Here is a 57,671-nt window from a genome sequence, read left to right on the forward strand (position 1 = left end):
AATCCGTGAAAACTTCCGAGATAAGACTTTTCGTTTTTGATGGAATGCAGTACAATAACACTGTTGACTGATTCTATTCTAGAAAAAGAACGAACGAAAAAGGAGGTTACATGATGCAAAAAAATCCAATAGTTCCTTTCATTTTAATTATGGCATTTGGTATCGGTCTTATTTTCTTCTTATCAATTCAAGGTGTTGATAAAAAAGAAGAAATCGCTGCTGGACATGAAGAAGGCGCAGAAGGCGGAAAAGCTGAAACTGCAGAGTTCGATCCAGAAGTGGCGAAAGGAAAATGTATTTCTTGTCACGGCGGAGATCTTAAAGGTTCAGTAGGTCCTGCTTTAGCTGGTACTTCTTTATCTAAAGAAGAAATTACTAAAACTATCGTAAATGGTAAAGGATCTGGCATGCCTGCTGGTTTACTACCTGAAGATCAAGCAGCACAAATGGCTGATTACATTTTAAGTCTAAAATAAGCTGAAACCCTTATCTGAAATGGATAAGGGTTTTTTCATGCACTAGATTTGTCATGCTTCGTGAATAGAATACAAAAGTGCACGAATAGAAAGTGTGAAATTCACAATACCGCGAAAAGGACCTCTGAAACCGCGAATAGACGAAAAAATCATTTTCAACGGTCTTCCCATTACATTCGGGAACCCGTTTTTTCATGTCTATGGTACAATCTTGTTTATAGAAGAAAGGAGAGGATTTCGTTGAACGCACAACGTCTCTCAGAGCGATTAACACGTGTCGCTTCATTTGTTGAAAAAGGTTCAATTGTGGCAGATATCGGAAGTGACCATGCTTATTTACCATGTTATCTTGTTCATCAGCAGATTGCAGAAAAAGCAATAGCAGGGGAAGTGGCAAAAGGACCGTATGAATCGGCACGCAATCAGGTTCATGCTGAACAATTGCAGGAACAAATTACGGTTCGATTTGCAAACGGACTGCAAGCAATAGAAAAAGAAGATTCTGTTGATACAGTGACAATAGCTGGAATGGGTGGTCCATTGATTGCCTCCATTTTAGACCAAGATATCGACAGACTGATAACGGTGGACAGACTCATTTTACAACCGAATATTCACGCGAAAGCAATTCGAGAATGGGCAATATTAAATGAATGGAAGCTAATTGCAGAAGAAATTTTGCAGGAAGACGACAAGATTTACGAAATTCTGGTATTGGAAAGAGGAAAGATGTCTTTAACAGCAGCACAGTTGCTCCTTGGTCCATTTTTAATGGAGGATCGTAATGATGCGTTCTGTAAAAAATGGGAGAAAGAATCAGCTGAATGGGAACGCATATTAGAAGCGATTCGCGTAGCTGAATTATCAAAAGATGTACAGATGAAAAAAGATGAAATCGAAGAAAAATTGAAGATTGTAAAGGAGGCTCTCAGTACATGAAAACTGCGAATGGACACGAAATCATTCAATTATTTGAGTCCTGGTCGCCTAAATTCTTTGCATTAGAAGATGACCCCATCGGTTTACAGATCGGTAAATTGAATCTACCCATTAAAAATGTATTGGTTACACTCGATGTTACACTTGAAGTTGTACAGGAAGCAATCGACAAAAAATGCCAGATGATTCTCGCACATCATCCACCTATTTTCCGTCCATTAAAAAATCTCCGTACAGATTCGCCATCAGGTGAAATGTTTGCGCTTTGCATCAAACATGACATTGCTGTTTATGCTGCCCATACCAATCTGGATGTGGCACCGGGTGGGGTGAATGATTTGTTGGCCGAAGCACTCGGATTAAAACAAATCAACATTCTGGAAGAAACATATGCGGAACCGATGATGAAGTTAGCCGTGTTTGTACCGACCTCATCTTCAGAAGATTTACGTAAATCGCTCGCATCTGCTGGAGCAGGGCAAATCGGCAATTACGATAGCTGTAGTTTTTCATCCACCGGCAAGGGGAGATTCCAGCCTATAGATGGATCAAATCCCTTTATCGGCACTAAGAATCACCTGGAAGAAGTAGAAGAGGATAAAGTGGAAGTAATTTTCCCTGCTTCCCAAAAATCAAAAATCCTAAGAGCCATGTATACAAATCATCCATATGAAGAAGTGGCTTTTGATATATGGACACTTGATTCAAAAACGCAGCAGCAAGGAATTGGCCGCATTGGAGAGCTTGAACGAGCAATGACTCTTGATGAGTTTGCTCAACAAGTCAAAAATCGACTGTCTGTTCCTTTTGTGCGTGTTGTAGGCAATCCTTCGGCAAATATCCGTAAAGTGGCTGTTTTGGGTGGGGACGGCAATAAGTACATCCAAAAAGCAAAACGGGCAGGGGCTGATGTCCTTGTAACGGGGGATTTATATTTCCATGTTGCACAGGATGCACAAGCACTCGGCTTAAATGTAATTGATCCAGGACATCATGTTGAATCCATAATGAAAAAAGGTGTTTCCGAAAAAATGAATGGCATGTGTAAAGAGAAAAAATTCGACTGTACATTTATTGCATCGGAAATTTCCACTGAGCCCTTCAGAATTCTATGAAAAAAGCTATCCATTGCTGGATAGCTTTTTTCATTAAGTAAGTGTATAGGGTTCAATCCGGTCAACCGGTTTAGGAGTTTTGATTTTAGGTAAAATCTTATCAATTGTAACCGTACGATCCAAACGATGGGTTTGTGGATCTAGTGGGTCATACTTCTCCAAAAATTGGACAACTTCTTTTACGATAGGTGTCGGTGTAGAAGCGCCCGCTGTAACGGCAATGCGCTCAATTCCTTCTAACCATTCAAGTTTAAGCTCAGATAAGTCGGATATCCTGTAAGAAGGGGTGTTGGCAATTTCTTCGGATACCTGGGTAAGTCGATTTGAATTATTACTCATCGGATCTCCGACAACAATTAACAATTGGGCAGCACCGGCTTGATCGGCGACGGCTTCTTGTCGAACTTGAGTAGCCAGGCATATCTCTTTATGCACTTCGATATGAGGATATTTAAGTGATAATTTTTCCATTAAGGCAGCAACATCCCATTGACTCATCGTCGTTTGGTTTGTCACAATCAATTTTTCTGCCTGAATGTTCAGTTGTTCAACATCTTCGACCGTCTGTACAAGGTGAACAGCATGTGGTGCAACACCTACTGCTCCTTCAGGTTCTGGATGTCCTTTTTTGCCGATATAAATGACTTGATATCCTTCAGTTGTCTTTTCACGTATCAAATCGTGAGTAACCGTCACGTCAGGACAAGTGGCATCAATTGACACCAATCCTTTTTGTCTGGCTAATTCACGGACTTCAGGTGAAACTCCGTGGGCAGTGAAGATGACTGTGCCGCCCTCGACTTTTTCCAGAATTTCTTTACGATTCTCTCCATCCAGCGTAATGATCCCGTCTTTTTCAAAGGCATCGGTAACGTGTTTGTTGTGAACAATCATACCTAATATATAAATCGGGCGTGGAAGGGATGTATCCATCGCTGCATTACGAGCGATTACCATTGCATCCACGACGCCGTAACAATAACCACGTGGGGAAATTTTGAGTACTTGCATATGTAGCACTCCTCTCAGAAGTTGTTAAGTTTTATTATAACTGAGAGGAGCGGCGAATTCAAAAATCAAAAGGGTGGCTGGAAAATACGTGGTTGTGAAGCTCCACCAAGGCGGGGGGCAGCGGATGCAACATTACGGACAGCGCTGGCAGTGGCCGTAGCGTCAGGCATATTTTGAAAACCTCTGTACATTCTCCATAATGCCGGTATGTTTTGGACCATAGGTGCAACTTGTTGGACCATAGGTGTCAGTTTCTGAGCTGTGTTCAAGAAACGGTCAGCGGTTTCCATGAACTGCTCAACACGGTTCGTTCCCTGTGGTAATCCACCATTTCCTAATGCATTCCCAATACCACCTAAAGGCGATTGGGATCTATTAGCATTACCTAAGGTATTCCCTAAACCACCAAAAGGCGATTGGGATGGATTATCATTACCAAAGGCATTCCCAAAACCACCAAAAGGCGCTTGGGATGGATTATCATTACCAAAGGCATTCCCTAAACCACCAAAAGGCATTTGGGTTGGACTTCCACCAGAAAAGCTTTGCGGCATCGAGTGCCTCGGTGAAACATTCGGCATTTGTGATTGTGCGAATGGATAAAAAGATTGATAACGCATAAAATCCTCCTTTCTAAATAAATAGTTAATTGACGCAGAGGGCACACTACAACTATGATAAGCTGATGGTCTTCAAAATAATCAAAACATGATACAATGGAAGAACGTAAGGAGGGGCAAAAATGTCCAAATATACAGATTATGATTTTCAACCTTTTTTACAAAATGCCATTAGTAAATTAGGCTTTACAGAACCAACCCCTATTCAAAAAGAAATGATACCTCTAATTCTTAAAGGAAAAAGTGCGATTGGCCAAGCACATACGGGTACAGGGAAAACGCATAGTTTTTTAATTCCGATTGTTGAGCGAATCCTCACTGACAAAACAGAATTACAAGCTATCATAACTTCCCCAACACGTGAACTTGCTTCCCAGATTTTCGAAGAACTAAGCAAACTGACTGAAGGTACAGACATTCAATCAAAATTGTTTATCGGTGGAACTGATAAACAACGTTCGATTGACAAGTTAAAATCACAACCACATATTGTGGTTGGGACACCAGGTCGTATTCGTGACTTAGTCAAAGAGAATGCTTTGCTTGTTCATACAGCACCGATATTAGTAGTAGATGAAGCAGACCTCGCTTTTGACATGGGCTTTATCGAAGATATCGATGCATTTGCAGGAAAAATGCCAGATTCACTTGAAATGTTCGTATTCTCAGCGACGATTCCTGAACGCTTGCAACCATTCTTGAAGAAATATATGGAGTCTCCAGTACACATCAACATTGGTGAAAAACGACCAGTAGCAGAAGGAATTGTCTTCAATCTGGTTCCTGTTCGAAGCAAATCGAAAAAGAAACGTTTAGTTGAAGTGTTGAATGGGATTAATCCTTACTTGGCTATTATTTTTGCCAACACTCGAAAAAATGCTGATGACGTAGCCAATTATTTAGCTGAAGCGGGATATCGTGTAGGACGGATTCATGGTGATTTAGCACCACGTGAACGTACACGCATGATGAAACAAGTCCGTGAACTTGAGTATCAATACATCGTTGCAACAGATCTTGCTGCCCGTGGTATCGATATTCAAGGTGTCAGCCATGTCATCAACTATGAGCTGCCAGAAGACTTGGAATTCTTCATTCACCGTGTCGGACGTACAGCTCGTGCAGGTTTGGAAGGCACAGCTATTACATTATATGAACCGACAGATGAAGACGCGATTATCCGCATCGAAAAAATGGGAATTCCTTTTGTTCATGTGGATGTAGTTGATGGTGAGTGGTCACCTTTAAAAGAACGCCACACACGCAAAAACCGTAAAAAAACAACTGAAGATGAAATTGATGCGAAAGCAAAATCAATGGTCCGTAAACCGAAAAAGGTTAAACCAGGATACAAACGTAATATGAAATGGGAAATGGACAAAATCAAGAAGAGAGAACGCCGCATCAAAAACCGCAAAAAGTAAGGGGTGTTCTTTATGCTATTAGGTTCACATGTTTCCATGAGTGGAAAAAACATGCTGGTCTCAGCCAGTGAAGAGGCTGCGTCTTATGGGGCAAACACTTTTATGATTTATACTGGTGCACCACAAAATACGCGTCGTAAACCGATAGAAGAATTGAATATTGAAGCGGGACAAGCACATATGTTGGCGAATGGTATGTCGAACATTGTGGTTCATGCGCCATATATCATCAATATCGGGAACTCGTTGAAACCAGAAACGTTTGCACTCGGCGTCGAGTTTTTACAAAAAGAAATTGAGCGAACTGCCGCATTGGGTGCCAAACAAATCGTCTTGCATCCTGGAGCACATGTTGGGGCAGGAGCAGATGTCGGTATTGCAAAGATTATTGAAGGCCTAAATGAAGTGCTTTCACAAGATTTCCCTGTGCAAATCGCTTTAGAAACGATGGCAGGAAAAGGTACAGAATGTGGTCGATCTTTTGAAGAGCTTGCACAAATCATAAATGGCGTGACACATAACGAACGAATGTCGGTTTGTTTTGATACTTGCCATACGCATGATGCAGGTTACGATATTGTTGAAGACTTTGATGGTGTCTTAAAGCAGTTTGATCAGTTGATCGGACTGGATCGTTTGAAAGTTCTTCATATTAATGACAGTAAAAATGTCCGCGGTGCAGGTAAAGACCGTCATGAAAATATAGGACTTGGTGAAATTGGTTTTGATGCACTTAATTATATCGTGCATCATCCCCAGCTTACTGCAGTTCCTAAAATTCTAGAAACACCTTTCGTCGGATCAGATGCGAAAAACAAAAAAGCACCTTATCTTTATGAAATTGACATGTTCAAAAAACAGACGTTCATGCCAGAAAGCATTGAGAATTTACGTTCTTAAATCAAAAGAGACTCAAGCATATATTTGCTAGAGTCTCTTTTTTGTCGATTGATTATAGTCCAAAATGTGTGAAAAGCTTTTTGGTGCGTGTTTTTCCTAATATCCCTTGAAGTTGTTTATGAACATGCGCTGGTGGCCCAAACAATAACCATTGAAGTGAGGCTTTGTCAAAGATAGGGCGGACTAATTTCACTTCTTCTACCGTCAGGGTAACGGGAAGTATACTGGTCATTTTGGCAATCTCATCATCCGGTTTATCTTTTATTGCTTGAACAAGTTCCCAAATATCCATTAATTCATCCTTTCAAGATAATAGAGTTTACTTCTTGTCATTTCTTCGATATACTAATGCATTGTAAATCGTAATGATTATGAATTAGAAAGAGGCGAGCTTGATGAAAACGCCATTAGATATCAACATACAAAATGTGTCATTTCAATATGATCAAACTGTTGTATTGAAGAACATTTCTCTACAAGTAAAGCAAGGGGACTTCCTCGCAGTACTGGGACCTAACGGATCAGGGAAGTCGACATTGTTAAAAATTATATTAGGATTGCTGAAGCCCACCTCCGGGACCGTTGAGTTATTTGGACAGAAGAGTCAGGATTTTAAACATAGAGAATGGATTGGCTATGTCTCTCAAAAATCAAATGCTTTCAATACAGGCTTTCCAGCGACAGTGTTTGAAGTGGTTGCGAGCGGTCTCGTGAAAAAATCAGGACTCTTTAAAAAATACCCAAAAGACGTAAAGCAACGAGTGGAAAATGCTCTACTTTCTGTAGGGATGGTGGAGTTTATGAACCAATCCATAGGGGAGTTATCTGGTGGTCAGCAACAACGAGTGTTTATCGCTCGTGCACTTGTTGCCGAACCAAAATGCCTGATACTGGACGAACCAACCGTCGGGATAGATCATCAGCATGTGCAATCGTTTTATAATATGCTTGCGGAATTGAATCGTGAACAACAAATAACACTCATTCTTGTGACTCATGATGTCGATACTGTTTCAAGCAATATCAGTCACGTGGCATGTTTGAATCAGACGATTCATTTCCACGGCTTAGAAAATGATTTCAACCAATTAAGCGACGAAGACCGTCAAGCCTGGTATGGGCACTCAGTTCGTAAAATTCACCACGTGAAAAGTGAGGGAACTCGATGATATCAGCACTGATTAACTATGAATTTTTACAAAATGCGTTTGCATCAGGAATCATCATAGGCTTGATTGCGCCACTTCTTGGCGTGTTCATCGTCGTTAGGAGACTATCGCTTATTGCAGATGCTCTCAGTCACGTAACTTTAGCAGGAATTGCAGGAAGTTTGTATTTATCTCAAACCACCGCCTTTTTCGCTCTTTTGAACCCATTATATTTGGGTATTGTTGCAGCTGTTACAGGCTCAGTATTGATTGAAAGATTGCGTCGTTTATATAAACACTATGAGGAACTTGCAATCCCAATCATTATGTCTGCTGGTATCGGGTTCAGTGCCATTTTTATTTCATTGGCCAATGGATTTAGTTCCGATTTATTCGGTTATTTGTTTGGCTCTGTATCGGCGGTCAGTCGACAAGATTTATGGATAGTTCTGATCATTGCTTTGATTGTCGTCGTATTTTTGTTGATGTTTTATAAGGAATTATTTTTATTATCATTCGACGAGGAATATGCAAAAGCTTCAGGTCTTCCAGCGAAATGGGTTCACTTATTGTTTATGGTTGTTACAGCGCTCGTCATTGCTGCGAGCATGCGGATTGTGGGAATTCTCCTTGTATCATCTTTGATGACCTTACCTGTTGCAGCAAGCATGCGTCTTGCTAAAGGTTTTAAACAAGCTATCCTGTATGCCGTTTTGTTTGGCGAAGCTGCAGTGATTATTGGTCTTGTGATTGCATTTTATTTAAATATCGCACCAGGTGGAACAATCGTTGTGACATCCATCTCCATATTACTGCTTGTATTAATCGGTAAAAAGATATGGTTGGGTGTCGTCACGAAAAATGAAAGGGGTCGTCTCGTATGAATATTACGAAGGCATGGGACCTATTAAAAGAAAATGGTTATAAAAAAACAGATAAGCGAGAACAAATATTGAATTTATTTAAAGACAATGAACGATATTTGACTGCCCGTGACTTGTTGGACGTGATGAAGAAAGATTATCCTGGCATGAGCTATGACACAATCTATCGAAATTTAAGTACTTTTGTGGAGTTAGGAATTTTAGAAGAAACCGAACTGTCAGGTGAACGCCATTTCAGAATGCAGTGTGAAACGGATCATCACCATCATCATTTCATTTGCATGACTTGTAGCAAAATCAAGGAAGTCCATATATGCCCAATGGATCTGCTACAGGAAACACTGCCGGCTTATCAGATTGAAAATCATAAGTTCGAAATCTACGGTAAATGTCCAGAGTGTCAGTAAACTATATATAAAAAGCGTGAGGCCTAGGCCTCACGCTTTTTGTTTAAGAAATGTATGTTGGATCCAGCTGTCTGCTTCAAGCCAGTTATTCACGCGAATCACGCCATTTGGAACAGGTTGTTGATTATACGGCGTATTGAACAATAACACAGGAATGTTCAACTCTTCGGCGATGCCAACTGCATTGTCATGTTTATCTTCAAAAAACACATCAATTTCAAAATTTCTTGCCGTTTGAATCTTATCATGTGTCCCAATCAGTTCGATATGATCGTACTCAAGATTTTGTTCAATAAACCATTGCAAGGTGACGTCGCGAACATTGTGACCACGTGCCGATATGAAATACAACTCGTGCTGTTTCTTCCATGCAGTTAATATTGCGTGTGCATCCACTTGAATAGGGGATGTCGCATAAATTTCAGGTTCTGCTTGCTTGAACCATTTATAAAAATCTTCCGTTGTAACAGGAAAAGCTTTCGTTAAATCGTATTCTTTAATATCATCCAGTACCAAGTTACATTCAAAAGCTTTATTGATATGGGGCAGTAAAGAAGTCGGGCATGTGACCGTACCATCTATATCGATGCCAAATCGGTAGTTAGACATATGCTAAAACTCCTTTACGCGTTTAATTTTTCTTTTTCCTGTTTGTCGAAGTATTCTTGTGCAATCTTATCGATTTCCACTTTCAATTCTTCTACCATAGTTGCTTCTGGCACTTTACGGACTGTTTTTCCTTTCATGAACAACAATCCTTCGCCACGAGCACCTGCAATGCCGATATCGGCTTCACGGGCTTCCCCTGGTCCATTTACCGCACAACCAAGAACAGCGACCTTAATCGGTGCTTTAATAGTGGAAATGTATTCTTCCACTTCATTCGCAATGGAAATCAAGTCGATTTCAATTCGACCGCAAGTTGGGCATGAAATCAATGTTGCTGCATTTGATGAAAGTCCAAACACTTTTAATAACTCACGTGCAACTTTTATCTCTTCGACTGGATCTGCACTCAAAGACACTCGTAATGTGTTACCGATTCCGTGGCTTAATAGTGCACCAAGTCCGGCAGCACTCTTGATTGATCCGTTGACTAAAGTACCTGATTCCGTAATCCCAAGGTGGAGCGGGTAATCGAATGCTTGTGAAGCTTTCACATAAGCTTCAATTGCCAAACTCACATCAGAAGCTTTTAAAGATACGATAATATCATGGAAATCCAAGTCTTCTAGAATTTTGATATGATGCAGTGCACTTTCAACCATACCGTCGGCAGTAGGATAGCCATACTTCTCGATGATTTTGCGTTCAAGTGATCCAGCATTTACACCAATACGGATTGGAATGCCTTTCGCTTTAGCTGCATTAACAACAGCTTCCACTTTTTCACGTCGACCAATGTTACCCGGATTGATACGGATTTTATCCGCGCCATTTTCAATGGCTTTCAATGCTAATTTATAATCAAAATGAATATCCACAACAAGTGGAATATGAATACGTTTTTTAATTTCAGCAATAGCATCAGCAGCACGGTCGTCCGGACATGCAACGCGAACAATTTGACATCCCGCTTCTTCCAGACGCAGAATTTCTGCAACTGTTGCTTCAACATCATGTGTTTTTGTTGTGGTCATACTTTGTATGAATAGTTCATTACTGCCACCAATTGTAATTTCGCCGACACGAACCGGTCGAGTTTTGGAACGGTGAATAATTTCACTCATGAAAATTCTCTCCTTTTCGGGCTCATAGCCTTCACTATTCTTTATTTTAGCAGTCATGAAAAGGATATGACAAGGAAGAAACGTTACTTGGAAAATTATGAGCAAGATAATGGCATGTCTTTGTAAATTGGAACCTTTATTATTTCTCCTGCTTGCAATGCTTGGTTTCGCAAATGAGGATTTTCTTTATAGAAAGCTTCCAACCGTTCGGGGAAGCTCACCCATACTTCTGAAGGGTACACGCCAAACAATGACAATACGGTATCTCCTTCGAGAGCTTGAACAGGAAACACATCATAGTCTTCTTGTTGAACGCAATCAGGTTCTGTCTTTGTAAAAGCAGCCAGAGAGATTGTGCCATCGAGTAAATCTACTTTAATAATATAAGAAAGCAATAATATTGAGATTGCTAGTCCAATAATGCGCATAAAAAAATCCCCCTTTGTACAACAACTTATGCTGAACAAAGAAGGAATATACTTATTTTTTGGGATAATATTTTAGGGCAAGCACTAAATAGATTACACATACGATTGAAGTGCTGATGGTAATCCATCCGTCTGAAAGGTTTGTAAATAAGAAAGCAATTGATAGCACAGTTGGTACGGTATAGGCAAATGCTGTGGTGCGCCAAACATGCCGGTAATCTCCTCGGCGTTTCCAAACTTTCAAGATCATCATTCCGACGAAAGCCATTATACTGATTCGGACAAACAATAATAGAGTGGACATGATAAATTGAGTAATAAAGGCAAAGGGATACAGAATCCATTCCATGTCTTCTACATAATCTATCAAACCAACTATAGAAGAAGAGTCATCTACCAATCCAGACGTAAATTGTATGAACGAAAGGATAGACAGTATGGTGACAAATAAAAACACATATAAAAGGACTTTGCCTATGGGCAGAAGCCGGAAAGCGGCAATTTTTTTCGGGCTGGTTATGGAAGCTAAGAATAGTTGCATGATTGACAAGAAAATCACTCCTTATAAGCTATCATACTACTTTCCATAGATAGATTTTAAGAATTATTTGTACAAATTACGTACAAAGCTGCCCTGATTGTTATGTTCTTGTAAATATTTAATGAAGTTCTTTACAATCATTTGTCGAATTCTTCATAATGGGGACTGTTGATAATTGTACATACAGGGGTTGAAATTGAATCGTGGAACTTAATTGGCAAGAAATGATGTTTCAATTCATTGGAGGTCTAGGGATCTTCTTGTTCTCTATCAAATACATGGGTGACGGCCTGCAAAAAGCAGCAGGTGATCGATTACGTGATATATTAGATCGATTTACGACGAACCCATTCATGGGTGTTTTAGTCGGGATTGCGGTTACAGTTTTAATTCAATCCAGTTCAGGTACGACTGTCATAACCGTAGGTCTTGTCAGTGCTGGATTTATGACGTTAAAACAAGCAATCGGTGTCATCATGGGAGCCAATATAGGTACAACAGTCACTGCTTTTATTATAGGGTTTGATGTGGGAGAATACGCTATGCCCGTTATGGCAATTGGTGCTTTCCTGATTTTCTTTTTCAAGAAAAGCCAGATTCAAAATTTGGGAGAAGTTATTTTCGGTTTTGGTGGTTTGTTTTTAGGAATGGAATTAATGAGCGGGGGAATGAAACCTCTTAGTGAATTGCCAGCATTTATCGATTTAACCGTCAATATGAGAGAACATTCCATTCTAGGCGTAATTGTCGGAACGGTATTTACATTAATCGTTCAAAGTTCAAGTGCAACAGTCGGAATTCTTCAAGGTTTGTATTCAGAAGGGGTTTTAAATCTGGATGCGTCACTACCGGTTCTCTTCGGAGATAATATCGGAACAACCATTACAGCTGTATTCGCATCAATAGGTGCTTCGATTGCAGCTCGACGCGCAGCAGCTACACACGTTTTATTTAACGTGGTAGGTACAATTATTTTTATGATGATTTTAGAACCTTTCACTATGTATGTTGAATGGTTGTCTGGCGTTTTAGATATAGGAGAAAAAATGCAAATTGCTTTTGCACATGGTACGTTCAATGTAGCCAACACCATTATTCAATTTCCATTCATCGGTGCATGGGCATACCTTGTAACGAAATTAATTCCGGGCGAAGAAGTAACGATAGAATATAAACCGAAGCATTTAGATCCACACTTTATCGAGACAGCTCCTTCCATTGCTATCGGACAAGCGAAAGAAGAAATTTTGCGTATGGGTCGCTTCAGTGTTCAAGGATTGCAGGAGTCCTTTGACTATTTGAAAACACATAATAAAAAACATGCAGAAACGGGTTACCAACTAGAAGATGCCATTAATAATCTGGATAACAAAATCACGGATTATTTAGTGAAAATTTCAGCTGAATCTATTTCCAAAGCAGACTCTACTCGACATATTATGTTAATGGAAACCGTTCGTGATATCGAACGGGTTGGTGATCATTTTGATAACATTATTGAGTTGATAGACTACCAGGAAGTTAATCGTCTTAAGTTAACGGACGATGCGATTAAAGATTTGACAGAAATGTTCACATTAACGATAGGAACTGTTGAAAAAGCATTGGAAGCATTGGACACAAACAGCCTTGGATTGGCCCGTGAAGTAGCGGAGCAGGAAGATTTAATTGATAAAATGGAACGTAAATTCCGTAAAAAGCATATTTTACGTCTAAATGAAGGCATATGTTCACCTCAAGCGGGGATGATCTTTGTGGATATTGTTAGTAATCTGGAACGAATCGGTGATCACGCTGTCAACATTGCGGAGGCAGTATTAGGTAAGAGAGCATAAAATGACATCTCCTCTGGTGCTTTACATCTTGCGAAATGTAAGGCACGATTAAGAGGAGATTTTTTTATTGGAGGGAAATAATGGAAATTGTTGGCTGGGGACTTATCATTATTAGTTTTGTTATTGGATTCATTGGACTCGTCTACCCAATCATTCCATCTGTAATTTTTATAGTTGGTGGATTTTTATTGTATGGGGTGTTTTTCTCGTTCGCTGAACTCCCTTGGTGGTTCTGGTTAATTGAAGTATTATTTGTCATTTTACTTTTTGGAGCCGATATGATGGCAAATGCATTCGGCGTGAAAAAATATGGTGGGAGTAAAGCCGGTATATGGGGGAGTACAATTGGGTTATTATTAGGACCTATTGTTTTGCCGTTTGCAGGAATTATTCTAGGGCCTTTTTTAGGAGCGATTATTGCCGAGCTCCTTTTTGCTCGCACATCCATCAAACAAGCAATTAAAACTGGGTTTGGATCAGTAATTGGGTTCCTGACTTCGGTTATTACAAAGGGTATCGTGCAGATCGTCATGATTGTCATTTTCTTTTGGGTTGTCTGATATTCAGTCGAAAGACTGAATTCACAAAATTGCATTGATAATATTTGAACGAGAGAACTTATTTTGATACGCTATTAAATGTAAAAACTAATTAGAGATCCTTTAGGAGGAAATGACACATGGCTTACGAATTACCACAACTCCCTTACGCGTATGACGCACTAGAACCACATATTGACAAAGAAACAATGAATATTCACCACACGAAACACCATAACGCATATGTAACAAATCTTAACAACGCTCTTGCTGGTCACGATGACCTTCTTAGCAAATCAGTTGAAGAATTGATTGCAAACCTTGATGCTGTTCCTGAATCTGCTCGTGCTGCAGTTCGTAACAACGGTGGCGGTCATGCCAACCATTCATTGTTCTGGGAATTATTATCTCCTAACGGTGGTGGAAACCCATCGGGCGCATTAGCTGAAGCAATTGATGCGAAATTTGGTGGCTTTGATGCATTCAAAGAAGAGTTTGCTAAAGCAGCAACAACTCGCTTCGGTTCTGGCTGGGCTTGGTTATCAGTTAAAAACGGAGAATTAGAATTAACTTCTACACCAAACCAGGACTCTCCGATTATGGAAGGTTCTACACCTATTCTTGGTTTAGATGTTTGGGAGCACGCGTATTACCTAAACTATCAAAACCGTCGTCCTGACTACATTGGCGCTTTCTGGAATGTAGTAAACTGGGATGAAGTATCAAAACGATACGAATCTGCTAAATAATAAGAAAAGCGTAAAGCGCTATGTAGCCTGACACCGGCTCTGGAATGACCGATTCGAAAGCTTACTTTCGGAAGAGGGTCTGAAGCTTAGGTGCGAGCTGGCGCTTGAAGCTTGACAAATTATCGATAAATGAAACATAACACACACTCATTTCGTTAAATGAGTGTGTGTTTTTTTGCGCAAAATGATATACTACTTTACAGTTAGAAAGCTAGAAGGAGGACTGCGGCAGTGCGCAAAACATCAAAAAAGAGAGCGGCAAGTGCAAAGGCAAAACACCTCGCAAATGTCGCATTTCGAATGAATATCCTCTTTTTCTCCATCTTTTTGTTATTCTCTATCCTCATTTTACGCCTCGGATATTTACAGATTGTCAAAGGAGAAGATTTCGTCCGTGAACTGAAAAGAACGGAAGAGGTACCTGTTAATACAAGTGTTCCAAGAGGAAGAATATATGATAGTGCAGGGCGTATTTTAGTAGATAATGAACCTAAAAATGCAATTACGTATACTAAATTGCAAACGACCAAACAAGAGGAAATGTTAACTATTGCTGAACAGTTGGCAAAGTTAATCGAGAAAGAGACAGACAGTGTGACCTTGCGGGATAAACAGGATTATTGGATTCAACTACATAAAGAAGAAGCTTATGAAAAAGTATCCAAGAAAGAAGAAAACAAATTGTTGGCGGACGAAACACTTTCGTCAGCGGATTTGCAGAAACAAATCGACAAATTGGTAAGAGAGCGGATTACAGAAAAAGAACTTGCCACTATAACTGATCAGCAACTTGAAGTTCTGGCTATATATCGCGAAATGGCATCGGGGTATGCATTATCACCACAAATCATTAAAAGTGAAAATGTGACACCTGAAGAATTTGCACGTGTTTCTGAGCGATTGACAGAAATGGTAGGAGTCAATACCACGACCGATTGGGTTCGAGTTCCTAAATCACCACTTGCTATTTTAGGTCGTACCACATCCCCGAAAGAAGGGATTCCAAGGTCCCAACTGGACTATTACATCTCGCGTGATTACACGAGAAATGACCGGGTAGGTCGCAGTTATATTGAACAGCAGTATGAAGATATCCTACAAGGTCAGAAAACCGTTGTGAAAAATATTACTGACGGAAAAGGTACAGTAACCGAAACGGAAACAGTCTTTGAAGGTCAACCTGGAAAAGATCTAGTGTTAACAATCGATAGCGAGTTTCAAGCGAAAGTTGAAAGTTTAGTAGAAACGAAAATCTTGGAACTGAAAAAGAAAAATGGTTCAAACTTATTGGACCGTGCCTTTGTTGTTGTAATGGATCCTTATACAGGTGAAGTAATATCAATGGTAGGAAAACAACTTGGGAAAGATGAGAACGGTAAACAGGTAGTCAATGATTATGCATATGGAACGTTCACTACTTCCTATGAAATAGGCTCAGTCATTAAACCGGCAACAATTCTCACCGGTTACGACCAAGGTGTTCTTGAAATGGGCGAAGTTCTGGTGGATGAACCGATTAGAATTAAAGGTACAAAGCCGAAAAGTTCGATTTTCAATCGTTCTTCAAGAATTCCCATGAATGACCTGCAGGCACTTGAAAGGTCTTCGAACGTTTATATGTTTAAAATTGGTTTCCGTTTAGCCAATGCCATTTATCGACCTGATCAACCCATCAATATTGATGAGGCTGCATTTGGTACGCTACGTAATTCCTATGCACAATTCGGCTTAGGTGTTCCAACAGGGATTGACTTACCTGGCGAAGCTACCGGTTTTAAGGGGGAAGAATTGAAGGCAGGGAAACTGCTGGATTTAACGATCGGTCAATTTGATACTTATACTCCTTTACAAATGGCGCAATATGTATCCACGATTGCCAACGGTGGAAGTCGTATTCAACCACATGTTGTGAAAGAAATCAGAAATCCTTCATCTGACGGCATAACGATGGGTTCACTTGTCACAGAAATAGGCCCGACCGTAATGAATCGTATTCACAATACGCAAAGTCAAATAGAACATATCAAAAAAGGGATGAACCGTGTTTACTACGGCGATCACGGCTCTGCGAGATCATATTTTGGGGATGCACCATTCCAGGCTGCCGGGAAAACCGGAACTGCCCAAGTAGTTTATTATGGGCCGAAAAAAGATTACTGGGGAGACAATACAATCAACTCCACACACATCGGTTTTGCACCATTTGATAATCCTGAAATCGCTTATGCCGTCATGATTCCATGGGCGCCATATCATAATGGCGTGTATGAAAGTACGGGAACGATTCTTGCCCGTGAAGTCGTCGATGCTTATTTTGCGATACAAAAAGAAAATGGGAAAACTGTAGAAAACGAATCATCAACACTGAAAACTATCAAACCAGCATTTACAGATACTAAAATAGAAGAAGATACCGAAAAATCAGTTGAATAATATATAAAAAAAAGACCATGATAACTTCAATATCATGGTCTTTTTTTGTTTACAATTTCTTTACATTCAGTTTATATGTCCTCAACATAGAACGTTTAAAGTATTGTTTGTAAGGGAAAACAACAACCAACCTTAGGGGGAACTAGACAGATGAAAAACTTGAAATTCGTTATGATGTCAACAATGATTGGCTCGGCACTTTTACTTGGTGCATGTGGTAATGGAGATAAAGAAGGAAACGGAGAAGCGACAGAACAACTGTCTGGCTCAGTTTCTGGTGATGGTTCATCTACAGTTGCTCCGATTACGGAAGCATTAGTTGAAGAATATCGACTTGTTCAACCAGACGTTAAAGTAACTGCTGGTGTATCTGGAACAGGTGGCGGTTTTGAAAAATTCATTGCCGGAGAAACTGATTTCTCAAATGCTTCACGTCCAATTAAAGAAGAAGAGTCGGCTAAGCTTGAAGAAGCCGGTATTGATTTTACTGAATTAGAAGTTGCATATGACGGTTTATCAATCGTTGTAAATAAAGAAAACGATTGGGCTAAAGATTTAACAGTAGAAGATCTTAAAAAATTATGGGTAGAAGATGGGACAACAAAAAAATGGTCTGATATTAATCCTGAATGGCCAGATGAAGAAGTTGTTTTCTACTCACCAGGAACTGATTCTGGTACATTTGACTACTTCAATGAAGTCATTCTTGAAGATGCAGATATCGTAAAATCAGCAACACTTTCTGAAGATGACAATGTCTTAGTACAAGGTGTAAAAGGAGACAAAAATGCAATTGGATTCTTTGGCTATGCTTACTACCTTGCTAATAAAGATTCAATGAACGTTGTAACTATTGATGGAGTTGAACCAACTAACGAAACAATCGAGACTGGTGAATATCAACCACTTTCACGTCCATTGTTTGTTTATGTTAAAAACTCTTCAGTAAAAGACAATGAAGCAGTATATGATTTCATGAAGTATACGATTGAAAATTCTGGGGATATGGCTGAAGCTGTCGGTTATGTAAGATCTCCTGAAGAAACTTATAAAGAAGATCTTAAAGCTTTAGAAGCACTAAAATAAAGTTTTAATAGAAGTAAAAAGTAAGTTTTGCAATAAGCGGTTAAGAAGGAGTAGCACTGGTGCTACTCTCTTCTCATGTTAATTGATAAGAAAGCTGAAGAGACAGTTGATAAGTCAACGTGTGAGCGCCAAATCGCACGTAAGCGAGCCAACTATTGAGCCTGTTCTTCCGGTTAAACCGAATGCCAGGGTTTCGCATTTTCACTTTTCTTACGTATAGGGGGATTTCAAATGGCTTCAAATGAACAAGCTTCCAAATTATCTGTCCAACAGATGATTGCAAAGCAAAAAGGTAAGAAAGGGAAAAAGTGGATAGAAAAATCAATTCCAGTTATTCTTTTCATAATTGCCTCAATTTCAGTATTAACTACGTTTGGTATTGTATTCACTTTGCTTTTTGAAACGTTTGAGTTCTTTAAGCGCGTTCCTTTCCTTGATTTTATTTTCGGTAAAGAATGGTTGCCTTTCTCAAATAACGAACCACTCTTTGGAATTTTGCCGTTAGTTGCGGGGACTCTTAAAGTCACACTGATCGCTGTCGTGGTTGCGGTGCCATTCGGCTTAGCATCAGCTGTTTATTTAAGTGAATATGCAAGTGACAATATACGTCGGGTAATCAAGCCAGTTCTTGAAGTATTGGCAGGAGTTCCTACAATTGTTTATGGTTTTTTTGCTTTAACTTTCGTCACACCTTTACTGCAACAATTTATACCTGAACTGAAGATTTTTAATGCAATAAGTCCTGGTATTGTAGTGGGAATTATGATTTTGCCCATGATTGCATCTCTTTCAGAAGACGCCATGTCTTCAGTACCGAACTCTATTCGTGAAGGGGCGTTAGCCCTGGGAGCAACAAAACTTGAAGTGGCTATCAAAGTTGTATTACCTGCAGCCTTATCAGGTATTATGGCTTCAATCGTTCTTGCTGTGTCACGTGCTATCGGAGAAACTATGATTGTTTCTTTGGCAGGAGGGTCAACACCAAGATTCGATTTGGATATGACAGACTCGATTCAAACAATGACTGCTTATATTGTACAAGTTTCAACCGGTGATGCTGGATATGGAACGACCATCTATTATTCGATTTACGCAGTCGGATTTACTTTATTCCTCTTCACTCTTCTCATGAACTGGTTAGCTCATGCGATTTCAAAACGCTTTAGGGAGGAATATTAAGATGAAATATATCGATCATACATCCGTGGTTAAACGAATGAGTGGCAGGATGATTGTTAATAAAATATTTAAAACCATATTTTTCATGGCCACACTATTTGCTTTGTTATCGCTGGCAGTACTCTTTTATCGTATTGTGAGTCAAGGTGTGGGGTATTTAACTCCTGAATTCTTTACAAACTTTGGTTCGCGGTTCCCTGAAAAAGCAGGGATTAAAGCGGCATTGGTTGGATCGCTTTGGATGATGGCTGTTGTTGCACCAGTATCCTTGATTTTAGGTGTGGGTTCAGCAATTTACCTAGAAGAGTATGCTAAGAAAAATAAGATCACACAATTCATTCGCATGAATATCGCGAACTTAGCAGGCGTACCATCTGTTGTGTTTGGTTTACTCGGTTTAACGATTTTTGTACGAGCATTAGCTTTAGGTAATAGTGTTCTGGCTGCCGGATTTACGATGAGTTTGCTCATTCTGCCTGTTATTATCGTAGCTTCACAGGAATCCATTCGTTCAGTGCCGAATCATTTACGAGAAGCTTCTTATGGAATGGGAGCAACCAAGTGGCAAACCATTGTCAAAGTTGTCTTGCCTTCAGCGATTCCGGGTATCTTAACCGGTGGAATTTTAGCTTTATCCAGAGCAATTGGCGAAACAGCTCCACTTGTAGTAATTGGTATACCAGTTATTATTCAATTCTTGCCAGAAAATTTACTTAGTCAATTTACTGCAATGCCAATGCAGATCTTTGACTGGGCAAAACGTCCACAGGAAGCATTTCAACATGTAGCTTCAGCAGGAATAATCGTCTTAATGATTTTCTTGTTACTGATGAATTCAATTGCTGTGTTCATTCGAAATAAATTCCAAAAACGTTATTAAGCCGATTCGGCACGGGAGGGTTTCAAAATGGTTCAACTGAATGTAAACAAACAAAATACAACAAGCTCAACAAGCACTAAACCAGAAACGATAGATAGAAACATTGTATATGATACGCGTCAATTAAATTTATGGTATGGCGAGCACCACGCATTGAAGAACATCGATTTAGCAATCAAAGAAAATGAAGTGACTGCAATTATCGGACCTTCAGGTTGTGGGAAATCGACATATATCAAGACATTGAACCGTATGGTTGAATTAGTACCTTCGGTAAAGACTTCTGGAGAAATCATTTACAGAGATCGAAATATTTTCGATGCCGATTACGGGGTCGAAGAGTTGCGAACAAAAGTGGGGATGGTTTTTCAAAAACCAAATCCATTCCCAAAGTCAATTTATGACAATATCGCCTATGGTCCGCGTATACATGGTATTAAAAACAAAAAAACCCTGGATGAAATCGTCGAGCAAAGTCTTCGCGGAGCAGCTATCTGGGATGAAGTGAAAGACCGATTGAACGAAAATGCATACGGTCTTTCGGGTGGACAACAACAGCGTATTTGTATTGCACGTGCTCTTGCAATTGAACCAGATGTGATTTTAATGGATGAGCCAACTTCTGCTCTTGATCCGATATCTACGCTTAAAGTGGAAGAACTTGTACAGGAATTGAAAAAAAACTATTCCATCATCATTGTCACGCACAATATGCAACAAGCTGCACGGATTTCAGATCAAACTGCCTTCTTCCTAAATGGAGAAGTCATCGAGTTTGATAAGACTGACACAATTTTTTCTACACCTTCTGACAAACGTACAGAAGATTACATTTCAGGACGCTTTGGATGATCTAGAAGGAGGAATTTGAATGGTAGTAAGAGAAAAATTCGAACACGAGCTAAGAGGTGTTCAGGAGCAATTTTTAATGCTTAGCAATTTAGCCATTTCTACGTTAAATAAATCAATTGATGCATTATTAAGCCACGATGTCGATGTAGCCCTATCAATCATTGAAAATGACAAGCATATTAATCGTTTGGAAGAAGAAATTAATGACCGTGTCATTTTATTGTTGGCAAAACAGCAACCTGTTGCTACGGATCTGCGTAGATTGATTGTATTATTGAAAGCTGCCCATGATATGGAACGAGTTGGAGATTATGCTGTCAATATTGCAAAAGAAAATATTCGTATTGGTAAAGCCGATTTCGTTTCACCAATCAAGAATATCGAAGAGATGCGGTCTAAAACCATTACAATGCTAACGGAAGTAATGAAAGCATTTATCGAAGAAAATATTGAAGATGCACGTAAGATTGCTGAGCTTGATGATCAAGTGGATAATTTGTATGGTCAAACCATTCAACAACTTTTAAAAGTGGGCGCTGAAAATCCGCAAATGTTAAGTCAAGTTACGCAACTGTCATTTGTATGCCGTTATTTGGAACGATCAGCCGATCATGCAACCAATATAGCGGAACAATTATTTTATTTGGTCAAAGGTCGTCATTACGAACTGAATAAATAAATGGACGGAGAAAGACACGTTTTGTCTTTCTCTTTCTATGTCGAGAAATATTTCACAGTTGGTAGTAGATTTTTCAATGAGGTATGATATAATAGGTTAGTCGTATAAATCATTGCTCATAAGATTTAAAAGATTCCTGATTAGAGTGGGAGGGATAATGATGCGCGTTAACATCACACTAGCTTGCACAGATTGCGGCGAGCGCAACTATATTTCTAAGAAAAACAAGCGTAACAACCCGGAACGTCTTGAAATGAAAAAATATTGCTCACGTGAAAAGAAAATGACTTTACACCGTGAAACAAAATAAAACCATTTAACCAAAACCTGCTCAGGTTTTGGTTTTTTTCATGGAGGGAATATTATTGGAAAAGTCCACAATTCGAAAAGCTATCTTAAACGATTTAAATAATTTATTACCAGAGGTACATGAAAACCATTCATGCATGATACATAGAAAAGTACTAATGGAAGAAACGGTCAAAACAGCACAAGTAATCGGTATCACATTATCTGCATTTCCTGAAGTAGATACATGGAAATTAATTGAAAAGTTTTGGCAACATGGTAAAAGAGTGGCCGTTCCGAAGTGTCATCCCGCCACAAGGGAAATGACTTTTTTTGAAATAACCTCCTTTAATCAACTTGAGGTAGTGTATATGAAACTAAAAGAACCGATTCCAGCCCTTACAACTAAACTGGATACGCCTCAAATTGATGTACACATTGTTCCGGGAGTCGTATTTGATCCAAAAGGATATCGTATTGGCTTTGGTGGAGGTTACTATGATCGTTATTTAAGCACATACACAGGATCAACAATCGCGATGGCTTTTGACAGACAGATTGTTGAACAAGTTCCTATCGAACAATTTGATTTACCAGTACAATGTATCTTGACCGAAACAAAACGGTTTGTATGTATGAAAACGGAGTGAAAGTATGAAATCAATTTATGATGTTCTTCAATATTTAAAACGCTATGGAACTTTTATCTACACATCAGACCGTCAGGCTGATTTAGTGTTAATGGAAGATGAAATTCGCGAATTGTATAACTCGCATATGATGGAAACGCAGGATTTTCAGATGGCTATTCTATTAATTCGGCAAGAACGGTCACGTTTAAATGACAAAAACATAAAATAAAATGAAAAGACAATCTGACGAAAGTGGTCAGGTTGTTTTTGTTTTTGGTAAAATATAGGGGTGGCTTGAAAAAAATTTACTTTTTTTTAACAAAAACGAAACTTTTATATGTTTCAGCCGTCTTATAAGGGGTAACTAGGTGAAGGAGCCATAGACATCTAACTATTTTACTCTTGAATTATTAACAGAAAGTTGCATGGTTGTAAAAAAAGGATTAAGATATACTAATGTTTCTTTCTTTCGTTGAATAAAATAGACTTGTTGCAATAAAGTCGCTCATACCGTTTGTTACGGGAAATTAAATAATTCATGTAGAGGTCAGTCGTTGCCATTCTTATAAATGGGATTGCACGATGACTTTTTGCTGAAAAATTCAAAGTTTGAAAGTGATAAGGAGGATGTTAGGAATGAAGAACATAAAAATACCTAAACATTCGATTTTGGCTCTAGCCATTTTAATGACTTGGATTAAAACCTATGTGGTATACCATACGAGTTTTGATATGAAAATTGAAAATGTCATGCAAGAAGTAATTTTGTTTATAAATCCATTAAGCTTTTTGCTTTTTGTGTATGGTATCTCATTATTCTTTAAATCCGTTAAAGCCAGAAATCGATATTTATTAATTACGAGTACAATATTAGCGGTGATTTTATACGCCAACGTCGCATTTTACCGTTTCTTTAGCGATTTCATCACACTTCCGGTATTGTTCCAGACGAGCAATTTCGGAGACTTAGGTGCATCTGCAGCCGAAAGTATTTACTTCACGGATATATTCTACTTTGTTGATGTTGCGTTATTATTTGCGGCAATTAAATGGTTGCCGAAAGTGACAGAAGTTGCAATTGTAAGACCAGCTATCCGTAGAGCATATTTTGTGTTGGCAGCAGCAGTTTTATTCCTGAACTTAGGATTAGCAGAAACTGAGCGTCCACAATTGTTAACTAGAAGTTTTGACCGTGAATTATTAGTGAAAAATATCGGAATGTATAATTATCATATATACGATGTTTATATTCAATCGAAATCTCATGCACAGCGAGCATTAGCTGATGGCAGCGAACTAGTAGAAGTCAATAACTATGTACGATCAAATCAAGCAGAACCTAATTACGAAGTATTTGGTACTGCTGAAGGCAAAAACTTAATTGTTGTTTCACTTGAATCACTTCAAAATTTTGTAGTGAATGAAGAAATGAACGGTGAAGTTATTACACCTTTCTTGAATGAATTAACGAAAGACAAAGATACGTATTACTTCCCGAATTTCTACCATCAAACAGGATTAGGAAAAACTTCCGATTCTGAATTCGTGGTAGAGAACAGCCTTTACCCATTAGGTGGAGGAGCAGTGTTCTTTACGAATAGTGGGAACACTTACAATTCAATGGCCGAATCATTAAATGAAAAAGGTTATTTCACAAATGTCATGCATGCGAATAACAAGAGTTTCTGGAATCGTGACATTATGTATAATGCCTTGAATGTTGAAAAATTCTATGATGTGGAAAGTTACGATATTGCTGAAGGCGATTCAGTTAACTGGGGAATGAAAGATATACCTTTCTTCGAACAATCAGTTAATCATATGGCTGAAATGGAACAACCTTTCTACTCACGATTGATTACATTGACGAATCATTATCCTTTCCATTTGGAAGAGAAAGATCAATTTATTCCTGAATACAATTCAAATTCAGGAACATTGAATCGTTACTTCCAGACAGTACGTTACATGGATGAATCAGTGAAATCTTTATTTGAAGACTTGAAAGCTAAAGGGTTATACGAGGATTCAATCATTGTCATGTACGGTGACCACTATGGTATTTCTGAAAACCATAATGAAGCGATGGCACAATATTTAGGAAAAGAAATTACACCTTTTGAAACTGCTCAATTACAACGGGTACCAATGTTCATTCATATTCCTGGATCAAACCAGGGTAAAGTTGTTGAAGAAGTTGCTGGTCAAATCGACATTCGTCCAACTATTCTACATTTATTGGGTGTAGACACAAGTAAAGATATGCAAATGGGTGCAGATATCTTTTCTAAAGACCATGAAGAATTTGTTGTATTCCGTGATGGCCGCTTTGTTACTGATAAAGTGGTTTATGCAGGAAATGTATGTTACGACAAGGAAACTGGTTTAGAAACAGAGGCTAAAGCTTGTGCACCTTACATTGAACGGGCGGCAGAAGAACTTGGATACTCAGATCAAATCATCAATGGGGATTTGCTTCGTTTTTACGATGAAAAAACAGGCAACCTGCTAATTGATGAGACTGCTGAACGTAAATAATGTATTCTGTTAAAAACGTCAAAAAGTGTAGAATCACTTTTTGACGTTTTTTTTATTTATTGAAACACATATCGATTCAATACGTACTACTTGTATATAGGAAAGGGGGGGTGGTGATGAGACGAAGCGTTCGATACTACAGTATATTTCTTTTGCTTCTTTTAACAAGTTGCCAGCAGAATGACTCAGAACCTTTCTTGCCAGAAAAATCAATTTCCCCTGAACAAGAACAACCAAATAAAGAAGATACTATTTTACCTTTATCAGAGCTGAACGGAAATTTTGATAGCGTGATTGGCTGGCTTTCTGACGAAGAGATTCTCTATATAACAAGACAACAATCAGACTATCAAATTAATTCCTATCATATTGAAACCGGGGCTAACAAAATAATCTTTACTATTTCAGAACCTATCATTGAAGCGAGGATTCATCCGAACTTGTCTAAAATAGCTATTGTAACATCCAGTAATTCATTGAGCGCGTCCATACATTTTTATTCGTTGGCAGGTCAGGAATTGGACAAGTTAACGATCGAATCATCCGAATTGTATTGGGACTGGCATCCAACTCAAGCTGATGAAATTTTTTTTAGTGCATTTTATGAAGACTGGACGTATGATTCTTTTGTCTATTCAAGCAGAACGAAAGAAATGAAACGCTTTGAAACAAATGATCCATTTGGTATATGGGGAAAAGAATCCTCTATATACACTATTAATTGGCCAGAAAACGATTCATTAAGTGGTGGAACATTACGTGAAGTGAATACCGTGACGATGAAGGAAGCAGAGTCGGACGCTACCAATATTATTCACGTGTCGGCTACAGATGATGTTGAAGTACGAGTAAGTATTTCAGATGATCAGCAAAAGTTTTTGTACACACTGATACGGTATCAGGATGGGAAATCTAAAACGTTCGAGTTGCCGTCCATAAGTAATTACTCGCAATGGTTTGTTCCAGAAATAGAATGGCTTAGTGATGGAACTATGTTGACATATGAAGCGTCTCAATCAGGTTTAATGGATGATATCCCATCAGACTTTGATCTTGTCCAATTGTCTATTACTGAGCCTATGAAAACAATCTTGAAAGGACCTTATGAATCCTTTTCGTGCAATCCATCTGGCCAATATTGTTTAACAGGAGTTCAATTAGAAAATTTGCTAAAAGTTAAAAGTGGTGAAACATTGCCTTGGATTACATTGCAGGAATAATAAATATAGTGCCCATGTGCCACTTTTAATCGATAATTTAATTGGAACTAAATATTTTTAAGATCAGTTAAAGAAAACTGTGATGATTGAATAAAAATTGAGAGAATACTTTGCGCCTACGATAAGTAACCGAATAGTTTATCTGAGACATAATATAAAAAAAGCTGACGTTCGTGTGAACGTCAGCTTTTTTATGGTATTAGTGTAATGCTGGTGGAAATCCGTGTTCTAAAATCGTCATCACTGTGAACCATCCAAAAATTGCAAAAGTTCCTACGTTGAAGACTAATCCTAAAAGGTTTTTCTCTTTAAATGCTTGGTAAGAACCAATTGCACCAAAGATAGCAACCAGGCCAAAAATAACCATTAATAAGTTCATTATAGACACTCCTTTTGACATCAGAAAATGAATGCCGAGTACAAGTTTTCTACCTTATTATAAGTTTTTAAATATGATTTGTCGAGGATTAAAAAGTGTCGGATATATGAACTGCGAGAATGCCGACAGAGTTTCTGCTACAATAATCTTGAGGTGATTGACATGTTAAATATACGTACGTTCCCACTAGGTCCATTGCAGACCAATTGCTATGTGGTAACCAATAAAGAAAAACAATGTTTGATCTTTGATCCAGGTGAACAAGGAGATGCTTTAATTAAAGAATTGCGGAGATTACAGGTAAAACCTTTAGCAATTATTTTAACGCATGCTCATTTCGATCATATTGGAGCTGTCGATGTAGTACGTGATGCGTTTAATGTTCAAGTCTATATACATCAGGCAGAAAAAAATTGGCTTTCTGATTCGACTAAAAATGGTTCAGCACGCTTTCGCGAATTGCCTTTAGTGGAAGGGAGACCAGCAGATGTATTGATTAATGCAGATGGTAAGTTGGAAATCGGACCGTTTTCATGTCAGATGTTCCATACGCCTGGCCATTCACCTGGAAGCATTTCCTATTGGTTTGAAGAAGACGGTTTCGCAATTGTTGGCGATACATTGTTCCAAGGCAGCATAGGGAGAACGGATCTTCCTTATGGTAACCATAAAGAGTTAATTAATTCTATTCACAATAAGCTGCTTACTTTACCAGAAGAAACAATCTGCTATCCTGGACATGGTAATCCTACGACTCCTGCAGAAGAAATGGGCAATAATCCGTTTCTTAATGGATTTTGACAAAGAGGAAAGTGTCCATAGTTAAATAACCGGTTTTTATGGAGACCAAAAACCCAAACAAAAAAGACAGTCATATGAAATGACTGTCTTTTTATAATCTTGATCAGTGTCCAGCGCCAGGTACGTAAATAAATGTCGTATAGTAAGTGAAGCCAGCAAAAAACACCGTTAAATATGCTCCGAAGATGTAAATGTACATACGCTCTGAAAGGTTTAAGAAACCTAAAAGAATAAATAAACCTGTGTTTGCTAGAAATAATAATGATGCCTGATACATATCACCTAAATAAAACATAACTGCGAAAATCCCTGTCCAGAAACCCATCACTTTATACATATTGTTCATGAGTAGTCCCCTCCTTTTACAACTATACAGTAATCACTACCTCATTATAGATGATTCGGTTCCTAGATGTAAACTCTTGAATGTCTTTAGAATGTGACAGAACAGTGGAAGTTGTGAATTCTTACTTGAAAAAAGACAAAAAAATTTTCTGTTCAGTTAAGTATGTCCAAATATAATCGACATTAAATGTTTTTAAAGATGTTTCTGATGTTAGTTGAAAACGTTTTAAAATCTGTAAAAAACAAATGAAATGGGAATTGGAGGAATTCTAAGGGTTGATTTAACATTCTATACGTATCCATCATTTACCTCTTGTCGAAAAACGAAAATATGGTTAATCTCTAACCAGATTAGATTCGAAGAAAGACATATATTCCGTCAAACGCCAACTGTTGAAAAACTCTCTTTTCATTTGTCACTGACAACGGAAGGTCTTGATGAAATTCTGGCTACCTGCAGTCAATCATTTAAAGACTTGATTCTGAATATCGATGGCTTGCAATATCAAAAGTGTTTGAATTGATGGTAGATAATCCAGAGTTATTGAGAAGACCGATTTTGACAGATGGCTAGAAATTAGTGGTAGGGTATCAACCGGAACATTTGGGTTCCTTTTGCGGCAAAAGTAAATTATTCCACGCATTATAAGTAGCAAAATATAAATTTCCTGCCTTAAAAGGTGAGAAATTTTTATTTTGCTGAAAAATATATATTTTTTATGCTTATGACTTTATAATGTCGAGAACAGGGTATGAGCGGTCCTAACCTGTTTTGGGTGAATGGTCTTATACATGAATGAATTACAGAATATTATTGAACAGAAAAGTGAAGATTTGATCAATCGAGCAGTATTAGCACGGGCTTCTGATATTCATTTAATTCCTACATCAGGAGGGTATACAATTTATTTTCGCTTACACATAAAATTGGTCCCAGCAGGTAAGCTTCACCTGGACATCGGGGATCGTATGATTTCTTACTTCAAGTTTTTATCCTCTCTTGACATCAGTGAAAAACGAAAACCTCAAAGTGGTTCATTCCAACAAATCTTCAATACACAAGAATGTTCTTTCCGCGTTTCGACTTTACCATCTGTTCAAAATAAAGAAAGTCTTGTAATTAGAATTCAATTGCATGATGATTCTAAACCATTACAAGAACTTGCTCTTTATCGTGATGCAGCTAAATTACTGCATGACTTAATGATGTCCCGTCAAGGTTTGATATGCATCACCGGACCAACTGGCTGTGGGAAAACGACAACTATGTACTCACTTACAAGTTATAGTACGCATCAATTGAATCGGCATGTAATTTCCCTGGAAGACCCGGTGGAAAACAGTCAATCCCACTTGCTTCAAATACAAGTGAACGAACGTTCTGGAATTTCCTATGCTTCAGGTTTGAAAGCGATATTACGCCATTCGCCAGATGTCATAATGATTGGAGAAATTCGTGATTCAGAAACAGCCCAAGCAGCTGTTCAAGCATCTTTAACAGGACATCTAGTTATTACGACTGTCCATGCTAAGAATCCGATTGGATGTCTATATCGATTAATGGATTTGGGGATTCCGATTGATGACTTACAACAATCTATTCTTGGAATTACAAGCCAACAACTAGTAATCACTTCATATGATAGGGAAGGTGATCGAGTAACGCCGAACCGCTCTTCTTTGTATGAAATTCTGTATGGTCAAACTCTTGAAGAAGCAATCCATATGATAAAAATAGGTGGATCTTTTAACATGCCACAAAAGTATACGCTTTCCAATCAGTACGAGCGAGGAGTGAAACTGGGTGTCATTAAAGTTTCTCCCGTCACGTATTGAAGTACGAGATTGTCAAATACCCAGGAAAAAACAAGCCCAGTTTTTAAACAGACTCTCTACGCTCTTGTCTGAAGGATACACATTTTACGATTCTTTGGTAATGCTGTTGCCTCACCATGTAAAAGCAAGTGAAGAAGCACACAACAAACTTGCGGCCAACTTGAAAAATGGAGATGGAGTCACCACGTTATTGATGACATTAGGAATTCCCAAGAGTTATTTATTATCTATCCAAATGGCGGAATCCCATGGAAAATTACAGAAAGCGCTACTTTGTCTTCATACGCACATTGCTATGCTGGATCGGGCAAAAGCGAGCCTTAAAAAAGTGGTCATGTATCCTGTATTTTTATTTTGTATGCTGGCAGGTTTGTTTTTGGCATTTCGTACTTATTTTTTACCAAACATGCAGTTGCTTGCAAATTCCAGACAGAATACTGCATCTTCGAACACGATGAGTTGGACAAGCTTATTGCTGCATTTGCCAGATGTGTTAGTCACTGTCTGTCTGTTGGTCTTTATCATGGTGTTTTTGTTTCGCTGGGGAATTCAACGGTATTCTTATGAACATCAATTATCCATCTTATTAAAAACACCCATCTTATCCAATTGGATGAAATTATTTTGGACGAAAAGTTTTTCACAGGAACTTGGGACATTATTAGCCAGTGGATTATCTTTGCAACATGCTTTGGATGTTTTGAAAAAACAAAATTTCCAACCTTATTTGCAAGTTATATCTACAAATATATACACATCCATTCTATTGGGAGATTCTTTGAAACAAGCAGTTCAGATAGCAGATTGTTTTATGGATGATTTTCCTACATACATTTCGCATGGAGAGGTAAGCGGACATTTAGACAGGGAGCTATTGATTTACAGTGATTTGCTGAATGAACAGACTGAAGAATCCTTGACGAAATCTTTGTCTTTTGTCCAACCTGTGTTATTTGGCGTATTAGCAATTTGTATTTTGGCTGCGTATTTATCCATTTTGTTGCCTGTTTATGGAATGATTGATTTTATTTAATAGGAGGAAGCAAGTATGAAAAAGATAAAGTGCCAAAAAGGGTTCACTTTAATTGAAATGATGGTCGTATTACTGATAATTTCCGTTCTAATATTAATCGCAATTCCCAATGTGACGAAGCATTCGGCAACGATTGATGAAAAAGGGTGCGAGGCTTATATCAAAATGGTTCAAGGGCAAGTCGAAGCATATCGGATCGATATGAAAGATGTTCCCACACTTTCAGATTTAACAGATAACGATTATTTAAATGACGGTGAAATATCTTGTCCAAATGGTGATCAGATACAAATAGATGCAACTACCGGACTTGTATCTGTGACGGAAGATGTCGCTGGATAATAAAGGCTACTCGTTGCTGGAGTTATTACTCGTTTTGACGATTGTGCTGGTCATCAGTACGAGTGTGTTGTATGCGAACAATCAGTATGTTGAAAGACACACATTTGATTTGTTCTATAACCAATTGAAACTCGATGCCATGCACACTCAAATGACTGCTGTGGAAGAAAAAAGGTACGTTAAACTGATTTTTAACGCAGGAGGTACTCGTTACATTGGAAGAAAATCACTATACGAACCTCTTTTCGAGAGAAATTTACCTGCAGGTTACAGTTTATCTTCCAGTAGTACATTAACCGAGCTTGCCTATTTACCGAATGGTACAATTGAAAAATTTGGAACGATTGCATTTGTGACGCCCGGGGGCATTAAGATTGTCCGGGTCTTTATCGGGAAAGGACGGATGAGTCTTGAATAATCACCAAGGATTTTCATTCGTCGAAACGATTCTCACGGTCAGTATTCTTTTTTTGTTATTTGGGACATTGTTGCCTATGGCAAATCAAATGATGTTTAATCTCGCCGAAAAGAAAGTGGCATTGCATGTGGCAATTGCGAAAAACCAAGCAGCAACTTTAATTAAAAATGGGCAATTGTCAGGTGAAATATTTCTCGACAATGTGTCTTATTCCTGGCAATGGACAGATCCAACAATGTGTGTACGGTATGTTTTTTTGGGAGAGAGCACAGAGTCGTGCGAAACCTTTTAACGGATAGGGGATACACATTAGTCGATGCAGTCATTCAGCTTGCAGTTCTGTTGTTGTTTTCTCAACTCATTTTGTTTTATGCTGTATGGTTTACGCAAGTGGAAAAGCATTTCTTTCAATCAGTATCACTTGAATGGGAAATGTTTTCATTGGAAATGGAAAAAATCCTCTTTTCGGTCACTGTGATAGAAGAACAAGTCAATCAGACAGGAATTCGTCTGAAAAAAGATGGGGTGGAGTATGATATTGAATGTTACCCATCACTCATTCGCAAACAGAAGAATCGTTTGGGACATGAGCCTTTGTTAACGGGGGTTAAAATGTGTAAGTTTCAAGTTGATGGTGATCAAGTAATCGCCAAAGTTGAGTTTTTAAACGGACGAAAAGAGGAACGTGCATATGAAGTGTTTATATCCTTGCAATGAATCTGGATTTTTACTGCCCGTATCCATCGTTCTATTATTTATTGTGTCCGGTATACTTCTTTACTTTGTTACTTCTTACATATCACAGATGAATATCTATGAAATGTTGGAAAGTCATTATATTTCTGCTACTATTATTAAAATGGAAAATTAGCGATAATAGTCGTTTAGTGATGATTTGTAGTGAAGTGAGCGGGGTAGGGATATGAAAAAAATTTATTTAATTGGTTTCATGGGATCAGGAAAAAGCGCTATCGGCCGACGATTAAGCTTTTCGCTAAAAATTCCTTATTACGACATGGATCAGGAGATTGTGAAAAAAATGGGGATGACCATCCCTGAAATTTTTGAAAGATACGGCGAGCCTTTTTTTCGTCAACAAGAACATGAATTTCTGAAAACCTTCAGAGATGAGTGGTGTATCGTATCGACTGGGGGAGGTGTTGCTGTTAACCCAAGCAATAGTAAAGTCATGCGTCAAACCGGTTTAGTATTGTTTTTGGATGCAACGTTTGCTGATATATGGAAACGAATTCATCGTGATGTTAACAGACCCATTGTACAATCATCTACTAAGGAAGAGTTGGAAGCGTTATATACCATGCGAAAGCGTTATTATAAAGCCGCAGCCCATATTACCGTAAGAACCGAAGGACGCTCGTTGAGACAGATAACTGAATATGCAGCATTTCAAGTAAATCGCTTAAAGGCGAACGATTTTTGATAGTAATCATAAATCGTTCGTCTTTAGAGTGTAATAAGAAAATAGATTGCGCTTACTTTGAATCAATGTTAGGATATAGACGAAGCGGTACACGCTTTTGTTCATTGATTTCTTAATATACCAAAACGCATGTTTTGGGCGGATGAATATACGGGGAGAGAACGCGCCAGTCGCGTCGCCGAAGGAGCAAGTAGAAGCTACGAATCTCTCAGGTAAAAAAGACTCGTATAGGACGCATCTCTGGAGAATGCTATTACACTTCATAGCTACCAAAGAGGAAAGCCGATTTCAGGTAAACTTTCAGGTGCCAGGACAGAGAATTCTCATATAAAGGGGATTCTCTGTCCTTTTTTGTGGGTACAAGATTATTCATTTTGAAATCGGGAAACCAGAATTTCACCTTATAAGAAAGATTGCTTAGTGAAGAGGAGGAAAATGAAATGTCAGAAAATTTAAAACGCACGCCGTTATTTGATTCGTATAAAGCGTACGGTGGCAAAACTATTGATTTTGGTGGATGGGAACTACCTGTTCAATTTTCCAGTATAAAAGAAGAACATGAAGCGGTACGCACAAAAGCAGGATTATTCGATGTCTCACATATGGGAGAAATCATTGTTCGCGGTGAAGATAGCCTTGTATATCTTCAAAAATTGCTGACTAATGACGTTTCCAAACTTCAAGATGGCCAAGCGCAGTATAATGCAATGTGCTATGAAGATGGAGGGACTGTCGATGATTTATTAGTATATAAAATTGCACAGAATGACTATTTACTTGTCGTCAATGCTTCTAATATCGAAAAAGATTTTGAGTGGATGAAAAAATTCTTGATCGGTGACACCGTTGCACTTAATGTTTCAGATTCATATGGTCAACTTGCATTGCAAGGACCACTTGCAGAAAAAGTTCTGCAAAGACTGACAAAAGAAGACTTAAGCGAAATCGGCTTCTTTAAATTCAAAACAAATGTAAAACTTGGCGAATATGATGCTTTAGTGTCGCGAACAGGTTATACAGGTGAAGATGGTTTTGAAATATACGGAGAACCTGCTTCCATAGTCGCGCTATGGGACTTGATTTTGGAAGAAGGAAAAGAAGACGGAGTATTAGCTTGTGGTCTAGGTGCTCGGGATACTCTTCGGTTTGAATCATGCTTGGCACTGTATGGCCAGGAGCTTTCAAGTGAAATTTCACCACTGGAAGCGGGAATTGGGTTTGCAGTGAAATTGAAAAAAGAAGATGACTTTATCGGTCAAAAAGCGCTTGTTGCACAAAAAGAAGCGGGTATCCCACGCAAATTGGTAGGATTGGAAATGATTGATAAAGGCATTCCTAGACATGGCTATACCATTTTTAAAGATGATCAAGCTATTGGAGAAGTTACAACAGGTACACAATCCCCTACGCTGAAGAAAAATATTGGCTTGGGCTTGATTGTCAGCGAATTCACGGAGCTTGGAACTGAAGTTGAAGTGGAGATTCGTGGGAAGCGCTTGAAAGCTGTTACCGTGGCAACTCCGTTTTATAAACGCCAAAAATAACTGTCGGAAAGAGGTCATGACCCAATGAAACATCGTTATTTGCCTATGACGGAACAAGATCAAAAAGAAATGTTGGATACAATTGGTGTTACTTCTATAGATGAGCTATTCTCGGATATTCCTGAAAAAGTTCGTTTCCAAGGAGAATATCAAATTAAAGCAGCCAAATCAGAGTCTTCTTTATTAAAAGAGTTGTCTCAAATGGCTGCGAAAAATGCGGACAATAAAGCATATGCATCCTTTTTAGGTGCTGGTGTATATGACCATTACAAGCCGATTATTGTAGACCATGTTATTTCTCGTTCTGAATTCTATACAGCTTACACTCCATATCAGCCAGAAATTTCACAAGGTGAGCTTCAAGCTATTTTTGAATTCCAAACAATGATTTGTGAGTTGACTGGAATGGATTTGGCGAACTCTTCGATGTATGACGGCGGTACAGCACTTGCAGAAGCAGGTATGCTTGCAGCTGGTCATACAAAACGCAAAAAACTTCTCGTTTCCGGTGCAGTCAATCCAGAATCTCAAGACGTGGTTCGCATGTATGCATTGGGTCAATCGATTGAAGTTGTTCAGATTCCAACTAAAGACGGCATAACTGATATTGATGCATTAAGCGAAATGATCGATGACAATACTGCTGCTGTTCTTGTTCAATATCCTAACTTCTTTGGTCAAGTGGAAGACTTACGCAAAGTTGAAGCAGTTACACATGGAGCGAAGGCTTTGATGGTGGTTTCTTCAAACCCATTGGCACTTGGGATTTTGACTTCACCAGGTAAATTTGGTGCAGATATTGTCGTAGGGGATGCACAGCCATTCGGTATCTCTGAGTCCTTCGGCGGACCTCACTGTGGATACTTTGCGGTTACGAATAAATTAATGCGTAAAGTTCCAGGGCGTCTAGTAGGAGAAACAACAGATGAAGTGGGACGACGTGGTTTTGTTTTAACTTTGCAAGCGCGTGAGCAACACATTCGTCGTGACAAGGCGACTTCTAACATTTGTTCGAATCAGGCATTGAATGCACTTGCTGCTTCAGTAGCAATGACTGCGCTTGGTAAAAAAGGTGTGCAGGAAATTGCCACTCAAAATATCCTGAAAACGAACTATGCTAAAAAAGCATTTGAAGCGGCAGGATTTGAAGTAGCGTACCAAGGTCCACACTTCAACGAAATCGTTGTCAACGTTAAAACATCTGTAACAACAATAAATAAAGAGTTGTTTAATAAAGGCATCATTGGTGGATTCGACTTAGGAAAAGTTGATGAAAAATTGGAAGGGCATGCGTTGATCGCAGTCACTGAACAACGGACGAAAGAAGAAATCGATGCACTTGTGCAAGAAATGGGGTCTTTCCGTGCATAAAGATAATCAACCATTAATTTTTGAAATTACAAAAGAAGGCCGAGTAGGCTATAGCTTACCTGATCTTGATATTCCAGAAGTAGATTTATCAACGTTGTTGCCTGAAGGTTTGCTTCGAGAAGAAGCGGCGGAACTTCCTGAGGTATCTGAACTGGATATCATGCGTCACTATACAGCACTTTCTAAGCGTAATCACGGTGTCGATTCAGGATTTTATCCATTAGGCTCTTGTACGATGAAATACAATCCGAAAATCAATGAATCAATTGCGCGTTTCCCTGGATTCGCTAATATTCATCCACTTCAAGATGAAGAGACTGTTCAAGGTGCAATGGAATTAATGTATGATCTTCAAGAACATTTGATTGAAATTACGGGAATGGATGATTTAACGCTTCAACCGGCTGCAGGTGCTCATGGAGAGTGGACTGCTCTAATGATGATTCGTGCTTTCCATGAAGCAAACGGGGACACACATCGTACGAAAGTAATCGTACCTGACTCTGCTCATGGGACAAACCCAGCATCGGCAACGGTAGCTGGATTTGATACAATCACGGTTAAATCTGACGAAAACGGCTTGGTTGATTTAGAAGATTTAAGAAGAGTGGTTGGGGAAGATACAGCTGCGTTAATGTTAACGAACCCGAATACTTTAGGATTATTTGAAGAAAACATTTTAGAAATGGCTTCTATTATCCACGGTGTTGGTGGGAAGTTGTACTATGATGGAGCAAACTTAAATGCGGTTATGTCAAAAGCACGTCCAGGCGATATGGGCTTCGACTGTGTTCATTTAAACTTGCATAAAACATTCACAGGCCCACACGGTGGTGGTGGACCAGGATCCGGTCCAGTTGGCGTGAAGAAAGACTTGATTCCATTCTTGCCAAAACCAGTACTTGTAAAAACAGAAGAAGGCTACCACTTCGATTACAATCGTCCTCAATCAATCGGGCGAGTGAAGCCGTTCTATGGAAACTTCGGAATCAATGTACGTGCCTATACGTATATTCGTTCAATGGGTCCAGACGGATTGAAAGCCGTAACGGAATACGCTGTATTAAACGCAAACTATATGATGCGTCGTCTGCAGCCTCATTTCGACTTGCCATATGATCGTCACTGTAAACATGAATTTGTATTGAGTGGCCGTCGTCAAAAGAAATTGGGAGTCCGTACACTCGATATGGCTAAACGACTGCTTGACTTTGGATATCATCCGCCAACAATTTACTTCCCATTAAATGTAGAAGAGGGCATGATGATCGAACCGACAGAAACAGAATCTAAAGAAACGCTAGATGCGTTCATCGATGCGATGATCCAAATAGCGAAGGAAGTCGAAGAGACACCTGAAATCGTGCAACAAGCTCCTCATACAACAGTTATTAAACGTCTGGATGAGACTAAAGCTGCCCGTACACCAGTATTACGTTATAAAAAAGCATAAGAATGAAGAAAGAGAGCTCATCAATCGAGCTCTCTTTTAGATTCACTTCATTTACTGTTTATAAATATAAGAACATGTCTTTCGATGACGCGTTCGGCAAGAAAACCATGGAATTCCTCAATTTAGAACCATTGATTAAACATAAAAAGACCCCCAGTTAAGAGTATCTTTTGTTTTTATAATATCAATTTTGTAGTAGTATAAATCTCTTATCAAAGGTCGTATGAAATGTGTGAAATACAGGAGTAGCAGGTTTGAACCTATCAACATCCGGATATTTTTCGTTATATTCTTCGATAAAGTTATTTATTGGCATATTATTACTCTCTAAATTTAGCTGTATTCCCGGTGCATGCTGTCCGAATCCTATAAAATCAAGGAAATGAGTGTAATTGGTTTCATTGAGACCTCAGTTATTGTAAAATTTCATACATATGTTTTTGATGAAAAAAGTCCCTCCATTTGGAAGAACTTTAATGACTTATTTTGTTCTGATTTTCCCAGTCCACTGACGGAAACCGCCTTGCAGTTGGTAAATCTGGTTATATCCTTTTTTCTTAAGGAACAATGCCGTACGTGCGCTTCTTGCGCTATTTTGGCAATATAAGTATACGGGCTTGTCCGCACGAATTTCTTTGTAACGCTGACGCATTTGTGATGAAGGAATATTACGTGCTCCAAGGATATGTCCACCTTCAAATTCTTTAGGTTCACGCACATCCACAAGTTGTGCTTTACGGTATCCTTCAATGAATTGTTCTTGTGTTAAACCTGATACAGCCTTTTTTAATCGCAAAGACGAGATTAAAAAGTAAATGATCAAACCAAATAATGCAGCAGAGCTAATGTATACAAATGTCAAAACAACTTTCCCCTTTCTATCTATGTTCTTATTATAAAAGAAAGTGTAGCCACAATACAATCGGTTTGTTAATATGAATAGCATTGTGACATTTTGAGGAGGAAAATATATGTCTAAACCGATTTGGTATTTTATTAATTCTGGCGCTTGCAGTCCGTCCTTCAATATGGCGCTGGATGAAGCTTTAATGGACTGGCATAGTGATGGGATCCTTCCACCTATTGTCCGATTCTATGGATGGGCACCTGCAACATTATCCATAGGTTATTTTCAAAATGTCAAAAAAGAAATCAACATGGAAGCTGTCAAAGAGCATAACTTAGGTTTTGTCAGACGTCCCACCGGAGGACGTGGCGTATTGCATGAACATGAATTAACATATAGCATTATCGTCAGTGAAGACTATCAAGATATGCCTGCGACCGTCACGGAAGCTTACCGTGTGCTGAGTGAAGGGTTATTGATTGGCTTTCAGAAGCTTGGATTGAACGCCTATTTCTCGGTGCCTGATACTGATAAAATGAAGAGTGATTTAAAAAATCCAAAAAGTGCCGTCTGTTTCGATGCACCGTCATGGTATGAATTAGTTGTGGAAGGTAAAAAAGTAGCAGGAAGTGCACAAACAAGACAAAAAGGTGTCATTCTTCAACATGGAGCGATTCTTTTAGACCTGGATGAAGATAAACTAGTTTCTTTATTTAACTATCCATCGGAAGCAGTAAAAGAGCGAGTTCGTAGAGGCCTTCCGCAAAAAGCTGTGGCAATAAATCGTTTGCGGGAAACTCCAGTTACGATCGAAGAATGTGAAGAAGCATTTAAAGATGGTTTTGCTGAAGGTCTTAATGTCAATTTTCAACCATATGTGCTAACAATCGAGCAATTGGATTATGTGAAAAAGCTTGAAACTCGACGTTATGCAAATGACGAATGGACATACCGTAAATAATAGGTAAAAAGAATTAATTTGACCAAAAAATAAGTAGTATTTTCCTATAGACGTTGTGTGTGTATGTTCGAACATACATCCGCTTTATTTGATTTAGATGTCAATATATAGTACCCTAAACACAACGCGTAACACTATATGTAGTGTTTTTTCTGTTAATTAAGGAGGAGTAGTAAATGGTACTAGTTTCCAAGCAACAAATAGGGGAGTTAAACATTGAAATGTTGAATAATGACATCATTTCATTCCCTCAAGTTCATCCCATCACGAATGACATGACATTAACTCACAAAGGTGTATCTAGGTTAGTCATGATTGACCGCTATTCTTTTAAAGATACTGAAAAGAAAACACTAAAAGCAGGCGACTTTGTCGTATTGACGGTTAAGGAAGACCCGAAATTCCCTGCCCGCGGTTTGGGTTATGTTGTTTCCATCGATCATTCGACAAATAAAGTACGTGTTTTAATTGAAGAAGATTATAGAAGTGCAATTGATGATCCAATTGAGCAGGAGTCGGGTATTGTAACTCGTTCCATTAATGTCATCGAAAAACCTTTGGAAGTTTTCTATGAGCAAATTGCTAAACGCAATGCGACCGGACTTGCTTCTGTTGAAACTTCTGAAGAGAAGAAAAAAGAATGGTTTGAAAAGTTTTATCAGCAATTGGTCCAATTGAAATTTATTCCCGCAGGACGTGTGCTTTATGGAGCGGGTGCAGGAACAGACGTTACATACTTCAATTGTTACGTTATGCCCTTTGTGCCGGATTCCCGTGAAGGTATTTCCGATCACCGTAAACAAGTAATGGAAATTATGAGTCGAGGTGGGGGAGTTGGAACAAACGGATCAACTTTGCGTCCACGCAATACACTCGCTAAAGGTGTAAACGGAAAGTCATCTGGTTCTGTTTCATGGTTGGACGATATCGCAAAACTAACACATTTGGTTGAGCAAGGCGGCAGTCGCAGAGGCGCTCAAATGATTATGTTGGCAGATTGGCATCCTGACATTGCGGAATTCATCATTTCCAAAATGCAAAATCCTAGAATTCTACGTTTCCTGATTGAAAATACAAATGATGAAACTATCAAGCAATTAGCGAAAGACAAGCTTAAATTTAAAGCTCTGACACATCAAGAAGAAGCAATGTACCAAGGGATAGTAAATTACAAGACAATTCCTGGCCAGGGTGGATTCAGTGATGCAATTTTCCGTGATGCAGAAACGAAACTCCACGATGGAGGCACATATAGTGTTAACAATTCCGAATTCTTAACAGGAGCCAATATATCTGTGACATTGACCGACGATTTCATGAAAGCTGTGGAAGAAGACGGCGATCACGAGTTACGCTTCCCCGCTGTTGAAAGTTATTCAGCTGAGGAAATGGTAACGTACAATGAGAAATGGCACGAAGTCGGGGATGTACGTGAATGGGAAAAACAAGGACATGCCATCCGAACTTACCGTACGATGAAAGCGAAAGATTTGTGGAATCTCATTAACGTTTGTGCAACGTATTCTGCGGAGCCTGGCATTTTCTTTATCGACAATGCAAACGAAATGACCAATGCAAAAGCGTATGGACAACAAGTGGTTGCTACCAACCCGTGTGGAGAACAACCGTTGGCACCAAATTCTGTATGTAACTTGGCAGCTGTGAATTTAGCTCAGTTTGCGAATAAAGATACAAAAACTGTCGATTTTGATAGCTTGAGAGAAACAGTACGTGTTGGAGTTCGCATGCAGGACAATGTTATTGATGCAACACCTTACTTCCTTGAAGACAATAAAAAACAAGCTTTGGGTGAACGTCGTGTTGGTCTAGGAGTAATGGGGCTTGCAGACTTACTAATTTATTGTGAAAAAGAGTACGGTTCAGAGGAAGGTAACGTTCTTGTCGACCAAATCTTCGAAACGATAGCAGTAACAGCATATGAAACATCTGCAGAACTTGCTGCAGAACGTGGAAGTTTCCCGTTCTTGCAAGGGGAAACAAATGAAGAAACTAACCGTCTGAGAGACGCTTTCATCAATACTGGATTTATGAAAAAAATGCCTGAGCATGTTCGTCAGTCAATCAAAGAAACAGGCATTCGCAACTCTCACTTGTTGACCGTTGCACCAACTGGATCAACTGGAACATTAGTGGGAGTGTCGACAGGTCTGGAACCTTATTTCTCTTTCACGTACTATCGTAGTGGCCGTTTAGGGAAATTCATCGAAGTAAAAGCGGACATTGTTCAGGAATACTTGAACGCAAACCCTGAAGCAGATGAACAAAGCTTGCCAGAATGGTTTGTTGCTTCAATGGAATTGGCACCTGAAGCGCATGCGGATGTTCAGTGCATAATTCAACGTTGGATTGACAGCTCGATTTCGAAAACTGTTAATGCACCACGCGGTTATACAGTTGAACAAGTACAAGGCGTTTATGAAAGACTTTATCGTGGTGGTGCTAAAGGCGGGACAGTTTATGTGGATGGCAGCCGTGATGCACAAGTCCTGACACTTAAAGCGGAAGAAAATGTGATGGATGAACATCATTATGAAGAAACCATCATTGGGAAACGTCCAGTTGTCCTGATCGATACAATCCAAGATCTTCGTTCAACGAATGTCACAATCGGCTCAGAAGTAGGAAACACTTGTCCTGTTTGCCGTCAGGGGACCGTAAAAGAAATGGGTGGCTGTAATACGTGTACAAATTGCGGTGCTCAATTGAAATGTGGACTTTAAGTTTAACAGTTAAAAACGCTGTTTTGAGAATGCCACTAGCAAGTAGATTTATTAGATGAAGAAAACGCACGCTGTATCCTTGGGATACAACGTGCGTTTTTTCGTTTTAGATTAATCTGTTTAACAATGAAAGAGCCGTATCAACGCTTGCAACAGTAATTATCGCTTTAATTGTACTAATTTTTAAAAAAACACTATATCTATGAATAGAGAGAGTGAGGTTAGTCAAAATTGAATAAATAGAAAGGATTGTGATTTGAATGAAAGGTACTCACTTCTTAACGATTTCAGTAGCACATGCTGTGGTTTTCACTATAATATTAAAGTTTTTATATGTTTTTGATTATATTCCATGGAGCCCAATAAAATGGACTAAGAGATGGCAAGTATTTTCCGACGCTCACCCATCAGTCAAATGGTTTCTTACTTTTCTGGTCGTCTTCTTGGTCATCAATCTTGCGATGGCTCTGTTCATGATTGTCAGCAAAATGCCGGCGATTGCCACGTCAATTGTTGTTGGATTTGCCATCTGGATTCTGCTGGAATGGAGTATTTATCAAGATTTTTCCCATATAAGTTGGAAGTCGGTACCGATTATTTCAGTTATTTTAATAATTTGCAGAGCCCTTGCCGAGACGATTCATTACTATGACCAAGAGGTTTATGATGACAAGAGAAAGTAGTTGCTGCAACTATTTGTTATGATAAAATGAAGGGGGCACGATGGAACTGGAGGAAAAAAGATGAAAATTCTTTGTTTAAATGGGCCAAACCTAAATCGTTTAGGAAAACGTGAACCTGCTATTTATGGACATGAAACGTTGGAAGATGTAGAGCAAAAGCTTATAACTCACGGAAAACAATCGGATATTCATGTTCAATGTAAGCAATCGAATCACGAAGGTGAACTAATTGATTGGCTGCACAATGCAGAAGATGATGGAATTAACGGCATTATTTTCAACCCTGGAGCTTATACTCATACAAGTTATGCGATACGTGATGCCATCGCTTCCATTACCGTTCCGGTAATAGAGGTTCATATTTCTAATATCCATAGCAGAGAAAGTTTTCGTCACAAATCTGTCTTGGCTCCTGAATGTGTTGGTCAAATATGTGGTCTCGGAACTTTCGGTTATACTTTAGCACTAGAAACATTTTTACATAGAAGAAAAGGGGAATCTTAAATGGAGAAATTGTCTAAATTACGTGAAGCTTTAGGGGAACACCAGATTGACGCCTTGTTAATTACAAGTGGCTACAATCGCCGGTACATAACTGATTTTACGGGGACTGCTGGTATTGCCATCGTTTCCAAAGATCAAGCTGTTTTTATTACGGATTTCCGTTACACGGAACAAGCGGCAAAACAGATTAAAAACTTTGAAATTGTCCAACATACGAAAACGATGCTGGAAGAAGTAAGTGTTCAATTAGAAAAAATGAATGTGAGAAAAGTAGGTTTTGAGAAAGACGACATGAGCTATGCCATGTATGAGAGTTACAAAAAGGCAGTTAATACTGAACTTGTACCTGTATCAGGTCTTATTGAGAAAATCCGCTTGATTAAGACGCCACAAGAGATTACTATTATTAAGGCTGCCGCGGATATCGCTGAAGCGGCTTTTGAACATATCCTTACATTTATCGCACCTGGAAAAACGGAATTGGAAGTTTCTAATGAACTTGAATTCTTTATGCGCAAACAAGGAGCATCATCATCTTCATTCGATATTATTGTGGCATCTGGGCTTCGTTCTGCACTTCCACATGGTGTCGCGACGGATAAAGTCATCGAAAAAGGTGATTTTGTTACATTGGACTTCGGTGCGTTGTATAATGGATATGTATCAGACGTAACGAGAACTGTTGCTATCGGTGAACCGAGTGAGCAATTAAAAGAAATTTATCAAATTGTACTAGACTCACAACTGTTGTCTTTGGAAAAAATCAAACCAGGTATGACTGGAATTGAGGCGGATGCAATCGCTCGCGATTATATAAAATCCAAAGGTTATGGTGAAGCGTTCGGTCATTCTTTAGGACATGGTATCGGATTAGAAGTACACGAAGGGCCTGGATTATCTTTCCGTTCGGAAACTGTTCTGGAAGAAGGTATGGTAATCACTATTGAGCCGGGCATTTATTTACCTGGTGTCGGTGGGGTTCGTATTGAAGATGATGCGATTGTTACAGCTACAGGGCTTGAAAAATTAACACATTCTACAAAAGAGTTACTTATCTTATAATTTTGGAGGAACACTCATGATTTCTGTAAATGATTTTAAAACTGGTTTAACAATTGAAGTAGATGGTGGTATTTGGCGCGTACTTGATTTCCAACACGTGAAACCAGGTAAAGGTGCAGCGTTTGTTCGTTCTAAACTACGCAACATTCGTACAGGTGCAGTGAATGAAAAAACATTCCGTGCTGGAGAAAAAGTGGAGAAAGCTCAAATTGATAACCGCAAAATGCAGTATCTTTACGCAAATGGTGATACTCATAATTTCATGGATACTGACTCGTATGAACAAATTGAACTTGATTCAAAACAAATCGAGTACGAATTGAAATTTCTTCGTGAAAACATGGAAGTGCATATCATGCAATACCAAGGGGAAACGTTAGGCGTAGAATTGCCGAATACGGTTGTTTTGGAAGTTACTGAAACAGAACCTGGTATTAAAGGTGATACAGCTAGTGGCGGAACGAAACCTGCAATTTTGGAAACTGGATTATCAGTTCAAGTTCCTTTCTTCATCAACCAAGGTGATAAACTGATCATCAACACATCTGAAGCGGCTTACGTTTCAAGAGCACAATAATTAGAAAAGTGTAAAGTGCCACTCTAGCCTGACGCCGGCGTGGAGGGAAGGTTTCCTTTGCGACGAGTAAAATTTATTGCTTACCTAAATAATGAATAAAAAATAAAGTTGCCAATTGCACCTAGTGCTATTGGCAACTTTTTTTCATGTCTCAGCTCCTTTTTGCATACGATGAATAGACAGAGGAGGGGACAAGTCGGAATTTATGGATGTAATTCGAGTGGCAGGAATCGGATTGATTCTTGCATTGTTACACCTTTTCTTTGAACAGACGGGGAAAAAAGAATTTTCATTCTTTTTATTTGTATTTGGGTATCTGTATATGACCGTGGAAATGTTACGTTTCCTACGTTTCTTCTTTCAAGAAATCACTACTTTTTTCGAATGGCTTACCATTTCGGTGTAAGTCATGCAAATGATCCTGGTAACGATAGTAATCATATTTCTGATGTTGTTGCTTAAACAAATCCTACCGCAATTTACACCTCTACTTTTGAGCTTTTTCTTTTTTATTTTACTCTCGAATATTTTATTTCAAACTCTTTTTCCAATCGTAAGAAACGTTCTTGAATCTGCACCTAAGGAAGCGCTCCCAATAGCCAGAGTATTGCTGATTTCTGTATTCGTGACATTTATAGGTGAAGCCTTGATTGAATGGTGCCGAAATTTAAATCTGAATACATTTGTTCCCATCATTTCGATAAGTTGTCATGTGTTGATTCTCACCTATTGGTTGCCTCTCATTCAGCAAATGTTTAACACGCTGACGCGGCTATTGATCGAATAATATAGGTGTAAAAGAGGTGAGAAGGTTCATGCTTGAACCCTTGTATGCCTATTTTTTTGGTGTAACCCGATACTTTATCGTACTGCTGATCGCTATTGTTTTTGCGATGATCATCGATATTTTATTTCCTGCAGCCAAACGATGGACAAGGTTATCCCTGTTTTGTATTGCTGTCCTGTATACATTGACGCCTGCCATTGATGCGATGCATATTATGCAGCAATTTGCGCGACAGATGGTGACGGTTTTTATGAGTGTCTACCCCGTGTTGACAGCGGGCTTGTTGATGAATAGTGGAACGATGGCATTTTCAATTTGGAACCCTGCGCTCTATGTATTTATTCAATTTACAGTGGTGCTGACCGAAAGAATCCTTATTCCATTACTTATGACCACCATATTGCTGGACTTCATTAGTCGCTTTCATCCGGCTACCCCATTTTCAAAACTGACCGATATTATTCGCACTTCTTTACTAAGTATCGTTTCAGCAGTAGTCGTCATTTATAGTTTTTTCATTTCGGTGCAAGGGTTTATTTCTTGGAATATCTCAAGTGCTGTTACGGAGCCCATCAAAAAAATCATTCAGCAAAACATCCCGTTTGTTGGTTCTTTTTTTTCTGAGAGTCTTAGTACATTTACTCGATTTTCTTCTTCAATCACTTCGATTACTGGCGGTGGCATTGCCATCACAATCCTACTGGTTGTGTTGATCCCTACTTTGAAAACCATCAGTATCGCGTTTTGCTATCGAGTAGTGGCTGCCATTATTGAACCATTCGGACCAGAGGATCTGGCCAGTTTTCTTGATGATATCGGAAAGTCGATTTTCGTTTTAAGTATCTTGTCATTTCTTATTGCCTTTGCGTTTTTCTATACAGCCATTTTCATTGTGATATTAGTAAAATTCTCCATGATGATGAGGGGTTAATGATGGCTGAATGGTTAAAGGGATTAATGTTCATTATTCTGCTGAGTGAAGTTCTTCAGGCTATCTTCCAGAAGTCTGATTCAAATGAAAAGATAGAAGAATATACGAAGCTGGGACTTGCCATGTACATGTTATTGTTTATCTCTTCTTTTTTCTATGAATAGTTGAGGAATGCTTGTCATATAGTTTATCAAATGCCTGTCTCACTTAAGAGAGGAGCGTGATTCCATCCATTAAAACGAATCGAATGAAAAGCGGGATCCTGCTCGCGAGTCTCTTGGTATTCATGGTGTTTTTCTTACTGAATGAATCCATTTTCACCAAGCAACCTAACACATCCAGTCAGTCACAAGATGCAGTAACGCTGGAACACTCATTGAAAACGGCATTGGAAAAAATGGCTGGGGTAGGTGAAGTCGAATTATTTTTTTACACAGGCATGAACGAGCCTCAACAAACAGTTACGGAAAAACCTAGCTTTGCCTTGTTTGATCAGACAACCAATGAGCAAAAAACTATTCAATCAGTATTGGTAGTAGCCACTGGAGCAGATCAAGCAAAAACCAGAATTATGTTAAAAGAATACTTAGCAGCAGTATTATTACTGCCAGAACATCGAATTGTCGTCGTCCCGATGGATGAGAAAGGGGTTTCTAAATGAAAGTCAAAAAACGTACAGTATGGATGCTAACTCTATTAAGTTTGGTAGCAGTAATTTCGGTGTATTACGTGAACGAACCTAACAATATGCCCTTTGATGGTTTAGCTATTTTCTCAGATGAAGACCTTGATCAAATGAAGGTCGAAGACACAACTGAAGATGAATCAGTTACACCAGTATATGCTCAAAGTGCGTTATTTGAAGAAATGAGAATGGAATTACTAAACGAACGCAGTGAGTTAAAAACACAATTAACAACACAAATTGCGTCAAACGAAATGTCGGCTGATGAGGTAAATGAAGCTTACTCAACTATTAACGATTTAACAGTACGCGAATCAACGGAAGCAATGCTTGAAATGCTCATTCGTTCACTAGGTTACTCAGATGCCTATGTACAGACAGATACAGGAAAAGTAGATGTAACTGTAATCGCTGATGAACTTGGAAAATCACAAGCAAATGAAATTATTCACATCGTAATGAAACAATGGGAAGATGCAAAAAAAGTAACGGTAGCATTCCAACCAGCTTCATAATGAACGAAAAGGGCCGATATGGTCCTTTTTTTCATTTTTCTTAGAAAACCATGCCGGATTAAAATCGAATCGTTGCTCCTGCGGTTATTCGTCGCAAAGGAAACCTTGTTTATCAACGCCGGTGTCGGACTAAAACGGGCTTCTTCACCTTTCGGATTAGGACCAACTCTTAAAAAATTTAGGTTATCTATTTCAAATTTTCTCAATAACGTCTAAAATAGAAGAGGAACGTAATTCGATATAGGGTAAGGGGAGTTCGGTATGTTAAAAGTACAAGAAATTCGTGAAATTATTAAATTAATTGACCACTCATCCATTGATGAGTTTATTTACGAGTCAGAAGGCACGAAAGTTAAACTGAAAAAGAATGGTGTACATGTATCTACTGAAACAGTTGTACCTCAATCAAAACCAGCGGCACCTGCTGTTGAAGCTCCAGTGGCAGTAGAAGTGAATCCAACACCGGTTGCTCAAACTGTAAAAGAAACAATTGCAAATGTAGAGACGAAAGAATCAGCTGTTAATGATGAATCTCTTCTTAAAATTTCTTCACCAATGGTAGGAACTTTCTATCAGTCATCTTCACCGGATACACCGGCATATGTTCAAGTAGGTGATAAAGTAACAGAAGACGGGATTGTATGTATTGTGGAAGCGATGAAATTATTCAACGAAATCGAAGCAGAAGTGTCTGGCGAGATTGTAGAAATTTTAGTAAAAGATGGACAACTCGTAGAGTACGGCCAACCTCTGTTCTTAGTAAAAGCGAACTGAGGGGGAACGGATGATGAAAAAAGTATTAATTGCTAACCGTGGTGAAATCGCGGTTCGTATTATTCGTGCGTGTAAAGAGTTGGATATCGAAACAGTTGCCGTCTATTCGGAAGCTGATCGTGAAGCGTTGCATGTTCAAATGGCAGATGAAGCTTATTGTATCGGTCCTAAACAATCGAAAGATAGTTACTTGAACTTCAGCAATATTATCAGTGTTGCAAAGTTAACGGGTTGTGATGGCATTCATCCCGGTTATGGCTTTTTGGCAGAGAATGCGAGTTTCGCGGAGCTTTGTGAACAATGTAATATAACGTTCATCGGTCCTACTTCTGACGCTATCTCCAGAATGGGTACGAAGGATGTAGCGCGTGAAACAATGCGAAAAGCGGGCGTACCAGTTGTGCCTGGATCAACAGGTATTGTTGCGGATGAAAAAGAAGGTCTGGAAATCGCTCGTGAAATAGGATTCCCGGTCATTATTAAGGCAACTGCCGGTGGTGGCGGTAAAGGTATTCGTGTCGCACGTACGGAAGAAGAACTTGTTAAAGGCATTCAGATTACACAAAAAGAAGCTGCTGCTGCTTTTGGTAACCCTGGTGTCTATATTGAGAAGTTCATTGAGATTTTCCGTCATGTTGAAATTCAAGTTTTGGCTGATAGTTTTGGCAATGCGATTCATTTAGGCGAACGTGATTGTTCAATTCAACGCCGTATGCAAAAACTAGTAGAAGAAGCACCATCTCCAGCGCTATCCCCGGAAATTCGTAATCAGATGGGTGACGCGGCTGTTAAAGCTGCACTAGCCGTTAATTATCGCAGTGCAGGGACAGTTGAATTTATTTTCGATCACATCAATCAAAAGTTTTACTTTATGGAAATGAATACGCGTATTCAAGTTGAACATCCTGTTACTGAAATGGTAACCGGCATTGATTTGATTCAACAACAACTTAAAGTCGCTTCTGGTGAAAAATTAGCTTATACACAAGATGACGTGAAAATTAAAGGTTGGGCAATTGAGTGTCGTATTAACGCTGAAAACCCTTCGAAAAACTTCATGCCTTCAGCGGGTAAAGTTGATATGTATTTAGCGCCGGGCGGATATGGTGTACGCGTGGATTCAGCAATGTATTCAGGCTACAGCATTCCTCCTTACTATGATTCAATGGTCGCAAAACTGATTACTTATGCAGATACCCGTGAAGAAGCGGTTGCAAAAATGAAGCGTGCACTGAGTGAGTTTGTTGTAGAGGGTGTTCATACAACAATTCCTTTCCATGCAAAATTGATGGACCATAAAGAATTCAAATCTGGTGATTTCGATACGAAGTTTTTAGAGAAATACGACGTCATGAATTCCTAGGAAAGGATGATTGGAATGGCTGAAAAAACAACAACGGCTTATTTGCAAATGATTCCGTCTGGTAAAGAAGAGTTAGGAAAGATTGAAGTAGCACCAGAGGTTTTAGAAGTAATCGCTGGGATTGCCACCACAGATGTTGAGGGAGTGGCCGGTACCCGTGGAAGTTTCGCAACAGGAGTTGCAGAACGTCTCGGCAAAAAAGTCCACGGTAAAGGAATCAAGACAGAATTGACTGATCAAGGTCTATTTGTTGAAATTTATTGCACCGTGAAATACGGCGCGTCGATTCCTAAAGTAGCCAAAGAAGTTCAAAGTCAAGTGCGTCAGGCAATTTTAAATATGACGTTACTTGAAACTCAAGAAGTAAATGTCCATATTACTGGCATTCAATTCGAACAACAAAAAGAAACAACAAACGAATAACTCACAACATCGTTCGGTCTATCCGGACGGTGTTTTTTTGTATTGATAATAAAGTTTGTGGTAACCGCACAATTTAGTACGTAAATAATGCGCGACATCATCCACATCCTCTTAATAGAATTGTCGATAAACAAATAGAGGGACACCAGTTATCCGCAACGTTTACGGAAGCAAAAGAAGATGATAAGTAAATGATACAAAAGCAAAGACCTTTCATGTGTGCATTCACTTGGGTAAGGTCTTTTTTCGTATGGATAGATTGACAATCTCTTATAATGAGAGTAAATTTGAAAGACCAAAAACGAACTGTTCGATTCGGAACAGTTCGTTTAGGAAGGAATGGTGAGGAGTCAATTGGACAATGAAAATCAAAATTTAACAAGGTCCATTCAATTATTACGTTCATTTTCGAGCATTCAAAAGAACATGATGAGGTTCGTCCAGAAGTCAGCGGTGGAAAATGGATTATCCATTCCCCAGTACACAATATTGATGACCATCGTCATCCATAAGGAAATGACTCAAAAAAACGTGGGCGAGAAAACCTTTCTCCCCAAAAGTACTCTGAGTCAAGCTGTAGATGGGTTGGTTCGGGAAGGTTTGCTGAACCGTCAACAAGTCGAAGGGAACCGACGGGAGGTTTTGTTGTCACTCAGCGAAAACGGATTGGCACGGATCAAAGAGATTCATATGCAAGAAAATGGCATTCACCAAACATTTCAATCGGTTGCGGAATCCCTGACTGATAAGCAATTCGAGGAACTGCTTGGTACCCATCAACAAATTACAAAGCATCTGGAAGAACTGGGACAAGAGGAGTGTTCAAATTGATAAAATTACTGAAATATTTATCCGTTTATAAGTGGCTTGTAATCGCGGTTATCGGACTCGTATTCATTCAATCGATGGCTGACCTCTTTTTACCAACACTGATGGCGGACATCATTGATAAAGGTGTTGTTACGGGAGACACCCCTTATATTTGGAAAATTGGAGGATTCATGCTGTTGGTTTCATCACTTGGAGCCACTGCATCAGTCATTGCAAGCTATTATTCTTCCAAAGCGGCTATGGGACTCGGACGTGACATTCGCAGAAAAGTCTTCAATCATGTCGGGAAGTTTTCATTGCAGGAATTTGACGAGGTGGGAACCGCTTCACTGATCACGAGAACAACAAATGACATCACGCAAGTCCAGCAAGTCGTCATCATGATGCTCAGAATGGTTGTCAGTGCACCGATCATGTTAATAGGCGGGGTCATCATGGCCGTATCGAAAGATGCCAAATTATCATTGGTGATTGTTGCCACCATGCCTGTATTGATTGGTTCCGTCCTGCTGATTCTGAAAAAAGGGGTACCTCTTTTTCAAACGGTGCAAGAACGTCTGGATCGCTTGAATCTGGTCTTACGCGAGAACCTCACGGGGATTCGCGTCATTCGCGCGTTCAATCGGGAAACCGAAGAGAAAGTGCGCATGAAGCAAGCAAATAAAGAGTTGACGGATGTTTCGATTAAAGTAAATAAAGTCATGGCGTTTTTGATGCCTGTAATGATGCTTGTCATGAACTTAACAGTCGTCGGCATCATTTGGTTCGGTGGGATTCGGATCGATAATGGAGCAATGCAAATCGGTGACTTGATGGCGTTTATCCAATACGTCATGCAAATCATGTTTGCTCTTGTCATGGCATCCATGATGTTCGTCATGATTCCACGTGCTGCTGTGTCTGCGAAACGAATTAACGAAGTACTGGAAATGAAACCGTCTTTCTTGGATGAAGGAACGGAAAAGGCAGATCGTGAAAGAGGGACGCTTGAATTTGAGCATGTGACATTCAGCTATCCAGGAGCGGAAGAACCTGCCTTATCCGACATCAGCTTTACGGCCAAACCTGGTGAAATTACCGCCATCATTGGCGGGACAGGATCTGGAAAATCAACTCTCGTCAATTTGATTCCACGGTTTTATGACATATCAAGTGGAAGCATTCGCGTAAACGGTGTTGATATCCGCAAGGCGTCACAAGATGAAATCCGTTCGAAAATCGGTTTCGTTCCACAAAAAGCTATACTTTTCACGGGAACGATTGCCGATAACATTCGCTTTGGAAAACAGGATGCCTCGCAGGATGAAATGGAGCACGCGGCTACTATTGCACAAGCAGATGATTTCATTGGCAAGATGAAAGAAGGCTATGCTGCAGAAATCGAACAAGGTGGCTCGAACTTGTCCGGCGGGCAAAAGCAACGGCTGTCGATAGCTAGAGCGCTCATTCGAAAACCGGATCTTTATATATTCGATGACAGCTTTTCCGCACTTGATTTCAAGACAGATGCCAAACTCCGGGCAGCCTTGAAAGATGAAACGAAAAATGCGACGGTGTTACTGGTTGCACAACGTGTCAGCACAGTGGTCGACGCGAATCGGATCATCGTGTTGGACGAAGGACGAATAGTCGGTTTGGGGACTCACCAAGAGTTGCTTGCAACAAATGATGTATACCGTGAAATCGCCCTATCACAGCTTTCAGAGGAGGAAATCGCATGACCAATCAAAAAAAACCTCAAAGTGGTGGGCCGGGGCACGGTCCTGGTGGCGGTAACATGATGATGATGGGCGGGCAAAAAGCAAAAGATTTCAAAGGGACACTGAGACGTCTTTTGACTTATTTGAAGCCGCGTCGAAACAAATTGGTTGCCGTTTTCTTTGCAGCAATCTTGAGTACCATATTTATGATCGTTGGACCAAAAATAATGGGGACGGCAATCACGGAACTATTTGAGGGTGCATACGGGAAATTCCAAGGGATACCTGGTGCAGCCATCAATTTCGATAAAATTGGGCAGATTCTTCTGGTCCTTGTTGGGCTCTATGTTTTAAGTAGCCTTTTCAACTATGTGCAACAGTATATTATGTCGAGTGTTGCACAGGAAACGGTTTACGATCTAAGGGAAGACGTCAATCATAAGCTTGAAAAACTGCCGCTCAAATATTTTGATGGGCGATCAAACGGCGAAACGCTCAGCCGTATGACAAATGATATCGATACAATAGGGAGCACGTTGCAACAAAGTCTAACTCAATTCATTACCTCGATCGTGACAATATTAGGGATTATCATCATGATGCTTTCGATCAGTCCATTATTGACGCTGATATCAATTGTCAGTTTACCGCTGTCTATATTTGTGATAAAACCGATCCTGAAAAAATCCCAAAAACACTTTGCCGATCAGCAGCGTACACTTGGCCAGCTGAATGGGCACATCGAAGAAATGTATACTGGTCACCAAGTGGTTAAAGCGTTCGGGTATGAGAAAAAGTCCGTTGCTCAGTTTGATAAGGTCAATGAAGAATTGTATGAAGCGGGAAGCAAAGCTCAATTCATTTCTGGTATCATCATGCCGATGATGTTCTTCATTGGGAATTTAAGTTATGTCCTAATCAGTGTTGTGGGAGGAATTTTGGTAACGCAGCGTGCCATCTCAATAGGTGACATACAAGCTTTCATCACTTATTCAAAACAGTTCACACAACCAATCACACAAACAGCCAACATCGCGAACATCATTCAGTCCACGGTTGCAGCTGCAGAGCGGGTATTTGAACTGCTCGAAGAAGCAGAAGAGATGAAAGAAGTGACGACCGACAGTCTGAAGCGTGCCAATGGCGCTGTGACATTCGAAAGTGTGGATTTTGGGTATGAAGATGATTTGTTGATCCAAGACATGAACATCGATGTGTTGCCTGGTCAGACCGTTGCAATCGTTGGGCCTACCGGGGCAGGAAAAACGACGATGATCAATCTATTGATGAGATTTTATGAACTCAATGGCGGAAAGATCAAAATCGATGGTCTTGATACACGGAACATGTCCCGAAACGATCTCCGCAAGAGTTTTGGAATGGTTCTTCAGGATACGTGGCTCTTCAATGGAACGATCAAGGACAATATCGCGTATGGAAAAAGTGGTTCAACAGATGAAGAAATCTTCGAGGCTGCCCGTACGGCCCATGCTGACCATTTCATCCGTACACTACCGGATGGTTATGATACCGTGTTGAACGAAGAAGCTTCGAATATATCACAAGGGCAAAAACAACTTCTGACAATCGCAAGAGCGGTCCTGGCGGATCCACCTATCATGATACTGGATGAAGCTACTTCCAGTGTGGACACACGTACGGAAATCTTCATCCAAAAGGCGATGAACCGTTTGATGGAAGACCGTACCAGCTTTGTTATTGCCCATCGTCTGTCAACGATTAAGGATGCGGATTTGATTTTGGTGATGGACCAAGGGAAAGTGATTGAACAAGGGGATCATGTTGAATTATTGGAGAGAAATGGTTTCTATGCAGATCTTTACAATAGCCAATTCTCAGAAAAATTAGCGATTTAAATAGGAAGAGGCTCATTTCTTGATTGAAATGAGCCTCATTTTTATTATGGGAAATGATTGAAACGCGCATAGTAATGGCCGAACTTCTTGGGCTTTCGAGCAAAGATAACGTTAATAAACAATAATAAAAAGGATAGGTTATTACGTTGGATGAGATTAAGTGATTTTCACTTCATTCAGAAATTTGATGGAGTACTTTTTCTGAACATTCGAACTTCCCTTTGAGGATGTCTTGTGTACGCAAAATATGCTATGATGTGTTCGAATGCATATAAAAGGAGACTACCCATGAAACGTAGAGAAGCCCGTGAAAAAGCGTTGCAAACTTTGTTTCAGTTAGAAAACACCGAGTTAACAATAGAAGATGCAATGAGCCACGTTTTAGATGGCGACAATGATCCTTTCTATGAAAAGCTTGTACGTGGAACGACTGAACAACTAACGCAAATAGATGAATCACTTAAAACAAAGTTAGAAAATTGGTCTTTGGATCGTTTACCTAAGATCGAACGCACGGTATTGCGCTTGGCAGTTTATGAATTGTTATTTATGCAGGATGCACCTTCAAAAGTAGTCATGAATGAAGCGATTGAATTATGTAAAACGTTTGGTGATGAGAAATCAAGCAAGTTTGTGAACGGAGTTCTATCTAAATATACGGTCGAGACTTCTAACTGACAGCAGGGGGAATAAAGACATGTCGAGTGCATTAATTAATGGAAAAGAAATTGGACAAGCGATACGCAATGATTTATCTGAACGTATCATTCACTTAAAAAATCAAGGCATTACTCCAGGCTTAGCGGTTATTTTAGTCGGTGACAACGCAGCTTCGAAAACCTATGTTTCCAATAAACAAAAAACGTGTGAAGCACTTGGTATGAATTCACGTTTACTTTCTTTTGAGTCAGATTTAACTGAAAGTGAACTCGTGCATACGATTCAATCACTGAATGAAGACCCAACCATTCATGGCATATTAGTTCAGTTACCATTACCGAAGCACATTGGAGAATCTGCCGTATTGGCAGCCATTTCCCCAACTAAGGATGTAGATGGTTTCCATCCAATCAGTGTTGGAAAAATGATGCTCGGACAGGAGACTTTCCTTCCATGCACGCCATACGGGGTCATGAAACTTCTGGAATACTCTGGAATTGATCTTGCAGGCAAACACGCTGTTGTCATAGGACGTAGCCATATTGTAGGAAAACCAATGGGCCAATTACTTTTACAAAAAGATGCAACCGTGACATATGCGCATTCTAAGACGCCGAACCTACAAGAAATTACCTTGCAGGCTGATATTCTCGTGGTGGCAGTTGGTAAAACGAAATTCATTACGAGTGAATACGTCAAAAACGGAGCGGTCGTCATCGATGTAGGTATGAATCGTGATGAAAACAATCGCCTGTGTGGAGATGTGGATTTTGAAGCAGTAAAAGAAAAAGCTTCATACATAACACCTGTTCCAGGCGGAGTGGGACCCATGACAATCACCATGTTAATGGCCAACACCGTACAATCTGCAGAAAATGAGTTGCGTCAAGACAAATGAAGTTAAAACAGGTAAAATAAAGGGAAGAAGCTGTTTTTCTTATAGAAAGACAGCTTTTCTATTTCTTCTTCGTGAGGAGTTTGAATGCACGTGACTGCATCGACATATTTAACAGTGAAAGCACTGACCAAATACATAAAAAGAAAATTTGATGCGGATCCTCATTTGCGCAATGTTTATGTCAAAGGGGAACTATCCAATGTCAAAATACATACAAGCGGACACATTTACTTCACGATTAAAGACGATCAAACAAGAATGCCTGCTGTTATGTTTGCGGCACAAGCAAGAAGTTTGAAATTTAAACCGGAGAGCGGAATGAATGTTCTTTTGCAAGGTGATGTGAATGTTTATGAAGGCTCAGGCCAATATCAGTTGTATGCACAATTGATGCAGCCTGATGGTATTGGAGAACTATTTGTAGCCTTTGAACAGCTGAAAGAAAAATTGGCGAAAGAAGGACTTTTCCATCCTTCTAGAAAGAAACAGATTCCAAAATACCCTCAAAAGATTGGTGTTATTACAGCTTCAACAGGTGCAGCCATTCGGGATATTGTCACGACTTTGAGCCGCCGTTATCCTTTGGCAGAAGTTATCATTTTTCCAGCTCTGGTTCAAGGGGCTGGTGCAGCGCCAAGTATCGTAAAAGCATTAAAACGTGCTCATAGCTATCCGGATCTTGATGTTTGTATTGTTGGACGCGGGGGCGGGTCGATTGAAGACTTATGGGCTTTCAACGAAGAAATCGTTGCGCGGGAAATTGCGAATAGTACCATTCCTATTATTAGTGCTGTCGGACATGAAACGGATACGACAATCGCTGACTATGTCTCAGATCTTCGCGCACCAACGCCAACTGCAGCAGCAGAGCTTGCCGTACCAAATCAACTGGATTTGCTTGAACGTGTATCCAATAGAAAATCGCAAATGGTATCGATCGTTACGGCTATTTTATCACAGGAGCGAAAAAGGTTGACGCGGGTGATGTCTGCATATCCACTGGCCTATCCTGAAAGATTATACCGACCGTTTGTTGAAAGACTGACCCGAGCGAATGAACAGATGGAGAGAAACGGACGTACGATTTTCCAACAAAAACAACAACACCTTGCACAGCAAACCATGCGTCTGTCATTGCAAAGTCCACAAAGAATGGTTTTGCTACATCAAAAAAATGTACAGGCTTCTCAACAACGTTTGCATATGGCAGCTCAAAAAAATGTACAAACGAAAGCTCGTTCTTTCAGTAATATGATTCAGTTACTGGAAGCATTGAACCCGCTGAAAATCATGGATCGGGGCTACAGTCTGACCTATCAAAATGATCAAGTTGTCAAATCAATTGAAGATATCAAT

At 39.4% G+C, this 57,671-nt stretch carries 63 protein-coding genes, 1 pseudogene and 1 riboswitch (1 of these 65 only partly in view); of the genes and pseudogenes, 54 read left to right on the top strand and 10 right to left on the bottom strand.

Translation table 11 applies throughout. From position 1 onward, the window contains the following. Positions 1 to 113: 113 nt before the first annotated feature. From cccA to MHH33_RS07910, 3 genes are all read left to right on the top strand, one after another. Positions 114 to 476, top strand: a complete 363-nt coding sequence (cccA, locus tag MHH33_RS07900) for a cytochrome c550 (RefSeq protein WP_342543744.1) — start codon at positions 114 to 116, stop codon at positions 474 to 476. A 240-nt stretch (positions 477 to 716) separates the two neighbouring features. Beyond that, positions 717 to 1,415, top strand: a complete 699-nt coding sequence (locus MHH33_RS07905) for a tRNA (adenine(22)-N(1))-methyltransferase TrmK (protein ID WP_342543467.1) — start codon at positions 717 to 719, stop codon at positions 1,413 to 1,415. Further along, positions 1,412 to 2,530, top strand: a complete 1,119-nt coding sequence (locus MHH33_RS07910) for a Nif3-like dinuclear metal center hexameric protein (RefSeq protein ID WP_342543469.1) — start codon at positions 1,412 to 1,414, stop codon at positions 2,528 to 2,530. The genes MHH33_RS07905 and MHH33_RS07910 overlap by 4 nt, the downstream gene beginning before the upstream one ends. Before the next feature lie 33 nt (positions 2,531 to 2,563). Here MHH33_RS07910 and MHH33_RS07915 read toward each other — a convergent pair whose 3' ends face one another. Both MHH33_RS07915 and vrrA read right to left on the bottom strand, forming a co-directional pair. Further along, a complete protein-coding gene (locus MHH33_RS07915) occupies positions 2,564 to 3,541 on the bottom strand; it encodes a 4-hydroxy-3-methylbut-2-enyl diphosphate reductase (protein ID WP_342543470.1) in 978 nt (325 codons plus the stop codon). 65 nt (positions 3,542 to 3,606) lie between these two features. Beyond that, complete coding sequence (gene vrrA / locus MHH33_RS07920) at positions 3,607 to 4,161, bottom strand: VrrA/YqfQ family protein (RefSeq protein WP_342543471.1); 555 nt, start codon at positions 4,159 to 4,161, stop codon at positions 3,607 to 3,609. Positions 4,162 to 4,283: 122 nt separating this feature from the next. Here vrrA and MHH33_RS07925 point away from each other — a divergent pair, with 122 nt between their 5' ends. Then, positions 4,284 to 5,585 (top strand): DEAD/DEAH box helicase, encoded by a 1,302-nt coding sequence (locus MHH33_RS07925; RefSeq protein WP_016426914.1) that lies wholly within the window; start codon positions 4,284 to 4,286, stop codon positions 5,583 to 5,585. Positions 5,586 to 5,597: 12 nt separating this feature from the next. Next, entirely contained in the window at positions 5,598 to 6,485 is an 888-nt protein-coding gene (locus tag MHH33_RS07930; protein ID WP_342543472.1) for a deoxyribonuclease IV, read from the top strand. A gap of 52 nt (positions 6,486 to 6,537) precedes the next feature. Here the strand turns inward: MHH33_RS07930 and MHH33_RS07935 are convergent, their stop codons facing one another. Further along, positions 6,538 to 6,777 carry a hypothetical protein gene (locus MHH33_RS07935; RefSeq protein WP_016426916.1) on the bottom strand — a complete coding sequence of 80 codons (240 nt, stop codon included), beginning with the start codon at positions 6,775 to 6,777 and terminating at the stop codon, positions 6,538 to 6,540. Positions 6,778 to 6,880: 103 nt separating this feature from the next. Here MHH33_RS07935 and MHH33_RS07940 point away from each other — a divergent pair, with 103 nt between their 5' ends. The 3 genes from MHH33_RS07940 to MHH33_RS07950 are packed head-to-tail and all read left to right on the top strand — an operon-like array spanning position 6,881 to position 8,924. Next, entirely contained in the window at positions 6,881 to 7,654 is a 774-nt protein-coding gene (locus MHH33_RS07940; protein WP_342543473.1) for an ABC transporter ATP-binding protein, read from the top strand. Further along, a complete protein-coding gene (locus MHH33_RS07945) occupies positions 7,651 to 8,517 on the top strand; it encodes a metal ABC transporter permease (RefSeq protein WP_342543474.1) in 867 nt (288 codons plus the stop codon). The genes MHH33_RS07940 and MHH33_RS07945 overlap by 4 nt, the downstream gene beginning before the upstream one ends. After that, entirely contained in the window at positions 8,514 to 8,924 is a 411-nt protein-coding gene (locus MHH33_RS07950) for a Fur family transcriptional regulator (protein ID WP_016426919.1), read from the top strand. The genes MHH33_RS07945 and MHH33_RS07950 overlap by 4 nt, the downstream gene beginning before the upstream one ends. 30 nt (positions 8,925 to 8,954) lie before the next feature. Here MHH33_RS07950 and MHH33_RS07955 read toward each other — a convergent pair whose 3' ends face one another. From MHH33_RS07955 to MHH33_RS07970, 4 genes are all read right to left on the bottom strand, one after another. Further along, complete coding sequence (locus tag MHH33_RS07955; RefSeq protein WP_016426920.1) at positions 8,955 to 9,533, bottom strand: hypothetical protein; 579 nt, start codon at positions 9,531 to 9,533, stop codon at positions 8,955 to 8,957. Positions 9,534 to 9,547: 14 nt separating this feature from the next. Next, a complete protein-coding gene (ispG, locus tag MHH33_RS07960; RefSeq protein WP_016426921.1) occupies positions 9,548 to 10,654 on the bottom strand; it encodes a flavodoxin-dependent (E)-4-hydroxy-3-methylbut-2-enyl-diphosphate synthase in 1,107 nt (368 codons plus the stop codon). A gap of 95 nt (positions 10,655 to 10,749) precedes the next feature. Further along, on the bottom strand, positions 10,750 to 11,082 hold the full coding sequence (locus MHH33_RS07965) for a hypothetical protein (protein WP_016426922.1): 333 nt from the start codon (positions 11,080 to 11,082) through the stop codon (positions 10,750 to 10,752). A 52-nt stretch (positions 11,083 to 11,134) separates the two neighbouring features. Next, on the bottom strand, positions 11,135 to 11,623 hold the full coding sequence (locus MHH33_RS07970; protein WP_036659642.1) for a DUF1189 family protein: 489 nt from the start codon (positions 11,621 to 11,623) through the stop codon (positions 11,135 to 11,137). A gap of 203 nt (positions 11,624 to 11,826) precedes the next feature. On the opposite strand from MHH33_RS07970, the gene MHH33_RS07975 reads away from it, so the two are divergent. From MHH33_RS07975 to MHH33_RS08040, 14 genes are all read left to right on the top strand, one after another. Further along, positions 11,827 to 13,458 (top strand): Na/Pi cotransporter family protein, encoded by a 1,632-nt coding sequence (locus tag MHH33_RS07975; protein ID WP_342543475.1) that lies wholly within the window; start codon positions 11,827 to 11,829, stop codon positions 13,456 to 13,458. Positions 13,459 to 13,538: 80 nt separating this feature from the next. Beyond that, positions 13,539 to 14,018, top strand: coding sequence for a DUF456 family protein (locus MHH33_RS07980; protein WP_342543476.1), 480 nt, complete (start codon positions 13,539 to 13,541; stop codon positions 14,016 to 14,018). A 119-nt stretch (positions 14,019 to 14,137) separates the two neighbouring features. After that, positions 14,138 to 14,746, top strand: coding sequence for a superoxide dismutase (locus tag MHH33_RS07985; RefSeq protein WP_342543477.1), 609 nt, complete (start codon positions 14,138 to 14,140; stop codon positions 14,744 to 14,746). A 231-nt stretch (positions 14,747 to 14,977) separates the two neighbouring features. Next, on the top strand, positions 14,978 to 17,179 hold the full coding sequence (locus tag MHH33_RS07990) for a penicillin-binding protein 2 (protein WP_342543478.1): 2,202 nt from the start codon (positions 14,978 to 14,980) through the stop codon (positions 17,177 to 17,179). Positions 17,180 to 17,329: 150 nt separating this feature from the next. Next, the gene (locus MHH33_RS07995) at positions 17,330 to 18,265 is read left to right on the top strand and encodes a PstS family phosphate ABC transporter substrate-binding protein (RefSeq protein WP_342543479.1); all 936 of its coding nucleotides are present in this window, start codon (positions 17,330 to 17,332) and stop codon (positions 18,263 to 18,265) included. 231 nt (positions 18,266 to 18,496) lie between these two features. Next, positions 18,497 to 19,444 (top strand): phosphate ABC transporter permease subunit PstC, encoded by a 948-nt coding sequence (gene pstC / locus MHH33_RS08000; protein ID WP_342543480.1) that lies wholly within the window; start codon positions 18,497 to 18,499, stop codon positions 19,442 to 19,444. A 1-nt stretch (position 19,445) separates the two neighbouring features. Further along, positions 19,446 to 20,324 carry a phosphate ABC transporter permease PstA gene (gene pstA, locus MHH33_RS08005; protein WP_016426930.1) on the top strand — a complete coding sequence of 293 codons (879 nt, stop codon included), beginning with the start codon at positions 19,446 to 19,448 and terminating at the stop codon, positions 20,322 to 20,324. Positions 20,325 to 20,351: 27 nt separating this feature from the next. Then, positions 20,352 to 21,176, top strand: a complete 825-nt coding sequence (gene pstB / locus MHH33_RS08010) for a phosphate ABC transporter ATP-binding protein PstB (RefSeq protein ID WP_016426931.1) — start codon at positions 20,352 to 20,354, stop codon at positions 21,174 to 21,176. A 19-nt stretch (positions 21,177 to 21,195) separates the two neighbouring features. Beyond that, positions 21,196 to 21,855: a phosphate signaling complex protein PhoU gene (phoU, locus tag MHH33_RS08015; RefSeq protein ID WP_016426932.1), complete on the top strand. Its 660-nt coding sequence runs from the start codon at positions 21,196 to 21,198 to the stop codon at positions 21,853 to 21,855. Between the two features lie 160 nt (positions 21,856 to 22,015). After that, positions 22,016 to 22,165 carry a 50S ribosomal protein L33 gene (rpmG, locus tag MHH33_RS08020; protein ID WP_016426933.1) on the top strand — a complete coding sequence of 50 codons (150 nt, stop codon included), beginning with the start codon at positions 22,016 to 22,018 and terminating at the stop codon, positions 22,163 to 22,165. 55 nt (positions 22,166 to 22,220) lie between these two features. After that, positions 22,221 to 22,793: a 5-formyltetrahydrofolate cyclo-ligase gene (locus MHH33_RS08025; protein WP_342543481.1), complete on the top strand. Its 573-nt coding sequence runs from the start codon at positions 22,221 to 22,223 to the stop codon at positions 22,791 to 22,793. Positions 22,794 to 22,797: 4 nt separating this feature from the next. Beyond that, a complete protein-coding gene (locus tag MHH33_RS08030; RefSeq protein ID WP_342543482.1) occupies positions 22,798 to 23,004 on the top strand; it encodes a YqgQ family protein in 207 nt (68 codons plus the stop codon). A 407-nt stretch (positions 23,005 to 23,411) separates the two neighbouring features. After that, positions 23,412 to 25,313: an LTA synthase family protein gene (locus MHH33_RS08035; protein ID WP_342543483.1), complete on the top strand. Its 1,902-nt coding sequence runs from the start codon at positions 23,412 to 23,414 to the stop codon at positions 25,311 to 25,313. Positions 25,314 to 25,429: 116 nt separating this feature from the next. After that, positions 25,430 to 26,533, top strand: a complete 1,104-nt coding sequence (locus MHH33_RS08040; RefSeq protein ID WP_342543484.1) for a hypothetical protein — start codon at positions 25,430 to 25,432, stop codon at positions 26,531 to 26,533. 199 nt (positions 26,534 to 26,732) lie between these two features. On the opposite strand, the gene MHH33_RS08045 is transcribed toward MHH33_RS08040, so the two are convergent. Continuing rightward, positions 26,733 to 26,912, bottom strand: a complete 180-nt coding sequence (locus MHH33_RS08045; protein ID WP_016426938.1) for a DUF2759 domain-containing protein — start codon at positions 26,910 to 26,912, stop codon at positions 26,733 to 26,735. A gap of 162 nt (positions 26,913 to 27,074) precedes the next feature. Between MHH33_RS08045 and MHH33_RS08050 the strand changes: the two genes are divergently transcribed. Then, positions 27,075 to 27,713, top strand: coding sequence for an MBL fold metallo-hydrolase (locus tag MHH33_RS08050; protein ID WP_342543485.1), 639 nt, complete (start codon positions 27,075 to 27,077; stop codon positions 27,711 to 27,713). A gap of 103 nt (positions 27,714 to 27,816) precedes the next feature. Here MHH33_RS08050 and MHH33_RS08055 read toward each other — a convergent pair whose 3' ends face one another. Continuing rightward, entirely contained in the window at positions 27,817 to 28,059 is a 243-nt protein-coding gene (locus MHH33_RS08055; RefSeq protein ID WP_016426940.1) for a DUF2626 domain-containing protein, read from the bottom strand. A 250-nt stretch (positions 28,060 to 28,309) separates the two neighbouring features. Between MHH33_RS08055 and MHH33_RS08060 the strand changes: the two are divergent. The 11 genes and pseudogenes from MHH33_RS08060 (at position 28,310) to gcvPB (ending at position 37,496) form a co-directional block, all read left to right on the top strand. Next, positions 28,310 to 28,632: pseudogene (locus MHH33_RS08060) on the top strand (Spx/MgsR family RNA polymerase-binding regulatory protein). Between the two features lie 218 nt (positions 28,633 to 28,850). Further along, positions 28,851 to 29,894 (top strand): competence type IV pilus ATPase ComGA, encoded by a 1,044-nt coding sequence (comGA, locus tag MHH33_RS08065; protein WP_342543486.1) that lies wholly within the window; start codon positions 28,851 to 28,853, stop codon positions 29,892 to 29,894. Beyond that, positions 29,863 to 30,927 carry a competence type IV pilus assembly protein ComGB gene (gene comGB / locus MHH33_RS08070; protein ID WP_342543487.1) on the top strand — a complete coding sequence of 355 codons (1,065 nt, stop codon included), beginning with the start codon at positions 29,863 to 29,865 and terminating at the stop codon, positions 30,925 to 30,927. Before comGA ends, comGB begins: the two co-directional genes overlap by 32 nt. A gap of 15 nt (positions 30,928 to 30,942) precedes the next feature. Next, a complete protein-coding gene (comGC, locus tag MHH33_RS08075) occupies positions 30,943 to 31,269 on the top strand; it encodes a competence type IV pilus major pilin ComGC (RefSeq protein ID WP_342543488.1) in 327 nt (108 codons plus the stop codon). Continuing rightward, positions 31,256 to 31,687 (top strand): prepilin-type N-terminal cleavage/methylation domain-containing protein, encoded by a 432-nt coding sequence (locus MHH33_RS08080; protein ID WP_342543489.1) that lies wholly within the window; start codon positions 31,256 to 31,258, stop codon positions 31,685 to 31,687. The genes comGC and MHH33_RS08080 overlap by 14 nt, the downstream gene beginning before the upstream one ends. Continuing rightward, positions 31,680 to 31,979, top strand: coding sequence for a hypothetical protein (locus MHH33_RS08085; RefSeq protein WP_342543490.1), 300 nt, complete (start codon positions 31,680 to 31,682; stop codon positions 31,977 to 31,979). The genes MHH33_RS08080 and MHH33_RS08085 overlap by 8 nt, the downstream gene beginning before the upstream one ends. Continuing rightward, positions 31,964 to 32,404, top strand: coding sequence for a competence type IV pilus minor pilin ComGF (gene comGF / locus MHH33_RS08090; protein WP_342543491.1), 441 nt, complete (start codon positions 31,964 to 31,966; stop codon positions 32,402 to 32,404). The genes MHH33_RS08085 and comGF overlap by 16 nt, the downstream gene beginning before the upstream one ends. Before the next feature lie 205 nt (positions 32,405 to 32,609). Continuing rightward, a complete protein-coding gene (locus MHH33_RS08095; RefSeq protein WP_342543493.1) occupies positions 32,610 to 33,128 on the top strand; it encodes a shikimate kinase in 519 nt (172 codons plus the stop codon). Positions 33,129 to 33,270: 142 nt separating this feature from the next. After that, positions 33,271 to 33,363, top strand: a riboswitch (glycine riboswitch). 205 nt (positions 33,364 to 33,568) lie between these two features. Continuing rightward, positions 33,569 to 34,672, top strand: coding sequence for a glycine cleavage system aminomethyltransferase GcvT (gcvT, locus tag MHH33_RS08100; protein ID WP_342543494.1), 1,104 nt, complete (start codon positions 33,569 to 33,571; stop codon positions 34,670 to 34,672). Positions 34,673 to 34,696: 24 nt separating this feature from the next. Then, positions 34,697 to 36,043: an aminomethyl-transferring glycine dehydrogenase subunit GcvPA gene (gene gcvPA / locus MHH33_RS08105; RefSeq protein ID WP_342543495.1), complete on the top strand. Its 1,347-nt coding sequence runs from the start codon at positions 34,697 to 34,699 to the stop codon at positions 36,041 to 36,043. Then, entirely contained in the window at positions 36,036 to 37,496 is a 1,461-nt protein-coding gene (gene gcvPB / locus MHH33_RS08110) for an aminomethyl-transferring glycine dehydrogenase subunit GcvPB (RefSeq protein WP_342543496.1), read from the top strand. Before gcvPA ends, gcvPB begins: the two co-directional genes overlap by 8 nt. Positions 37,497 to 37,977: 481 nt before the next feature. On the opposite strand, the gene MHH33_RS08115 is transcribed toward gcvPB, so the two are convergent. Continuing rightward, positions 37,978 to 38,358, bottom strand: coding sequence for a rhodanese-like domain-containing protein (locus MHH33_RS08115; protein WP_342543497.1), 381 nt, complete (start codon positions 38,356 to 38,358; stop codon positions 37,978 to 37,980). Between the two features lie 109 nt (positions 38,359 to 38,467). On the opposite strand from MHH33_RS08115, the gene MHH33_RS08120 reads away from it, so the two are divergent. From MHH33_RS08120 to xseA, 20 genes are all read left to right on the top strand, one after another. Then, positions 38,468 to 39,304: a biotin/lipoate A/B protein ligase family protein gene (locus MHH33_RS08120; protein WP_342543498.1), complete on the top strand. Its 837-nt coding sequence runs from the start codon at positions 38,468 to 38,470 to the stop codon at positions 39,302 to 39,304. Positions 39,305 to 39,480: 176 nt separating this feature from the next. Then, positions 39,481 to 42,045 carry a vitamin B12-dependent ribonucleotide reductase gene (locus MHH33_RS08125; RefSeq protein ID WP_342543499.1) on the top strand — a complete coding sequence of 855 codons (2,565 nt, stop codon included), beginning with the start codon at positions 39,481 to 39,483 and terminating at the stop codon, positions 42,043 to 42,045. Positions 42,046 to 42,305: 260 nt separating this feature from the next. Then, complete coding sequence (locus MHH33_RS08130) at positions 42,306 to 42,728, top strand: hypothetical protein (RefSeq protein ID WP_342543500.1); 423 nt, start codon at positions 42,306 to 42,308, stop codon at positions 42,726 to 42,728. Positions 42,729 to 42,788: 60 nt separating this feature from the next. Then, complete coding sequence (aroQ, locus tag MHH33_RS08135) at positions 42,789 to 43,232, top strand: type II 3-dehydroquinate dehydratase (RefSeq protein ID WP_342543501.1); 444 nt, start codon at positions 42,789 to 42,791, stop codon at positions 43,230 to 43,232. Further along, positions 43,233 to 44,294 carry an aminopeptidase P family protein gene (locus MHH33_RS08140; RefSeq protein WP_342543502.1) on the top strand — a complete coding sequence of 354 codons (1,062 nt, stop codon included), beginning with the start codon at positions 43,233 to 43,235 and terminating at the stop codon, positions 44,292 to 44,294. Between the two features lie 16 nt (positions 44,295 to 44,310). Next, positions 44,311 to 44,871: an elongation factor P gene (gene efp, locus MHH33_RS08145; RefSeq protein WP_016426960.1), complete on the top strand. Its 561-nt coding sequence runs from the start codon at positions 44,311 to 44,313 to the stop codon at positions 44,869 to 44,871. A 205-nt stretch (positions 44,872 to 45,076) separates the two neighbouring features. After that, positions 45,077 to 45,277, top strand: coding sequence for a SpoIIIAC/SpoIIIAD family protein (locus MHH33_RS08150; RefSeq protein WP_036659311.1), 201 nt, complete (start codon positions 45,077 to 45,079; stop codon positions 45,275 to 45,277). Between the two features lie 409 nt (positions 45,278 to 45,686). Continuing rightward, positions 45,687 to 46,589: a stage III sporulation protein AE gene (locus MHH33_RS08155; protein WP_016426961.1), complete on the top strand. Its 903-nt coding sequence runs from the start codon at positions 45,687 to 45,689 to the stop codon at positions 46,587 to 46,589. Beyond that, on the top strand, positions 46,589 to 46,753 hold the full coding sequence (locus tag MHH33_RS08160; RefSeq protein ID WP_016426962.1) for a hypothetical protein: 165 nt from the start codon (positions 46,589 to 46,591) through the stop codon (positions 46,751 to 46,753). Before MHH33_RS08155 ends, MHH33_RS08160 begins: the two co-directional genes overlap by 1 nt. A gap of 83 nt (positions 46,754 to 46,836) precedes the next feature. Beyond that, entirely contained in the window at positions 46,837 to 47,250 is a 414-nt protein-coding gene (locus MHH33_RS08165) for a hypothetical protein (RefSeq protein ID WP_342543503.1), read from the top strand. Beyond that, entirely contained in the window at positions 47,247 to 47,789 is a 543-nt protein-coding gene (locus tag MHH33_RS08170) for a SpoIIIAH-like family protein (RefSeq protein ID WP_016426964.1), read from the top strand. The genes MHH33_RS08165 and MHH33_RS08170 overlap by 4 nt, the downstream gene beginning before the upstream one ends. Before the next feature lie 261 nt (positions 47,790 to 48,050). After that, the gene (gene accB, locus MHH33_RS08175; RefSeq protein WP_016426965.1) at positions 48,051 to 48,563 is read left to right on the top strand and encodes an acetyl-CoA carboxylase biotin carboxyl carrier protein; all 513 of its coding nucleotides are present in this window, start codon (positions 48,051 to 48,053) and stop codon (positions 48,561 to 48,563) included. A 10-nt stretch (positions 48,564 to 48,573) separates the two neighbouring features. Then, a complete protein-coding gene (gene accC / locus MHH33_RS08180; RefSeq protein ID WP_342543505.1) occupies positions 48,574 to 49,926 on the top strand; it encodes an acetyl-CoA carboxylase biotin carboxylase subunit in 1,353 nt (450 codons plus the stop codon). Between the two features lie 15 nt (positions 49,927 to 49,941). Next, positions 49,942 to 50,349, top strand: coding sequence for an Asp23/Gls24 family envelope stress response protein (locus tag MHH33_RS08185; RefSeq protein ID WP_016426967.1), 408 nt, complete (start codon positions 49,942 to 49,944; stop codon positions 50,347 to 50,349). A gap of 339 nt (positions 50,350 to 50,688) precedes the next feature. Next, entirely contained in the window at positions 50,689 to 51,180 is a 492-nt protein-coding gene (locus tag MHH33_RS08190) for a MarR family transcriptional regulator (RefSeq protein ID WP_342543506.1), read from the top strand. Next, positions 51,177 to 52,901, top strand: a complete 1,725-nt coding sequence (locus MHH33_RS08195) for an ABC transporter ATP-binding protein (protein WP_342543507.1) — start codon at positions 51,177 to 51,179, stop codon at positions 52,899 to 52,901. The genes MHH33_RS08190 and MHH33_RS08195 overlap by 4 nt, the downstream gene beginning before the upstream one ends. Next, complete coding sequence (locus tag MHH33_RS08200) at positions 52,898 to 54,757, top strand: ABC transporter ATP-binding protein (RefSeq protein ID WP_342543508.1); 1,860 nt, start codon at positions 52,898 to 52,900, stop codon at positions 54,755 to 54,757. The genes MHH33_RS08195 and MHH33_RS08200 overlap by 4 nt, the downstream gene beginning before the upstream one ends. A 288-nt stretch (positions 54,758 to 55,045) precedes the next feature. Continuing rightward, a complete protein-coding gene (gene nusB, locus MHH33_RS08205) occupies positions 55,046 to 55,435 on the top strand; it encodes a transcription antitermination factor NusB (RefSeq protein WP_016426971.1) in 390 nt (129 codons plus the stop codon). Positions 55,436 to 55,454: 19 nt separating this feature from the next. Beyond that, positions 55,455 to 56,315 (top strand): bifunctional methylenetetrahydrofolate dehydrogenase/methenyltetrahydrofolate cyclohydrolase FolD, encoded by an 861-nt coding sequence (gene folD, locus MHH33_RS08210; RefSeq protein WP_342543509.1) that lies wholly within the window; start codon positions 55,455 to 55,457, stop codon positions 56,313 to 56,315. Between the two features lie 90 nt (positions 56,316 to 56,405). Next, a protein-coding gene (gene xseA / locus MHH33_RS08215) for an exodeoxyribonuclease VII large subunit (protein ID WP_342543510.1) crosses the window boundary here: on the top strand, positions 56,406 to 57,671 show its 5' portion. The gene runs 93 nt beyond the window's last position; only the first 1,266 of its 1,359 coding nucleotides appear in the window; its start codon is at positions 56,406 to 56,408; its stop codon lies beyond the right edge, outside the window.

Source organism: Paenisporosarcina sp. FSL H8-0542, assembly GCF_038632915.1.
Lineage (GTDB): Bacteria > Bacillota > Bacilli > Bacillales_A > Planococcaceae > Paenisporosarcina.

Excerpts from the sequence above, each read along its gene's own strand:
- cccA (WP_342543744.1), top strand. The coding sequence starts at position 114 with ATGCAAAAAAATCCAATAGTTCCTTTCATTTTAATTATGGCATTTGGT.
- MHH33_RS07910 (WP_342543469.1), top strand. The coding sequence starts at position 1,412 with ATGAAAACTGCGAATGGACACGAAATCATTCAATTATTTGAGTCCTGG.
- MHH33_RS07915 (WP_342543470.1), bottom strand. The coding sequence starts at position 3,541 with ATGCAAGTACTCAAAATTTCCCCACGTGGTTATTGTTACGGCGTCGTG.
- vrrA (WP_342543471.1), bottom strand. The coding sequence starts at position 4,161 with ATGCGTTATCAATCTTTTTATCCATTCGCACAATCACAAATGCCGAAT.
- MHH33_RS07925 (WP_016426914.1), top strand. The coding sequence starts at position 4,284 with ATGTCCAAATATACAGATTATGATTTTCAACCTTTTTTACAAAATGCC.
- MHH33_RS07930 (WP_342543472.1), top strand. The coding sequence starts at position 5,598 with ATGCTATTAGGTTCACATGTTTCCATGAGTGGAAAAAACATGCTGGTC.
- MHH33_RS07935 (WP_016426916.1), bottom strand. The coding sequence starts at position 6,777 with ATGGATATTTGGGAACTTGTTCAAGCAATAAAAGATAAACCGGATGAT.
- MHH33_RS07940 (WP_342543473.1), top strand. The coding sequence starts at position 6,881 with ATGAAAACGCCATTAGATATCAACATACAAAATGTGTCATTTCAATAT.
- MHH33_RS07945 (WP_342543474.1), top strand. The coding sequence starts at position 7,651 with ATGATATCAGCACTGATTAACTATGAATTTTTACAAAATGCGTTTGCA.
- MHH33_RS07950 (WP_016426919.1), top strand. The coding sequence starts at position 8,514 with ATGAATATTACGAAGGCATGGGACCTATTAAAAGAAAATGGTTATAAA.
- MHH33_RS07955 (WP_016426920.1), bottom strand. The coding sequence starts at position 9,533 with ATGTCTAACTACCGATTTGGCATCGATATAGATGGTACGGTCACATGC.
- ispG (WP_016426921.1), bottom strand. The coding sequence starts at position 10,654 with ATGAGTGAAATTATTCACCGTTCCAAAACTCGACCGGTTCGTGTCGGC.
- MHH33_RS07965 (WP_016426922.1), bottom strand. The coding sequence starts at position 11,082 with ATGCGCATTATTGGACTAGCAATCTCAATATTATTGCTTTCTTATATT.
- MHH33_RS07970 (WP_036659642.1), bottom strand. The coding sequence starts at position 11,623 with ATGCAACTATTCTTAGCTTCCATAACCAGCCCGAAAAAAATTGCCGCT.
- MHH33_RS07980 (WP_342543476.1), top strand. The coding sequence starts at position 13,539 with ATGGAAATTGTTGGCTGGGGACTTATCATTATTAGTTTTGTTATTGGA.
- MHH33_RS07985 (WP_342543477.1), top strand. The coding sequence starts at position 14,138 with ATGGCTTACGAATTACCACAACTCCCTTACGCGTATGACGCACTAGAA.
- MHH33_RS07995 (WP_342543479.1), top strand. The coding sequence starts at position 17,330 with ATGAAAAACTTGAAATTCGTTATGATGTCAACAATGATTGGCTCGGCA.
- pstC (WP_342543480.1), top strand. The coding sequence starts at position 18,497 with ATGGCTTCAAATGAACAAGCTTCCAAATTATCTGTCCAACAGATGATT.
- pstA (WP_016426930.1), top strand. The coding sequence starts at position 19,446 with ATGAAATATATCGATCATACATCCGTGGTTAAACGAATGAGTGGCAGG.
- pstB (WP_016426931.1), top strand. The coding sequence starts at position 20,352 with ATGGTTCAACTGAATGTAAACAAACAAAATACAACAAGCTCAACAAGC.
- phoU (WP_016426932.1), top strand. The coding sequence starts at position 21,196 with ATGGTAGTAAGAGAAAAATTCGAACACGAGCTAAGAGGTGTTCAGGAG.
- rpmG (WP_016426933.1), top strand. The coding sequence starts at position 22,016 with ATGCGCGTTAACATCACACTAGCTTGCACAGATTGCGGCGAGCGCAAC.
- MHH33_RS08030 (WP_342543482.1), top strand. The coding sequence starts at position 22,798 with ATGAAATCAATTTATGATGTTCTTCAATATTTAAAACGCTATGGAACT.
- MHH33_RS08035 (WP_342543483.1), top strand. The coding sequence starts at position 23,412 with ATGAAGAACATAAAAATACCTAAACATTCGATTTTGGCTCTAGCCATT.
- MHH33_RS08040 (WP_342543484.1), top strand. The coding sequence starts at position 25,430 with ATGAGACGAAGCGTTCGATACTACAGTATATTTCTTTTGCTTCTTTTA.
- MHH33_RS08045 (WP_016426938.1), bottom strand. The coding sequence starts at position 26,912 with ATGAACTTATTAATGGTTATTTTTGGCCTGGTTGCTATCTTTGGTGCA.
- MHH33_RS08050 (WP_342543485.1), top strand. The coding sequence starts at position 27,075 with ATGTTAAATATACGTACGTTCCCACTAGGTCCATTGCAGACCAATTGC.
- MHH33_RS08055 (WP_016426940.1), bottom strand. The coding sequence starts at position 28,059 with ATGAACAATATGTATAAAGTGATGGGTTTCTGGACAGGGATTTTCGCA.
- comGA (WP_342543486.1), top strand. The coding sequence starts at position 28,851 with ATGAATGAATTACAGAATATTATTGAACAGAAAAGTGAAGATTTGATC.
- comGC (WP_342543488.1), top strand. The coding sequence starts at position 30,943 with ATGAAAAAGATAAAGTGCCAAAAAGGGTTCACTTTAATTGAAATGATG.
- MHH33_RS08080 (WP_342543489.1), top strand. The coding sequence starts at position 31,256 with ATGTCGCTGGATAATAAAGGCTACTCGTTGCTGGAGTTATTACTCGTT.
- MHH33_RS08095 (WP_342543493.1), top strand. The coding sequence starts at position 32,610 with ATGAAAAAAATTTATTTAATTGGTTTCATGGGATCAGGAAAAAGCGCT.
- gcvT (WP_342543494.1), top strand. The coding sequence starts at position 33,569 with ATGTCAGAAAATTTAAAACGCACGCCGTTATTTGATTCGTATAAAGCG.
- gcvPA (WP_342543495.1), top strand. The coding sequence starts at position 34,697 with ATGAAACATCGTTATTTGCCTATGACGGAACAAGATCAAAAAGAAATG.
- MHH33_RS08120 (WP_342543498.1), top strand. The coding sequence starts at position 38,468 with ATGTCTAAACCGATTTGGTATTTTATTAATTCTGGCGCTTGCAGTCCG.
- MHH33_RS08125 (WP_342543499.1), top strand. The coding sequence starts at position 39,481 with ATGGTACTAGTTTCCAAGCAACAAATAGGGGAGTTAAACATTGAAATG.
- MHH33_RS08130 (WP_342543500.1), top strand. The coding sequence starts at position 42,306 with ATGAAAGGTACTCACTTCTTAACGATTTCAGTAGCACATGCTGTGGTT.
- aroQ (WP_342543501.1), top strand. The coding sequence starts at position 42,789 with ATGAAAATTCTTTGTTTAAATGGGCCAAACCTAAATCGTTTAGGAAAA.
- MHH33_RS08140 (WP_342543502.1), top strand. The coding sequence starts at position 43,233 with ATGGAGAAATTGTCTAAATTACGTGAAGCTTTAGGGGAACACCAGATT.
- efp (WP_016426960.1), top strand. The coding sequence starts at position 44,311 with ATGATTTCTGTAAATGATTTTAAAACTGGTTTAACAATTGAAGTAGAT.
- MHH33_RS08150 (WP_036659311.1), top strand. The coding sequence starts at position 45,077 with ATGGATGTAATTCGAGTGGCAGGAATCGGATTGATTCTTGCATTGTTA.
- MHH33_RS08155 (WP_016426961.1), top strand. The coding sequence starts at position 45,687 with ATGCTTGAACCCTTGTATGCCTATTTTTTTGGTGTAACCCGATACTTT.
- MHH33_RS08160 (WP_016426962.1), top strand. The coding sequence starts at position 46,589 with ATGATGGCTGAATGGTTAAAGGGATTAATGTTCATTATTCTGCTGAGT.
- MHH33_RS08165 (WP_342543503.1), top strand. The coding sequence starts at position 46,837 with ATGAAAAGCGGGATCCTGCTCGCGAGTCTCTTGGTATTCATGGTGTTT.
- MHH33_RS08170 (WP_016426964.1), top strand. The coding sequence starts at position 47,247 with ATGAAAGTCAAAAAACGTACAGTATGGATGCTAACTCTATTAAGTTTG.
- accB (WP_016426965.1), top strand. The coding sequence starts at position 48,051 with ATGTTAAAAGTACAAGAAATTCGTGAAATTATTAAATTAATTGACCAC.
- accC (WP_342543505.1), top strand. The coding sequence starts at position 48,574 with ATGATGAAAAAAGTATTAATTGCTAACCGTGGTGAAATCGCGGTTCGT.
- MHH33_RS08185 (WP_016426967.1), top strand. The coding sequence starts at position 49,942 with ATGGCTGAAAAAACAACAACGGCTTATTTGCAAATGATTCCGTCTGGT.
- MHH33_RS08190 (WP_342543506.1), top strand. The coding sequence starts at position 50,689 with ATGGTGAGGAGTCAATTGGACAATGAAAATCAAAATTTAACAAGGTCC.
- MHH33_RS08200 (WP_342543508.1), top strand. The coding sequence starts at position 52,898 with ATGACCAATCAAAAAAAACCTCAAAGTGGTGGGCCGGGGCACGGTCCT.
- nusB (WP_016426971.1), top strand. The coding sequence starts at position 55,046 with ATGAAACGTAGAGAAGCCCGTGAAAAAGCGTTGCAAACTTTGTTTCAG.
- folD (WP_342543509.1), top strand. The coding sequence starts at position 55,455 with ATGTCGAGTGCATTAATTAATGGAAAAGAAATTGGACAAGCGATACGC.